51 protein-coding genes and 1 pseudogene (1 of these 52 running past the window's edge) are annotated in these 45,006 nt (G+C 63.6%); 29 read left to right on the top strand and 23 right to left on the bottom strand.

Annotated elements, in window-relative coordinates; genetic code table 11:
- Positions 1-112 (bottom strand): annotated as a pseudogene (locus KBY83_RS07110) (IS5/IS1182 family transposase); the annotation flags it as partial.
- 167 nt (positions 113-279) lie between these two features.
- Here KBY83_RS07110 and KBY83_RS07105 point away from each other — a divergent pair.
- Complete coding sequence (locus KBY83_RS07105) at positions 280-744, top strand: hypothetical protein (RefSeq protein WP_255018923.1); 465 nt, start codon at positions 280-282, stop codon at positions 742-744.
- Between the two features lie 41 nt (positions 745-785).
- Here the strand turns inward: KBY83_RS07105 and KBY83_RS07100 are convergent, their stop codons facing one another.
- On the bottom strand, positions 786-1,991 hold the full coding sequence (locus KBY83_RS07100; protein ID WP_106632897.1) for a phosphoglycerate kinase: 1,206 nt from the start codon (positions 1,989-1,991) through the stop codon (positions 786-788).
- A 158-nt stretch (positions 1,992-2,149) separates the two neighbouring features.
- On the opposite strand from KBY83_RS07100, the gene KBY83_RS07095 reads away from it, so the two are divergent.
- The 3 genes from KBY83_RS07095 to KBY83_RS07085 are packed head-to-tail and all read left to right on the top strand — an operon-like array spanning position 2,150 to position 4,376.
- Positions 2,150-2,524, top strand: a complete 375-nt coding sequence (locus tag KBY83_RS07095; protein WP_255018922.1) for a universal stress protein — start codon at positions 2,150-2,152, stop codon at positions 2,522-2,524.
- A complete protein-coding gene (gene ylqF / locus KBY83_RS07090) occupies positions 2,524-3,435 on the top strand; it encodes a ribosome biogenesis GTPase YlqF (RefSeq protein WP_255018921.1) in 912 nt (303 codons plus the stop codon). The genes KBY83_RS07095 and ylqF overlap by 1 nt, the downstream gene beginning before the upstream one ends.
- The gene (locus KBY83_RS07085; protein WP_255018920.1) at positions 3,432-4,376 is read left to right on the top strand and encodes an RluA family pseudouridine synthase; all 945 of its coding nucleotides are present in this window, start codon (positions 3,432-3,434) and stop codon (positions 4,374-4,376) included. Before ylqF ends, KBY83_RS07085 begins: the two co-directional genes overlap by 4 nt.
- A 6-nt stretch (positions 4,377-4,382) precedes the next feature.
- Here KBY83_RS07085 and KBY83_RS07080 read toward each other — a convergent pair whose 3' ends face one another.
- On the bottom strand, positions 4,383-5,984 hold the full coding sequence (locus KBY83_RS07080; protein WP_255018919.1) for an ABC transporter ATP-binding protein: 1,602 nt from the start codon (positions 5,982-5,984) through the stop codon (positions 4,383-4,385).
- A 52-nt stretch (positions 5,985-6,036) separates the two neighbouring features.
- On the opposite strand from KBY83_RS07080, the gene KBY83_RS07075 reads away from it, so the two are divergent.
- The 4 genes from KBY83_RS07075 (at position 6,037) to KBY83_RS07060 (ending at position 11,114) form a co-directional block, all read left to right on the top strand.
- Positions 6,037-8,367, top strand: a complete 2,331-nt coding sequence (locus tag KBY83_RS07075; protein WP_255018918.1) for a bifunctional (p)ppGpp synthetase/guanosine-3',5'-bis(diphosphate) 3'-pyrophosphohydrolase — start codon at positions 6,037-6,039, stop codon at positions 8,365-8,367.
- A gap of 297 nt (positions 8,368-8,664) precedes the next feature.
- Positions 8,665-8,853 carry a hypothetical protein gene (locus KBY83_RS07070; RefSeq protein ID WP_254931775.1) on the top strand — a complete coding sequence of 63 codons (189 nt, stop codon included), beginning with the start codon at positions 8,665-8,667 and terminating at the stop codon, positions 8,851-8,853.
- A gap of 44 nt (positions 8,854-8,897) precedes the next feature.
- The gene (mnmE, locus tag KBY83_RS07065) at positions 8,898-10,283 is read left to right on the top strand and encodes a tRNA uridine-5-carboxymethylaminomethyl(34) synthesis GTPase MnmE (protein WP_255018917.1); all 1,386 of its coding nucleotides are present in this window, start codon (positions 8,898-8,900) and stop codon (positions 10,281-10,283) included.
- 54 nt (positions 10,284-10,337) lie between these two features.
- Positions 10,338-11,114 (top strand): hypothetical protein, encoded by a 777-nt coding sequence (locus tag KBY83_RS07060; RefSeq protein WP_255018916.1) that lies wholly within the window; start codon positions 10,338-10,340, stop codon positions 11,112-11,114.
- Here the strand turns inward: KBY83_RS07060 and KBY83_RS07055 are convergent.
- Positions 11,105-12,676, bottom strand: a complete 1,572-nt coding sequence (locus KBY83_RS07055) for an NCS2 family permease (protein ID WP_255018915.1) — start codon at positions 12,674-12,676, stop codon at positions 11,105-11,107. The genes KBY83_RS07060 and KBY83_RS07055 overlap by 10 nt on opposite strands.
- Before the next feature lie 72 nt (positions 12,677-12,748).
- Between KBY83_RS07055 and nadC the strand changes: the two genes are divergently transcribed.
- The 6 genes from nadC (at position 12,749) to KBY83_RS07025 (ending at position 19,151) form a co-directional block, all read left to right on the top strand.
- On the top strand, positions 12,749-13,606 hold the full coding sequence (gene nadC / locus KBY83_RS07050) for a carboxylating nicotinate-nucleotide diphosphorylase (RefSeq protein WP_255018914.1): 858 nt from the start codon (positions 12,749-12,751) through the stop codon (positions 13,604-13,606).
- Positions 13,607-13,679: 73 nt separating this feature from the next.
- Positions 13,680-14,672: an extracellular substrate binding-like orphan protein GrrP gene (grrP, locus tag KBY83_RS07045; protein WP_255018913.1), complete on the top strand. Its 993-nt coding sequence runs from the start codon at positions 13,680-13,682 to the stop codon at positions 14,670-14,672.
- A gap of 40 nt (positions 14,673-14,712) precedes the next feature.
- Complete coding sequence (gene grrA, locus KBY83_RS07040; RefSeq protein ID WP_255018912.1) at positions 14,713-15,102, top strand: GrrA/OscA1 family cyclophane-containing rSAM-modified RiPP; 390 nt, start codon at positions 14,713-14,715, stop codon at positions 15,100-15,102.
- A gap of 20 nt (positions 15,103-15,122) precedes the next feature.
- A complete protein-coding gene (grrM, locus tag KBY83_RS07035; RefSeq protein ID WP_255018911.1) occupies positions 15,123-16,277 on the top strand; it encodes a cyclophane-forming radical SAM/SPASM peptide maturase GrrM/OscB in 1,155 nt (384 codons plus the stop codon).
- Positions 16,278-16,317: 40 nt separating this feature from the next.
- A complete protein-coding gene (argS, locus tag KBY83_RS07030) occupies positions 16,318-18,093 on the top strand; it encodes an arginine--tRNA ligase (protein WP_255018910.1) in 1,776 nt (591 codons plus the stop codon).
- Between the two features lie 236 nt (positions 18,094-18,329).
- A complete protein-coding gene (locus tag KBY83_RS07025) occupies positions 18,330-19,151 on the top strand; it encodes a glycosyltransferase family A protein (protein WP_255018909.1) in 822 nt (273 codons plus the stop codon).
- A 22-nt stretch (positions 19,152-19,173) separates the two neighbouring features.
- On the opposite strand, the gene KBY83_RS07020 is transcribed toward KBY83_RS07025, so the two are convergent.
- Positions 19,174-20,004, bottom strand: coding sequence for a glycosyltransferase family 2 protein (locus KBY83_RS07020; RefSeq protein WP_255018907.1), 831 nt, complete (start codon positions 20,002-20,004; stop codon positions 19,174-19,176).
- Positions 19,979-20,815 (bottom strand): glycosyltransferase family 32 protein, encoded by an 837-nt coding sequence (locus KBY83_RS07015; RefSeq protein WP_255018906.1) that lies wholly within the window; start codon positions 20,813-20,815, stop codon positions 19,979-19,981. Before KBY83_RS07015 ends, KBY83_RS07020 begins: the two co-directional genes overlap by 26 nt.
- A 39-nt stretch (positions 20,816-20,854) precedes the next feature.
- On the opposite strand from KBY83_RS07015, the gene KBY83_RS07010 reads away from it, so the two are divergent.
- Positions 20,855-21,946, top strand: a complete 1,092-nt coding sequence (locus KBY83_RS07010; protein WP_255018905.1) for a histidinol-phosphate transaminase — start codon at positions 20,855-20,857, stop codon at positions 21,944-21,946.
- Here KBY83_RS07010 and KBY83_RS07005 read toward each other — a convergent pair.
- From KBY83_RS07005 to prfB, 6 genes are all read right to left on the bottom strand, one after another.
- Complete coding sequence (locus KBY83_RS07005; protein WP_255018904.1) at positions 21,943-22,677, bottom strand: MBL fold metallo-hydrolase; 735 nt, start codon at positions 22,675-22,677, stop codon at positions 21,943-21,945. The genes KBY83_RS07010 and KBY83_RS07005 overlap by 4 nt on opposite strands.
- Before the next feature lie 24 nt (positions 22,678-22,701).
- On the bottom strand, positions 22,702-23,319 hold the full coding sequence (locus KBY83_RS07000; protein ID WP_255018903.1) for an aminodeoxychorismate/anthranilate synthase component II: 618 nt from the start codon (positions 23,317-23,319) through the stop codon (positions 22,702-22,704).
- A gap of 23 nt (positions 23,320-23,342) precedes the next feature.
- Positions 23,343-23,780, bottom strand: a complete 438-nt coding sequence (locus tag KBY83_RS06995) for a diacylglycerol kinase family protein (protein ID WP_241518315.1) — start codon at positions 23,778-23,780, stop codon at positions 23,343-23,345.
- On the bottom strand, positions 23,777-24,295 hold the full coding sequence (gene ybeY / locus KBY83_RS06990; RefSeq protein WP_255018902.1) for an rRNA maturation RNase YbeY: 519 nt from the start codon (positions 24,293-24,295) through the stop codon (positions 23,777-23,779). Before ybeY ends, KBY83_RS06995 begins: the two co-directional genes overlap by 4 nt.
- A 1-nt stretch (position 24,296) precedes the next feature.
- A complete protein-coding gene (locus KBY83_RS06985) occupies positions 24,297-24,467 on the bottom strand; it encodes a DUF3285 domain-containing protein (protein WP_106632705.1) in 171 nt (56 codons plus the stop codon).
- Positions 24,460-25,588, bottom strand: a protein-coding gene (prfB, locus tag KBY83_RS06980; RefSeq protein WP_255018900.1) for a peptide chain release factor 2 whose coding sequence is annotated in 2 segments (ribosomal slippage) — positions 24,460-25,512 and positions 25,514-25,588 — 1,128 coding nt in all. Because the reading frame shifts where the segments join, the coding sequence is not laid out codon by codon here. The genes KBY83_RS06985 and prfB overlap by 8 nt, the downstream gene beginning before the upstream one ends.
- A gap of 189 nt (positions 25,589-25,777) precedes the next feature.
- On the opposite strand from prfB, the gene grxC reads away from it, so the two are divergent.
- Together grxC and gshB are read left to right on the top strand one after the other, a co-directional pair.
- The gene (gene grxC / locus KBY83_RS06975; protein ID WP_255018899.1) at positions 25,778-26,038 is read left to right on the top strand and encodes a glutaredoxin 3; all 261 of its coding nucleotides are present in this window, start codon (positions 25,778-25,780) and stop codon (positions 26,036-26,038) included.
- Between the two features lie 3 nt (positions 26,039-26,041).
- Complete coding sequence (gene gshB, locus KBY83_RS06970) at positions 26,042-26,989, top strand: glutathione synthase (RefSeq protein WP_255018898.1); 948 nt, start codon at positions 26,042-26,044, stop codon at positions 26,987-26,989.
- Here gshB and KBY83_RS06965 read toward each other — a convergent pair.
- Positions 26,959-28,416 (bottom strand): isochorismate synthase, encoded by a 1,458-nt coding sequence (locus KBY83_RS06965; protein ID WP_261354260.1) that lies wholly within the window; start codon positions 28,414-28,416, stop codon positions 26,959-26,961. The two genes, gshB and KBY83_RS06965, sit on opposite strands and share 31 nt — an antisense overlap.
- A 71-nt stretch (positions 28,417-28,487) precedes the next feature.
- Between KBY83_RS06965 and menA the strand changes: the two genes are divergently transcribed.
- The 5 genes from menA to KBY83_RS06940 are packed head-to-tail and all read left to right on the top strand — an operon-like array spanning position 28,488 to position 32,072.
- On the top strand, positions 28,488-29,435 hold the full coding sequence (gene menA, locus KBY83_RS06960; RefSeq protein WP_255018897.1) for a 2-carboxy-1,4-naphthoquinone phytyltransferase: 948 nt from the start codon (positions 28,488-28,490) through the stop codon (positions 29,433-29,435).
- Entirely contained in the window at positions 29,432-30,421 is a 990-nt protein-coding gene (gene menC / locus KBY83_RS06955) for an o-succinylbenzoate synthase (protein WP_255018896.1), read from the top strand. Before menA ends, menC begins: the two co-directional genes overlap by 4 nt.
- Positions 30,418-31,656 (top strand): AMP-binding protein, encoded by a 1,239-nt coding sequence (locus tag KBY83_RS06950; RefSeq protein ID WP_255018895.1) that lies wholly within the window; start codon positions 30,418-30,420, stop codon positions 31,654-31,656. Before menC ends, KBY83_RS06950 begins: the two co-directional genes overlap by 4 nt.
- The gene (locus KBY83_RS06945) at positions 31,640-31,906 is read left to right on the top strand and encodes a TM2 domain-containing protein (RefSeq protein WP_255018894.1); all 267 of its coding nucleotides are present in this window, start codon (positions 31,640-31,642) and stop codon (positions 31,904-31,906) included. The genes KBY83_RS06950 and KBY83_RS06945 overlap by 17 nt, the downstream gene beginning before the upstream one ends.
- Positions 31,884-32,072 (top strand): hypothetical protein, encoded by a 189-nt coding sequence (locus KBY83_RS06940; RefSeq protein WP_255018893.1) that lies wholly within the window; start codon positions 31,884-31,886, stop codon positions 32,070-32,072. The genes KBY83_RS06945 and KBY83_RS06940 overlap by 23 nt, the downstream gene beginning before the upstream one ends.
- Here the strand turns inward: KBY83_RS06940 and KBY83_RS06935 are convergent.
- Together KBY83_RS06935 and KBY83_RS06930 are read right to left on the bottom strand one after the other, a co-directional pair.
- Positions 32,069-32,524 (bottom strand): thioesterase family protein, encoded by a 456-nt coding sequence (locus KBY83_RS06935; RefSeq protein WP_255018892.1) that lies wholly within the window; start codon positions 32,522-32,524, stop codon positions 32,069-32,071. The two genes, KBY83_RS06940 and KBY83_RS06935, sit on opposite strands and share 4 nt — an antisense overlap.
- Positions 32,514-33,698 (bottom strand): NAD(P)H-quinone oxidoreductase subunit H, encoded by a 1,185-nt coding sequence (locus KBY83_RS06930; protein WP_106632694.1) that lies wholly within the window; start codon positions 33,696-33,698, stop codon positions 32,514-32,516. The genes KBY83_RS06935 and KBY83_RS06930 overlap by 11 nt, the downstream gene beginning before the upstream one ends.
- A 138-nt stretch (positions 33,699-33,836) precedes the next feature.
- Between KBY83_RS06930 and KBY83_RS06925 the strand changes: the two genes are divergently transcribed.
- Positions 33,837-34,439, top strand: a complete 603-nt coding sequence (locus KBY83_RS06925) for a hypothetical protein (RefSeq protein ID WP_255018891.1) — start codon at positions 33,837-33,839, stop codon at positions 34,437-34,439.
- A gap of 6 nt (positions 34,440-34,445) precedes the next feature.
- A complete protein-coding gene (gene rsmH, locus KBY83_RS06920) occupies positions 34,446-35,342 on the top strand; it encodes a 16S rRNA (cytosine(1402)-N(4))-methyltransferase RsmH (protein ID WP_255018890.1) in 897 nt (298 codons plus the stop codon).
- 306 nt (positions 35,343-35,648) lie between these two features.
- Here the strand turns inward: rsmH and KBY83_RS06915 are convergent, their stop codons facing one another.
- The 4 genes from KBY83_RS06915 to KBY83_RS06900 all read right to left on the bottom strand — a co-directional run bounded on the left by KBY83_RS06915 (position 35,649) and on the right by KBY83_RS06900 (position 39,672).
- On the bottom strand, positions 35,649-36,308 hold the full coding sequence (locus KBY83_RS06915) for a phosphatase PAP2 family protein (RefSeq protein ID WP_255018889.1): 660 nt from the start codon (positions 36,306-36,308) through the stop codon (positions 35,649-35,651).
- Entirely contained in the window at positions 36,309-37,865 is a 1,557-nt protein-coding gene (locus KBY83_RS06910) for a glycosyltransferase family 39 protein (RefSeq protein ID WP_255018888.1), read from the bottom strand.
- A 169-nt stretch (positions 37,866-38,034) separates the two neighbouring features.
- Entirely contained in the window at positions 38,035-38,619 is a 585-nt protein-coding gene (locus KBY83_RS06905) for a phosphatase PAP2 family protein (RefSeq protein ID WP_255018887.1), read from the bottom strand.
- 285 nt (positions 38,620-38,904) lie between these two features.
- Positions 38,905-39,672 carry a hypothetical protein gene (locus KBY83_RS06900; RefSeq protein WP_255018886.1) on the bottom strand — a complete coding sequence of 256 codons (768 nt, stop codon included), beginning with the start codon at positions 39,670-39,672 and terminating at the stop codon, positions 38,905-38,907.
- 65 nt (positions 39,673-39,737) lie between these two features.
- Between KBY83_RS06900 and KBY83_RS06895 the strand changes: the two genes are divergently transcribed.
- A complete protein-coding gene (locus KBY83_RS06895; RefSeq protein WP_255018885.1) occupies positions 39,738-40,250 on the top strand; it encodes a DUF456 family protein in 513 nt (170 codons plus the stop codon).
- Between the two features lie 23 nt (positions 40,251-40,273).
- Here the strand turns inward: KBY83_RS06895 and KBY83_RS06890 are convergent, their stop codons facing one another.
- A complete protein-coding gene (locus tag KBY83_RS06890) occupies positions 40,274-41,419 on the bottom strand; it encodes a cysteine desulfurase family protein (RefSeq protein WP_255018884.1) in 1,146 nt (381 codons plus the stop codon).
- A gap of 19 nt (positions 41,420-41,438) precedes the next feature.
- On the opposite strand from KBY83_RS06890, the gene KBY83_RS06885 reads away from it, so the two are divergent.
- Genes KBY83_RS06885 through KBY83_RS06870 form a run of 4 tightly spaced genes read left to right on the top strand, consistent with a single transcriptional unit; the run spans position 41,439 to position 44,351 of the window.
- Positions 41,439-41,939 carry a hypothetical protein gene (locus KBY83_RS06885; protein WP_255018883.1) on the top strand — a complete coding sequence of 167 codons (501 nt, stop codon included), beginning with the start codon at positions 41,439-41,441 and terminating at the stop codon, positions 41,937-41,939.
- Between the two features lie 49 nt (positions 41,940-41,988).
- Positions 41,989-42,717, top strand: coding sequence for a response regulator transcription factor (locus KBY83_RS06880; RefSeq protein ID WP_255018882.1), 729 nt, complete (start codon positions 41,989-41,991; stop codon positions 42,715-42,717).
- 25 nt (positions 42,718-42,742) lie between these two features.
- Entirely contained in the window at positions 42,743-43,714 is a 972-nt protein-coding gene (locus tag KBY83_RS06875; RefSeq protein ID WP_315858956.1) for an RluA family pseudouridine synthase, read from the top strand.
- On the top strand, positions 43,707-44,351 hold the full coding sequence (locus tag KBY83_RS06870) for an alpha-ketoglutarate-dependent dioxygenase AlkB (protein ID WP_255018881.1): 645 nt from the start codon (positions 43,707-43,709) through the stop codon (positions 44,349-44,351). Before KBY83_RS06875 ends, KBY83_RS06870 begins: the two co-directional genes overlap by 8 nt.
- Positions 44,352-44,371: 20 nt before the next feature.
- Here the strand turns inward: KBY83_RS06870 and KBY83_RS06865 are convergent, their stop codons facing one another.
- The 3 genes from KBY83_RS06865 to bchM form a co-directional block, all read right to left on the bottom strand.
- Positions 44,372-44,617 (bottom strand): type II toxin-antitoxin system HicA family toxin, encoded by a 246-nt coding sequence (locus KBY83_RS06865; protein ID WP_255018880.1) that lies wholly within the window; start codon positions 44,615-44,617, stop codon positions 44,372-44,374.
- Complete coding sequence (locus KBY83_RS06860; protein ID WP_254931865.1) at positions 44,614-44,820, bottom strand: 2-oxoisovalerate dehydrogenase; 207 nt, start codon at positions 44,818-44,820, stop codon at positions 44,614-44,616. Before KBY83_RS06860 ends, KBY83_RS06865 begins: the two co-directional genes overlap by 4 nt.
- An 89-nt stretch (positions 44,821-44,909) precedes the next feature.
- Positions 44,910-45,006 carry the final stretch of a magnesium protoporphyrin IX methyltransferase gene (bchM, locus tag KBY83_RS06855; RefSeq protein ID WP_255018879.1) on the bottom strand. It continues 617 nt past the right edge of the window, so only the last 97 of its 714 coding nucleotides appear in the window; the start codon falls outside the window, past its right edge; the stop codon is at positions 44,910-44,912.

Raw genomic sequence — 45,006 nt, 5'->3', positions numbered from 1 at the left:
GTGCCTGCCATGGCACCACCACCTCCATCTCAGAGAGAAACTTCTCCCGTTTGGTCTGCTTCTTGGCTGTTGTGAGCTCGTAATCCGAGAAGCCAAGCTGCTTGCCGCCCATCAACCCAGTCCTGGCAGGCGGTTACAGGCTCATTTTCGCGCAGATAGGCTGGGTTTTCCAGAGTCTCCTTAGTCACGTTTTAGTGAAATGGAGCGTCCAGGATTGAGGGGTGGATTCGCCCCAAGCGGCTCCTCCCCACCTCACCTCACCCCACCTCACCTACATCCATGAACCTCTTGCACACCTTTTTGCCTAGAGCCGGAAAGCGCCCTGCCTCCCTGCTTCTGGCAGGCGCCTTGTTAACCATGGGGTTGGGTGGGGCCGGTGCTGCGGCCTTCGCCGAAGGCACCAGTTACGGAAGGCGCCCCAACCCTGAGCGCCGCGAAGCGATGCAACGCCAGCAGGCCGAGGCGATGGCCAAATTGAGCAGCCAGGAGCGCCAGGCTTATTTCGCTGCCCGCCGGCAGCTGGAGCAGCGGGTTTCCGTCGAACGCTTGGACCAACTGAGCCAGGCCGAGCGCTGCATGGTGCCGGCCCTTGGCGTCGATGCCTTGCAGACCTGCCAGCGCAACCTGCAGGACCAGGCGATGGAGCAGCGTCGCCGCTGGATGACCGAACGGGCCGAGCTTCAGCGCCGCTTTGGCTTGCCTGGCAGGGACAATGACCAGCGCCAACAAAAAAAGGGGGCCTGAGCCCCCCTGTCGCGGTCAGCCTGGATCAGGCCACTTCCAGATCAGGCTTCATCTAGTGCTGCTACGCCGGGAAGAACCTTGCCTTCCAGCAGCTCCAGGCTGGCGCCACCGCCGGTGGAGATGTGGGACATCTTTTCGGCTACGCCCACCTTTTCCACGGCTGCCACGGAGTCGCCACCGCCGATGATCGTGCAGCAGCCCTTGCCGCTCAGATCGGCCAGGGTGTGGGCGATGCCGTTGGTGCCGGCGGCAAACTTGTCGAACTCGAACACGCCCATGGGGCCGTTCCAGATCACGGTTTTGCAGTCGGCCAGGGCTTCCTGGAAGGCTTTGAGTGAGTCGGGGCCGATGTCAAGGCCCATCCAGCCATCGGGGATGGCGTCGATCGACACGGTCTGGCTGTTGGCGTCGGGGGCGAAGTTGTCGGCCAGCACCACATCGGTGGGAAGCAGTAGCTGCACGCCCTTGGCGGCCGCCTTGGCCTCGAGCTCCTTGGCCAGCTCAAGCTTGTCCTCTTCCACCAGGCTCTTGCCCACCGCTAGGCCACGGGCTTTGTAGAAGGTGAAAATCATGCCGCCGCCGATCAGCACCTTGTCGCACTTGTCAATCAGGGCCTCAAGCACGCCGATTTTGGAGCTCACCTTGGAGCCCCCCACGATCGCCGCCAGGGGGCGCTTGGGCTCGTCGATGGCCCCCTGCAGATACTGCAGCTCCTTCTCCATCAGGTAGCCGGCCACGCTGGGGCTGAGCGCCTTGGTGACGCCCTCGGTGGAGGCGTGGGCCCGGTGGGCGGCGCCGAAGGCGTCGTTCACGTAAACATCGGCAAGGGCGGCCAGCTGGGCAGCGAAACCGGCGTCGTTCTTCTCTTCTTCAGCGAAGAAGCGCACGTTTTCGAGCAGCACCACATCGCCTTCGGCCATGGCTGCCACCTTGGCTTCGGCTTCGGGGCCGATGCAGCTGTCGGTTTTCACCACGGGCTTGCCGAGCAGCTCGCTGAGGCGGGCAGCCACGGGGGTGAGGCGCATGGCTTCGTTCACCTGGCCCTTGGGACGGCCGAAGTGGGCCGCCAGGATCACCTTGGCGCCCTTGCTGCTCAGGTCATTGATCGTGGGCAGGGCGGCCCGGATGCGGGTGTCGTCGGTGATGGCACCGGCGTCATCTAGCGGTACGTTGAAGTCAACCCGCACCAGCACGCGCTTGCCGCGGAGCTCATCGGCCGAAAGGCTGGCCAGGGATCGCTTCGCCATGGGTTATGGAATAACTGAATTGCCGGGGGAGATTAGCCCCCGCGGGCCCCAGCCAGCCCAGGCTTCGGATTCCCCCCTGCCATCCGCCCTGGCCGGGCGACGAATCGACCCCCAGACTGAAGCCAAGGGCTTGCATCTGCCCAGCCGCATTACGCCCCATGTTTGACACCGTTCTCTTTCCCATCGACCGGAGCCGCCAGGCGATGGAAACGGCTGCGGTGGCCTTGAAACTGGCCCAGCAGCACGACAGCACTCTGTTTTTGCTGTCGGTAGTGGAGCCCGAGCAGGACGACCCAGAGGCGGTTGCTGCCCTGCTGCAGCAAGCCCGCGCTCGCTTTGAAGAGGCCGGCGTGAGCTGCCAGGTGATTGAGCGGGAGGGCAAGCCCGCCTTCGTGATCGGCGATGTGGCAGATGAGATCAATGCTGACGTGATCGTGATGGGCACCCGCGGCATTGCGATCGAGAGCGATCAGCAGAGCACCGCCGCCCGGGTGATCCAGCTGGCTCCCTGTCCGGTGCTGGTGGTGCCCTGATGCCCCAGACGCTTCCGCTCAGCGTCAACGCTCCAGCGATTCAGTGGTACCCAGGCCACATCGCAAAGGCGGAGAAAGCCCTCAGCGCCAACCTGGCCAAGGTGGACCTGGTGATCGAGGTGCGTGATGCCCGCATACCCATGGCCACCTCCCACCCGCGGCTGCAGCGCTGGATCGGCAATAAGCAACACCTGCTGGTGCTCAACCGGGTCGACATGATCCCGCCGCCGGTGCGGCAGGCCTGGACCGCCTGGTTTCGAGCCCAGGAGCAGACCTGCTGGTGGTGTGACGCCAAGGCCGGCACCGGCGTTAAACAGCTGCAGCAGGCGGCGATCCGAGCCGGCGTGGCCCTCAATGTTCGCCGGGCGGGGCGGGGCATGAAGCCACGGCCGGTGCGGGCGCTGATGCTGGGCTTCCCCAATGTGGGTAAATCGGCCTTGATCAATCGGCTGGTGCGTCAGAAAGTCGTAGACAGTGCCCGCCGTGCCGGTGTGACTCGCAGCTTGCGCTGGGTGCGGCTGGGCCAGGACCTCGACCTGCTCGACGCCCCCGGCGTGCTGCCGCCCCGCCTCGACGACCAGCAGGCAGCCCTGCGCTTGGCCTTGTGCGACGACATCGGCCAGGCGGCCTACGACAACGAAGCCGCAGCCCGGGCCTTCCTGCAGCTGCTCACCCTGCTTGAAGCCGAGCCAGCTGCTGGCGTGCCGGCTGGGCTGGTGGGCCAGCGCTATGGCATCCCCCTGGGTGTGCTGCCCGGCGGCGGCCCGGATGTGGAGGGCTGGCTGGTGACCGCTGCGGAGCGCCACACCAGTGGCGACAGCCTGCGCATGGCCACCAAGCTGCTCGATGATTTTCGCTGCGCTCGCTTGGGGGCCATTGCGCTTGAGCTGCCGGTTTTGACTCCTTCATGAGCGAATTTGGTGAGGGCGAAGGTGAGCTGCTGACCCTCACCTATCCCAAGCCGCTGCCGATGCGGCTGGATCGCTGGCTGGTGGCCCAGCGGCCGGAGCAGAGCCGCGCCCGGATTCAGAAGTTCATCGAGGCGGGCTACGTGCAGGTGAACGGCGTCACGGGTCGGGCCAAGACACCCCTGCGCCAAGGCGACAGTGTGGCGCTGTGGATGCCGCCGCCCGAGCCCCTTCCCTACCTGCTGCCCCAGGCGATGCCGCTTGATGTGCTGTTTGAAGACGCCCACCTGATCGTGCTCAACAAGCCCGCCGGGCTCACGGTGCACCCGGCCCCTGGCAACAAGGACGGCACCCTGGTGAATGGCCTCTTGCACCACTGCCCAGATCTGCCCGGCATCGGCGGCGAGCTGCGGCCCGGCATCGTGCATCGGCTCGATAAGGACACCACGGGTTGCATCGTCGTGGCCAAGAGCCAGGAGGCCTTAGTGAAGCTGCAGGTGCAGATCCAGAAGCGCATCGCTTCTCGCCAGTACCTGGCGGTGGTGCACGGCCAACCGGCTGGCGACTCCGGCACGATCGTCGGGGCGATCGGCCGCCATCCCGTCGACCGCAAAAAATATGCCGTGGTTCACGACGATTCGGGGCGTCATGCCTGCACCCACTGGCGCCTGGTAGAGCGCCTGGGGGATTACAGCCTGCTGCGTTTCAAGCTCGACACCGGTCGCACCCACCAGATCCGGGTGCACTGCGCCCACGTCGGTCACCCGATCGTGGGCGACCCCACCTACTCCCGCTGCCGCAAGCTGCCGCTCGAGCTGCCTGGCCAGGCTTTGCACGCCGTGCAGCTGGGACTTGATCACCCGATCACCAAGCAGCGGCTGGTGTGCGAAGCGCCGCTACCGGAGGCGTTTGAGCGTTTGCTGGCGGTGCTCAGGCGGCGCTAGGCAGGGTCACGCAGCTATGGGCAGTCGCGGGCAGGCTTCTACCAGGATTCGGGTGATGGCGGTCTGGGGATCGCTCAGCAGCCGGGAGCCGGGGCCCTCCTCCACGATCTTCCCCCCCTCCAGCACCAGCACCCGGTGGCAGAAGCCACTGGCCACCGACAGGTCGTGGGTGACAAACAGCATCCCCAACCCCAGGCGCTCCTGCAGCTCCCGCAGCAGGGCCAGCACATCTGCCTGCACCTCGGCATCCAGCATGCTGACGCTCTCATCGCAGAGCAGCACCTGGGGCTCCAGGATCAGGGCACGGGCAATCGCTACCCGTTGCTGCTGACCACCAGAGAGTGTGCGGGGCAGACGGTTTTCAAAGCTTTCCGGGGGGGTGAGCCCCACCGCTGTCAGCAGTTCGCGGGCGCGTTGACGGGCCTGGGAGCGGTTGGCCAGGCCGTGGATCAGCAGGGGATCGGCAATCGCCTCACCCACCACCATCTGGGGGTTGAGGCAGGCCAGCGGGTCCTGAAACACCATCTGAATGCCGCGCCTGGCCTGGCGCAGGGCTCGGCCCCGCAGGCTGAGCAGGTTTGTGCCCTGCAGCCGCACCGTGCCACCCCGCACCGGCGCCAGCCCCATCAGGGCGCGGCAGAGGGTGCTTTTGCCGCAGCCGGAGGCTCCCACCAAGCCGATGGTTTCGCCCTGCTGCAGGCGCAGGCTGACGCCATCCACCGCCTTGAGCCAGCGGGCTTGCCAGGGCAGGGATGGCAGTGGATGCCAGCTGCGCAGCTGCTCGATTTCCAGCAGTAGCGGTGCTGGCGGTGGCGGCAAACTTTCGGCGCCCTCCCGCTCCCGTGCCTTGGCCACCAGCCGTTGGGCCAGGGCGGAGGCGGGGGCCATCAGCAACTGCCGGGCTGGCGCCTGTTCCACCAGGCGTCCCTGATCAAGTACGGCGATCTGGTCGCACCAGCGGCCCGCCATGGCCAGGTCGTGGCTGATAAGCAGCAGGGCGCTGCCCGCTTCGCGGCAGAGGTTGCTGAGCTCAGCCATCACCTGGCCGGCTACGGCCACATCTAGGCTGGTGGTGGGTTCATCGGCGATCACCAGCGGCGGCTCCAGGGCCATCGCCAGGGCGATCGCTAAGCGCTGGCGCATGCCGCCACTGAATTCATGGGGATAGCTGCCGTAGCGCTCCGGGCCGATGCCCACCCGGATCAGAAGGGTTTCCGCCCGTTGTCGCACCTGGCGCCTCTGCCAGCGGGGCCGGTGGGCCGCCAGGGTGTCGGCCAGGTGATCGCCGATCGTCAGCAGTGGGTTGAGGCGGGTCATCGGGTCCTGGAACACCAGCCCCACCGCTTCACCGCGCAGTTGGCGCAGGGCCGGACGGGCCATTTGGCTGGGGTCCTGACCCGCTAGCAGCAGGGAGCCGCTGCACTGGCTGCCCGGGGGCAGTAATTGCAGCACTGCCCGCGCCACGGTGCTCTTGCCGCAGCCGGAAGGACCCACCAGGGCCAGGCGATCGCCGGCCGCCAGGGTCAGGTTCAGGCCGTCGAGGGTGGGGCGCTCCGCTTCGGGATAGCGCACCACCAGGTTCTCAATTGCGAGCACGGGGCTGGTCATGGCCACCAGCTTGGCCCCACTTGCCTACGATGAGGGGAACCCGCAGGCTTAAATGCTCAGGGCGGCCCCAAATCTGGATGCAACGGCCGTAGCCACTCGAGTGGCGGCCGCTCCAGCTCTGGTGCGCAAGCCAATCCGCACTCCTGCCGACTACGGCGTGCCCCTGCCGGACTGGTTGCAGCGCTGCATCGAGCATGTGCCGCCGGGGCAGGAGGTGAAATGTTCCAGCGATGCCGAGGCTCTGCTGGCCTCCGCTTTTGACTTCGCCTACCAGCTGCACGAGGGCCAGTTTCGGGCCAGTGGCGAGCCTTACATCATTCATCCGGTTGCCGTTGCCGACCTGCTACGCGATATCGGTGCCAGCGCCGGCGTGATCGCTGCGGGCTTCCTCCACGACGTGGTGGAGGACACCGAGGTCACCGCTGAGGAGATCGAACAGCACTTCGGCGCCGAGGTGCGGGCACTGGTGGAGGGGGTTACCAAGCTCGGCGGCATTCATTTCACCAACCACACCGAAGCCCAGGCTGAAAACCTGCGCCGCATGTTCCTGGCCATGGCCAGCGACATCCGGGTGGTGCTGGTGAAGCTGGCCGATCGGTTGCACAACATGCGCACCATCGCGGCGCTCAAGCCCGAAAAGCAGTTGCGCATCGCCCGGGAAACCCGGGAGATCTATGCCCCCCTGGCCAATCGCCTCGGCATTGGCCGGCTGAAGTGGGAGCTGGAAGATCTGGCCTTCAAGATCCTCGAGCCCGAGGCCTACCGGGATGTGCAGCAGCAGGTGGCCACCAAGCGCAGCGAGCGCGAGGAGCGCCTGGCGGTCACGGTGCAATTGCTGCGCGACCGGCTTGCCGCCGTGGGCTTGGCCAATTGCGAAGTAAGCGGCCGGCCCAAGCACCTTTATGGTATCTGGAGCAAGATGCAGCGCCAGCAGAAGGCGTTCCACGAGATCTACGACGTGGCGGCTCTGCGGATTCTTTGCCCCAACTTCGAGGGTTGTTATCGGGCTCTTGCGGTGGTGCACGACACCTTCCGGCCGATCCCGGGGCGCTTCAAGGATTACATCGGCTTGCCTAAGCCCAATGGCTACCAATCCCTGCATACGGCGGTGATCGGCCGGCATCGGCCGATCGAAGTGCAGATTCGCACCACCGACATGCACCAGGTGGCCGAATACGGCATTGCTGCCCATTGGAAATACAAGGAGGGCGGTTCGCCTGCCGCCTCTGGAGCAGATGCCGAGCGGTTCAACTGGCTGAGGCAGCTGGTTGATTGGCAGAAGGATGACGGTGGCACCGACAGCAACGACTTCCTGCGCTCGATCAAAGAAGATCTCTTTGATGAGGAGGTGTTTGTATTTACACCCAATGGCGATGTGGTGGGTTTGCGTAAGGGTTCTACGGCCGTAGATTTCGCCTATCGCATCCACTCGGAAATCGGCAATCACTGCCAAGGTGTGCGCATTAATGACCGGCTATGCCCGCTCGCTACGCCTCTGCGGAATGGTGACTTCGTCCAGGTGGTTACCGCCAAGACGGCCCACCCAAGCCTCGACTGGCTCAATTTCGTGGCTACCCCCACGGCCCGTAATCGCATTCGCCACTGGTATAAAACCAGCCACCGCGAAGACAACCTCCAGCGCGGCACCGAGATGCTCGAGCGCGAGCTCGGCCGCGATGGCTTCGATGCCCTGCTCAATGGTGAGGCGATGGCCAAGGTGGCCCGCCGCTGCAATCTCACCTGCACCGAAGACCTGCTGGCCTCCCTCGGCTTTGGTGGGGTCACCCTGCATCAGGTGCTCAACAGGCTGCGGGAGGAAATGCGCCTGGCCAGCGAAGCCTCCGCCCCCGTGCTCAGCAATGAGCAAGTGGCGGCCAAGGTGGCGGCCCACGCTGCCCAGGTGGAGCCCCAGGCGCCGGTGGGTGGTGGTGGAACCAGCTCAATCCTCGGCCTTGAGGGCCTCGATTACAGGCTCGGGGGCTGCTGCAGTCCCCTGCCTGGCGAGCAGATTCTTGGGGCGGTGGCTCTCGGCAACCATGGCATCACCATCCACCGCCAGGACTGCTCCAATGTGGCCCAGGTGCCGGCCGAAAGGCGGCTGCCGGTGCGCTGGAATTCCGCCTCCGAGACGCGCCCGCGCCGCTACCCGGTGCAACTGCGCATCGAGGTGCTCGATCGCGTTGGGGTGCTTAAAGACATCCTCACTCGCCTTTCCGATCACCGCATCAACGTCTGCGATGCCCGGGTGCGCACCAATCCCGGCAAGCCAGCCCGCATCGATCTGCGGGTGGAGCTTGAGAGTTCCAGCCAGCTAGCCAGCACCATTAATCAGATCCGCTCCATGGCCGATGTGCTCGACATCGCTCGCACGGGAATCGGCTAGGGCAGGGTGAAGCCCGAGGTGTTGAGGTGCTTGAGGTCGAGCATCACCAGCGTCAGCCACACCAGCAGGGCCAAGCCGCCGACGGCGCCGAAGCCAAGCAGCAGGGTCGACATTGCTGAGCGCGGAGATCCCTTGCCGTTCGTCACGAGTACCCCTGGATTGGATCTGATTCTCTCACTGCTGGGGCGTTTGCCTCCTAGCGGTGAGCTGGAGGCGCGGCTGGCGCGGTCGTGATGTCCGCTACAGCGTGTCTTGGAAGGCCCAGTTACAACCTGCCCATTCCCCGGATTCCCCACCATGACCTCCGAGCAGGCGGCCCAGCTGATAGACGACACCTTGGACCTGGTGCACCAGCGGCTCCAGGACCTGCAGGCCCAAGCCCTGCCCCGCGAGCAGCACGCCTTGGCCGAGGAATTCCGCGAATGGCGCCATCCCGTTGGCGGCCATATCGATTTGATGGTCTTTCCCGGCCTGGCCAATCCCTGAGCCGGGTGCTCGATCTGCGGGCGCTTTGGCGCTGAAATGGGGTCATGCCAGACCCCGCCGGATTTGCTGACACCATCGCCGCCGTGGCCACCGCCGTGGCCCCGGGGGAGGGCAGCGTCGCGATCGTGCGGATCTCCGGGCCCGGGGCGGAAGCCATTGGTCAGCAGCTGTTTGTGGCCCCAGGCAGCCAAAGCTGGGACAGCCACCGGGTGCTTTACGGCCATGTGGTGGATCCTGCTAGTGGCGAGCGGCTCGACGAAGCCCTGCTGTTGTTGATGCGGGCCCCCCGCAGCTTCACCCGGGAAGACGTTGTGGAACTGCACTGCCATGGCGGCCTGGTGGCGGTGCAGCGGGTGCTGGAGCTGGTGCTGGCGGCTGGGGCGCGGCGGGCCCTGCCGGGGGAATTCAGCCAGCGGGCGTTTTTAAACGGCCGGCTCGACCTCACCCGCGCCGAGGCGATCAGCGAAATGATCACGGCCCGCAGCCGCCGGGCGGCCCAGCTGGCCATGGCTGGCCTCGACGGCGGCCTGCAGCTGCGCATCGGCGCCCTGCGCGAGCGGTTGCTCGATCAGCTGGCGGAGCTGGAGGCGCGGGTGGACTTCGAGGAAGACCTACCCCCCCTCGATGGTGCGGCGGTGACCGCGGAACTGGAGGCGGTGCGGCTTGAGCTGGAGCAGCTGTTGGCTGAGGCGCGCCAGGGGGAGCTGCTGCGCCGGGGCCTGAGGGTGGCGATCGTGGGCCGGCCCAACGTGGGCAAATCCAGCCTGCTCAACCTGCTCAGCCAGCGAGAGCGGGCGATAGTGACCGACCTACCGGGCACCACCCGCGACCTGCTGGAAAGCGAGCTGGTGCTCGACGGCGTGCCGCTCACCCTGCTCGACACCGCCGGCATTCGCCCCACCAGCGACCGTGTTGAGCAGCTGGGCATCGAGCGCTCCCGCCAGGCCCTGGCCGCCGCTGATGCGGTGCTGTTGCTGTTTGATCTGGAGGCGGGCTGGAGCCTGGAGGATCAGGCCCTGCGGGAGCTGGTGCCCGAGGGCGTCGTGCTGCTGGTGGCAGGCAACAAGGCCGATGGGGCTGGCCTGCCGGTGGGTCTGGTGCCCCCGGGGGATGGGGAGCCGGCAGATGTGCGCTTCAGCGCCCTCACTGGCGCCGGCCGCGACGAGCTGGTGGCGGAGTTGCTGCGCCGCTGCGGAGCTGGCTGCCTTGAAGGCGTGCAAGTGGCACTCAATGCCCGCCAACGGGATCTGGCGGCGGCGGCAGCCCTGAGTCTGGGGGCGGCCCTTGAGGCTGCGGCGCAGCAGCTGCCCTGGGACTTCTGGACGATTGACCTGCGCGCCGCCGTGCGTGCCCTCGGCGAGATCACTGGCGAGGCGGTTAGCGAGGCGGTGCTGGATCGGGTGTTTTCGCGTTTCTGTATTGGCAAGTAGGGCTCTTACAAAACTGCCTCTTGCCAAACTGCAACCATTTGATGGTGTGCGTCGATGGCCAGCCCCCGCGCCCTGCTCGCTGCCGTGGCTATTTGCGCTGGCCTGGTGCCAGGGGCAGGAGCTGCTGAAAAGTCGGCGGCGGCGGCCCTGGCCCAGTGCAAAGCACCAGCGGCTGGCACCTTTGTGGTGCTCGGGAGCGGTCAGCACCGGGGTGAACCCACGGCCCTGATGATGCAGGAGCGCTGGTTTGCCGATGGCCGTATCGAAGGGGTGCGCTACCTGCGGGAGGGGCGCCGTTTTACGGAAGATCGCTACAGCGGTCAGGTGAAAGCCGATGCCAACTGCTGGGCCCTAGTGGAGCGCCAGGGTTCGGCTGGTGCCATGGCTGACGCGGTCGCCCTGGATGGCCTGGGCCGGCCGCGCACTTCACTCGTGGTGGCACCTATTGAGGTGCTGTCGTTGCGCTACGTGGCCCAGGCGCCAGGCGCTTGCCGGCCGGAGCAGCTCGATGGCCTGGTCACCAGCCAGCAGCAGGGCCAGAGCTGGCTTGCCGGCAGTTGGCAGCCCAATGCGGTGGTGCAGCGGGAGTGGTGGCAGGCAGGGGCAGTTCAGGGCCTGGCGTTGTCCAGTTACGCCGGCCGCCAGGACCGGGCCACCTACAGCGGCAATCTCAAGCTGGCTGCCAGCTGCCTGGGTTCGATGACCCAGAGAGATTCTGCGGGCGCCGCCTACAACTACAAGGTGGTGTTGCTAGCCAATGGTGGCGGCTACGTCTACCTGCAGACCGATCCAGACAACCTCACCCTCGGTTTGCTGCAGCATCAGCGTTGAGGCCGCAGACCCCAACGGGTTGCCAGGAACACCAGGGCCATCACTCCGTAACCGAGGGCCCAGCTCTGGCCCACGCCCCAGCCCAGCTGCAGCACGGTGTCGGAGCTGGTGAATTGCCAGGCGTGGATCACACCAAACCAGGACAGCACGGCTGCGATGGCTGCGCAGGCCGCCGCCGCCAGCAGGCGGGCCTCGATCACGTACACGAGCATGCCCGCCAGCAGCATCGCCGTGATGATCTGGCCTTGCTCAAGGGCGAAGGCCCCGGCGGCCCATACATCGGCCTGGGCCAGGGGCGCCAGCATGGCTGGTCCAAAGGGGTTGGCGGCCGTGCCGCTGCCACCGGCCCGCAGCCCCGCTTTCAGCATCAGGGCGCCCCAGCCGGCCAGCCCGGGCAACAGCCCCAGGGCCACGGCCGGAGCATGGCGAGGCGGCGTGGCCTGGAAGGCCTGGGCAGCTATCACCAGGCCGATGTAAAGCACGATCGCCATACCGGCCTCAATCGGCACCAGTTGGCCGACCACTCCAAACAAGCCCAGCAGGCAGGCGGCGCCCATCACCACGCCATTGAGCCAGGAGTAGCCAATGCGGGCGCCCATGGCCTTCCAGCCCGGGTGGCCGATGTAAATGGTGGTGGGAAAGCAGGAGCCCAAGGTGGCGGCGGCCAGGGTGCCGATGCCATTGATCAGCATCGAGCTGGGCACCGGATAGCGATCGCCGGCGGCTTCGGCGCTCTCCAGGTTTTGCAGCGAGCCGATCACATTGAAAAGTCCCATCGGCACGATCACCCCTAACCAGGGCACTAGCTGGCCGCGCGCCTGCCACAGGTCTGCCAGCTGCAGCTTGGGTATGTGGAGCCCAATCAGGGCCGTGCTGCTCTGCCAGCGCACCGGATCGAGGTCGATCAATCCATTGGCCCAGGCCAGGGCGATGCCCAGCAGCACGGCCACCAGGCCGGCGGGCACCGGCCAGCGCACCGGGGCGTAGTAGCCCACCAGGATCACGGCCAGCACTGCCAGCCCCACCACCGGTTGGGCGTAGGTGCGCAGCAGGAAGCCCAAGGCGATGTAGCCGAGGGCAATGCCAGCCAGGGTGGAGAGCAGGGCTGCGCGAGGCAGCCAGCGCTGCAGGCTGTTGCCGATGAAGGCACCGGAGCATTCGATCAACCCCGAACCCAGGCAGGCGATCAGCCCGGCTCGCCACGAGAGGGTTACCGCTGCGGCTGGATCCAGGCCCTGGCTTATGGCCGTCAGCTTCACCGGCAGCATCACCAGAAACACATAGGCGAACAGGCTCACCGTGTTGATCCCGTAAGGGAGGGCGGTGCGGTCGTCGCGCCCCTCGCGTTGGTCGAGTTGAAAGGCCTGGCGGGCGTAGGCCAGGTTGCCCACCACCAGGCTGATGCCAGTGGCAGGCAGGATCGCGCCAAAGATCAGGCTGTCGGGATAGCCGAGTACGCCGCGGCAAAGTGCCACGATCAACAGGATCTGGATCAGGTTGTCGAGCCCGAGGCCGAGGAAGCCGTCGAGGTCACCGCTAGTCCACCAGCGGGGTTTGGTCATGCCAGCGCTCTGATGCGAACTGCCCATCAGACTGGCACCACCCATCATGGGAAGGCCTGCTCCGGAGGGGTAATGCCTGCTGCCCATCTGCCCTTCACCCCCGAGCTGGAGCTGCAGCTGCGCGCCTGGCTGGCAGAAGATATCGGCCGCGGCGATCTCACGGCTGCGGCCCTGGCTGGTCGCCCTGGCCGGGCTCACTGGCTGGCCAAGGCGCCAGGGGTGTTTTGCGGCGGGGTGCTGGTGGAGCCGCTGTTCCGCTTGCTGGATCCGGCGCTGCGGCTGCAGTTGCTGGTGGCTGATGGTGAGCCGGTGGTGGCAGGCCAGCGCTTGCTGGAGCTGGAGGGTGGGGCCGCTGCCCTGGTGGCCGGCGAGCGCACGGCCCTCAACTTGGCGATGCGTCTTTCCGGCATTGCCACCGCCACCGCCGCCCTGGTGGCCGAGCTCGAGGGCACGGGCGTGCGCCTTGCCGACACCCGCAAAACCACGCCGGGTCTGCGCCGACTTGAAAAGTACGCCGTGCGCTGCGGGGGCGGCAGCAACCACCGCCAGGGCCTCGATGACGCCGCCATGCTCAAGGAAAACCACCTGGCTTGGGCGGGTGGGGTGGAGGTGGCGATTGCGGCGGTGCGGGCCCATGCTCCTTGGCCGGCCCGGGTGATCGTGGAGGCGGAAACGGCGGCTGAGGCGGCAGCGGCGGTGCAGGCGGGCGCCGATGGGGTGCTGCTGGATGAATTCCTGCCGGCCCAGTTGCGGCAGCTGGTGCCCGAGTTGCGCAGCTTGGCCGGCGGCCGCCGGCTGGTGCTGGAAGCCTCCGGCGTGCAGCCCGAGCAGCTAGGCGACTACGCCAGCAGCGGCATCGACCTGATCTCCACAAGCGCGCCGATCACCCGCAGCGCCTGGCTTGATCTCAGCATGCGGTTTGATTTTTGAGCCCAGTTGGCAAAGCTGCGTTGGCAGTGGCGCCGAGCCTCTGCATACTTCTGATAGTTCATGTCGAGGTTGGGTGGCAGCACCAAAGCGCAGCTTTTCCAAGCGCAGCTCTCGCTTAGCTGGCCTTGGTCGCCGGCTGGCTGCTGGCGTGGGAGCTCTCGGCTTGCTGGCCGCAATGCCGGCGGCGGTCCAGGCCCAATCCCAAACCAAGCCCCAGCTGGAGGGGGCGGTGGAGCGAGCAGCGCGCAGCGGCCAGCTGGTGCTGAGTGGTTTCGCCGACGTCCCACCCCTAATGATGGTGAGCCCCCAGGGCCAGCCCTCCGGCTACGGCATCTTGGTGGCTGAACGCATTGCCGCTGAGCTCAGCCAGGCCGTGGGCCGTCCTGTGAGTGTCCGCTTTGCGGCGGTCAGCGATCCGGCCAGCCTGGTGAACAGCATCACCAGCGGCAAGGCGGATCTCGCCTGTGGCCTGCCGTTCAGCTGGGCGGTGGACATGCAGGTGGATTTCTCCCTGCCGATCGGCCTTTCCGGCGTGAGACTGCTGGCGCCCAGCGGGCGTTTTGATGGCAGCCCGGCCGCTCTGGCGGGACGGCGGATCGGGGTGGTGCGCCAGTCGCTTGGTGAAACCGAACTGCGGGGCATGCAGCCCAAGGCCAAGCCCGTTGCCTTCGACAGCCTCAAGGCTGCCGTGGCCGCGATGCAGGCCGGCAGCGTCGATGGCGTAATTGGCGACACGATCGTGCTGGCGGGGCTGGTGCGCCAGCAGGGGCTGCCAGGTTTAGAGCTCAGCCCGGCTTTGCCATACGAGGCCTATGCGGTGAGCTGTGTGCTCGCCGAAAACGACTCGGCCTTCCGCAACGTGGTCAATCTGGCGATTGCCCGGCTGCTCCAGGGCTATCTAGATGGCCAGCCAGACACGGTGACTGCCGTGAACCGCTGGCTCGGTCCAGCGAGTGCTCTGGGATTGCCTGAGTCTGCGATCCGCGCCAGCTTTGAGGCTGTGCTGATGGGGGTTGAAACGATTCGCCCCGTTCTTGAAGGTCAGGCTGCTTCGACCGGTCGCTGATCCCCTCGCTGAAACCCTTTTTGCAGTTGTTATGGCGTTCTTGAACCGCTCCCATCTCTTCGGCCTGTTGCTGCTGGCCTCCCTGCCCCTCGATGGGGCGGCGGCCCTGGCCTTGGCTAGCGCCCAGCATGAGCCTTCAGCCCAGGACCAAACCGCAGTCAAATCAACCTCCCTCAGCATTGAGGAGCGGCTCAGCCGAATTGCGGCAGCAGTGCAGGAGCGCGATGGCACCGAAGCCTCTGGTTTGCCCGATGACGCCGTGTCCTATGTATTCGTCAACGGCGGGGGCATGGGCTGGGGCAACGGCGGCTTTCGTAACGGCGGCTTCTATAACGGCGGTTTCAATAACGGGGGTTTCAATAACGGCGGCTTCCGTAATGGCGGCTTCCGCAATGGGGGCTTCCTAAATGGTGGTCGCTACTGGCGCTGATCGCTCCCCTAGCTGCTGAAGTGGAAAACCAGGCTTACGGCCCCGTGCGGTTGCTGGTGGTGCAGCCCACCCCCTACTGCAACCTCGATTGCGATTATTGCTATCTGCCCGATCGGGGTGATCGCACCCGGCTCTCACTTGAGCTGCTCGAGGTGGCGGTGGAGCGGGTGCTCGATAGCCCCTATTTCGAGGGGCAATTCACCCTGCTCTGGCATGCGGGCGAACCTCTTATGGCGCCTATCGCCTTCTACGACCAAGCCAGTGCGCGCCTGCTCCAGCTGCTGGAGCGGCGCGGCCTGCCCGCCAGCACGATCGTCCAGTCGCTGCAGACCAATGCCACCGTGATTAATGGGGCTTGGTGCGACTGCTTCGAGCGCAATGACATTCATGTGGGGGTGAGCATGGATGGCCCTGCCTTCCTGCATGACGCCCACCGGGTTACCCGCACCGGCTTGCCCACCCATGGGGCGGTGATGCGGGGGATCGACTGGCTGGTGCGGCGCCAGATTGCTTTTCAGGTGATCTGTGTGCTTACCGCCGACGCCCTCGACCATGCCGATGGCCTGTTTGATTTCTTCCTCGAGCACGGCATCACCGACGTGGGCTTCAACATGGAGGAAACCGAAGGGGAAAACGCCGCCTCCAGCCTCAAGGCCCCGCGCGCGGAGCAGCGCTATCGGGTGTTTTTAGAGCGGTTTTGGCAGCGCTGCATGGAGCAGCCAGGGAGTCTGCGCCTGCGGGAATTTGACGGGATCGTGAGCCTGGCCTGCAGCAATGCCCGCATGGCCCAAACCGACATGAATGCTCCCTTCGCGATCGTCAATGTGGACGCCCGCGGCAATGTGTCGACCTTTGATCCGGAGTTGCTGTCGGTGCCCACCGCCGAATACGGCGATTTTGCTTTTGGTCATGTCTTGCACGACAGCCTGGAAGCCATCGCCGCCACTGACAAATTGCAGCGGGTGCTGCAGGAAATTCGCTCCGGTGTGGAACGCTGCCGCCAGGAGTGTGAGTACTTCGGGCTTTGCGGGGGTGGTGCGGGCAGCAATAAATACTGGGAGCACCGCAGTTTCGACTGCACCGAAACCCAGGCCTGCCGCTATCGCATCAAGTTGGTGGCCGATGTAGTGCTGCAGGGAATGGAGGCAGACCTCCAGCTGGCTGGGGAGGGATGATCAAAGCAAGTGCCTGCCGCCACTGCGGCCCACCGTTGCCATGCTGACCGTTCTCCACGCCCTGCAGGGCCAGCTTCTGGCAGCGATGCAGCGGGCCTTCCCGGAGGCGGGCCAGCCCCTCGATCCCCAGCTTGCGCCAGCGTCTAAGCCGGAATTCGGCGACTTCCAGGCCAATGGGGCCCTGCCCCTGGCCAAACCCCTGGGCCAGCCGCCCCGGGCTATTGCCACGGCGATCGTGGAGCAACTTACGGCCGATCCCGCCTTTGCCGAGCTCTGCCTGGAGCCCCAGATTGCTGGGCCCGGCTTCATCAACCTCACCCTGCGGCCCGAGCGACTGGCGGTGGAGCTGCAGGCCCGCCTTGGCGACCCGCGCCTGGGGGTGCCAAAGGTGGAGCTGCAATCCCCGGTGATTGTGGACTTCTCCAGCCCCAACATCGCCAAGGAGATGCATGTGGGGCACCTGCGCTCCACGATCATTGGTGATGCTCTGGCGCGGGTGCTGGAGTTTCGCGGCCATCCGGTGCTGCGGCTCAACCATGTGGGCGATTGGGGCACCCAGTTTGGGATGCTGATCACCCACTTGAAGCAGGTGGCGCCAGAGGCTCTCACCATGGCCGATGCGGTGGATCTGGGTGATCTGGTGTCCTTCTATCGCCAGGCCAAGGCCCGCTTCGACGACGACGAAAGCTTCCAAAACACCTCCCGGGAGGAGGTGGTGAAGTTGCAAGGGGGCGATCCGGTGTCGCTTAAGGCCTGGGGATTGCTGTGCGACCAGAGCCGCCGCGAATTTCAGAAGATCTACGACCAGCTCGGCATCCGTCTCACCGAGCGCGGCGAATCCTTCTACAACCCCTACCTGCAGGCTGTGGTTGACGACCTCAGGGCTGCCGGGCTGCTGGTGGTTGATGCCGGCGCAGGTTGTGTGTTTCTTGAGGGGGTGAGTGGCAAGGACGGCCAGCCCCTGCCGCTGATCGTGCAGAAGAGCGATGGCGGCTTCAACTACGCCACCACCGACCTGGCGGCGATTCGCTATCGCTTCGCCCCTGGACCGGGCGGCGATGGGGCCAGCCGGGTGATCTACGTGACCGATGCGGGCCAGGCCAGCCATTTTGCTGGCGTGTTCCAGGTAGCCCAGCGGGCGGGCTGGATTCCCTCCCACTGCGGCGTCGAGCACGTGCCCTTCGGTTTGGTGCAGGGCGACGATGGCAAAAAGCTCAAGACCCGCTCCGGCGACACGGTTCGCCTCAAGGACCTGCTCGATGAGGCGGTGGAGCGCACAGAGGCTGATCTGCGTCAGCGCCTTGCCGATGAGCAGCGCAGCGAAGACGAGGCCTTCATCCAGCAGGTGGCGACCTCCGTGGGCTTGGCGGCGGTGAAGTACGCCGACCTCAGCACCAATCGGATCACCAACTATCAGTTCAGTTTTGATCGGATGTTGGCACTTACGGGCAACACGGCGCCCTATCTGCTCTATGCGGTGGTGCGCATCGCCGGCATCGCCCGCAAGGGCGGCGATCTGGGGTCTGGCGCCGTTGCTTCACTCACCTTCGGCGAAGCACAGGAGTGGGCGCTGGTGCGGGAGCTGCTCAAGTTTGATGGGGTGATTGCCGAAGTGGAGCAGGAGTTGTTGCCGAATCGGCTTTGCAACTACCTGTTTGAGCTCAGCCAGGTGTTCAACCGCTTCTACGACCAGGTGCCGGTGCTCAAGGCCGAGGAGCCGGCCCGCTCTTCCCGCTTGGCCCTGTGTCGTCTCACCACCGACACCCTTTCTCTGGGTTTGGGTCTGCTTGGTATCCCCACCTTGGAGCGGATGTGATGGAGCTTGTGCGTTCAATAAGTCTGCCTTTAAAATTACGTCCGATTGCCCCACTGATTGTGTTTCGGTTAAGGCCAATTAGTTGGCTGCCCGTCTATCAAGTTCTGGCACGCTGCCTGTTAATTGATGCAAGATGTGCCATCGTGCCGAGCCAGGGGGCTTTGCCTGAAGAGGCAAAAACTGTTCGGAAAATGCACAGATGCCATGGCAGTCTGCCTTAGTAGCTGATTGGGGAAATGGCAAAACTCATTATTTCGCTAACAACTATTCCGCCAAGGTTTAAGTATGTGCAAGAGTGCTTATGGTCTTTGCTTGTCCAGACGGCAGAGGTGGCAGCCGTAAACCTTTATATACCTCGGGGCTACAAGCGATTTAGCTATGCAGAATCGGATCTCCCTAGGCTGCCAAAGGGCGTAACTCTACGCGTAGTTGATAAAGATCTTGGTCCTGCGACAAAAGTTTTACCGGCTTGTCGAGAATATCGAGGCCAAGATGTCAATATACTTTTCTGTGATGATGACAGGATCTACGATCGTGAATGGGCGCAAAGATTTGTGGATGCTTCCAAAGAGCGACCAGATTGCGTAGTCTGTGATCGAGGAAGACACCTTTCGCATCCACACTACGCAAATAATATCAATTGGGTTTCGCATCGCTGTCCACAGGCAACGCCAATTCGTAAGGGCTTTAGGTATAGGACTCGAAGAATTTTGAGCTTGGGTCAATGGAAATCATTAAAATGGCTTAAATCTGGGTATATTGATATTTTGGAGGGATGGGGTGGGGTAATGGTTAGGCCTGAATTTTTTGATGACTTTGCCTGGCAAATTCCAGACATTTTATGGACAGTTGACGATGTTTGGCTTTCAGGCTGCCTTGAGATGCAAGGAATCCCAATTTGGTTGAATGCTAAATCCAAGCCGGTCGTAAATCAAACTTCGAGAGAAGTTGAGCGGTCAGCTCTAATCAATTTTGTCTACAAAGGTCATGATAGAAATGCAGCAAACAATGAATGTGTAGCTTATTTCCGTCAAAACTTTGGTATTTGGGGTGGTTAAAGCAAGTATTCGCCTGGGTGGATTAACGTTGCACCGGAGTGTTGGCGGTCGAGTCGTTATCATAGCGAGCAGCACAGTATTTAAAAAATACTTCCAGCGCTATAAATAAGCTGTAAAGAAAGCCTTCGGCGCCGCTGAGGAATGACATTTTGATAAAGTAAAGCTTTAGAAAGCGAGGAATGGCATGCATTAGGCCGGCTATCACGCCGATATTCTTTTTTGACTTCCTCAGGCTGATTGCCGCTAGTTGTGAGTATTGCCCAAGCTTGAGCAGGCTTTGATATACAGTTCTGCGAGAATAATGGATGAGCTTAGTGTTGAAAATATGAGTTATTTCGGGGGCTTTAAGCACGGCATTTTCGTGTACTTGGCCCCTAAACTCGAGTATGTCATGAATTTTAAAGAGTCGGGCTACTCCTTTTGTCTGGTGAATGCCTTGCAGGCGCTTCCCAAATACGAAATCATCCCACCGAATCAAGCCTCGATTGACCGCTCCTTGCTTAACAATTTCAAGGATTTCCTTGGCAAGGTTTGCTGGAATTATTTCGTCGCAGTCAAGAAAGAACACATAGTCTTTGCGGCAATATTTGAGTGCCCGATTGCGTTGAATTGCGAATCCCTCCCAGTCGGCATAGCTGTGCACCTCCGCGCCTAGGGAGCGAGCGATCAGCAAGGTGTCGTCGCTGCTGCCTGAGTCAATTACAAGGATCTGTTCGGCAAAGCTGGCAGATTCAAGACAGCTTGTAATCATGCTCGCCTCATTGAGAGCAAGAACTACAATGGTTAGGTTTGTTGACTCGCTTTTCTTATCAATTTTGTGCGTTTTGCTAAGCATTTGCTTGATGGTGAACAACGCGGCGAAGTTTTTGCTCTTGCGTCCAGCATCCTTGTGGCTTATCAAGATATTGGAAAAACTTGTTTGAGAAGTTTCCCTGCAAACAGGTGTGTTGAGCTAGGCGCCAGGTGTGACTCTTGTTTGCAAGAATATCCTGAAAGACGGATGGGCCTGTTATGTCGTAGACGTTGTTGCTTTGCGAGTTTTCGATTCGATAAAACACCTCGTCTAGCAATGCTTTGATATTTGGATTCGCGGGGGCACTTGCAATAAAGTAGTTAGTGGCATCTTTGCTTTTGTAGCGCAGAAAAATTTCAGATGTCCCAGCTTCGATAAATCGATCCAGTGGCCAGATAAAGTGAGAGTCAATATCCATGTAAATGCCACCGTGTTTGTAGAGCACCATTAAGCGCCAGACGTCTGCTTGGGCGGCCCCAATGGTTAGCCGGCTGTAAAGTTCCGTGGGTTTGCCAGGGAAGTTTTGCTCTACAAAAGCAAGACGATCTTCGGTAGAATGGAAACAGTATTGGTAGCTTCTAGAGAGAAGCCGATTCCAGCACCAAGCAGCCTTAATGGGCAGGCTAACTTTATTGGTGTAGTTAGTTTGCCAGATTGTTTTGGGGATCAGCGTCGCAGTTGATTGGCGATTGTCTTTAACTATTCCTCCTGAGCTGGTTGATATGGACGCGCTATTTTCTAGTTTGAAGCGTTGTTGCGGTAATAGCCAGTAATGTAGATAAAAAAGGGGGCGCATCGCGTTGGCTACGAGTTTGACCACGCGACCGGCAAGGAAGGCGGTGAAGTCATCGCGTTTGGATTGCCGAGACAAAAGTTCATTGCTTATGCTGATAATTCTACGGGTAGTCCTATGTTGATACCAGGCCTTCCCCAGGCGCGCCCCGAGGTTGAAGACCTCATGGCTTACAGCGCTCCGCTTGAGGGCCGCCGGGGCCTGCTTCGGCTCGACTTCAACGAGAACACCGTGGGCCCAAGCCCGCAGGTGGTGGATGCAATCCGCGCCATCCCCTCCGATCAGTACGCCGTCTATCCCGAGTACGACGGCCTGCGGGATGCGGTGGTTGCCAATCTCGCTGCAACTGGCCTCGGCCAGCCGCTCACCCCAGAGCAGATTGGCCTCTTCAACGGCGTAGACGCGGCGCTTCATGCCATTTTTCTTGCCTATGGCAACAGGGGCGACACGCTGCTGACCACATCGCCCACTTTCGGCTACTACACCCCCTGCGCCCAGATGCAGGGAATGGCGATTGAGGCGATTCCCTACCTGCTGCCGGATTTTGGCTTCCCCCTGGAGGAGCTGCGGGCGGCCCTACAGGGCTGCCCACGCATCCTGCTGATCTGCAATCCAAACAACCCCACCGGCACCCGGCTAGCACCGGAGCTGATCCTGGAGCTGGCGGCTTCGGCGCCTGGCACCCTGGTGGTGGTGGATGAGCTTTATGAGGCATTCACTGGCGACAGCGTGCTGCCATTCGCCGATTTCGCTGCCACACCGAATCTCTTGGTGCTGCGCTCACTTGCTAAAACTGCAGGCCTGGCGGGGCTGCGCATCGGTTTTGCCATTGGCGCGGCGCCAGTGGTGGATCGGCTCGCTCGGGTCACTGGGCCCTATGACATCAATAGCTTCGCCGTGACTGCCGCCCATGCGGCCCTGGCGGACCAGGCCTATGTGGACAGCTATGTGGCCGAAGTGCTGCGGGCCCGCACCTGGCTGGTGCGGCAGTTGCAAGCGGCAGGTGTGCGCCACCACGCCGCAGGTGGCAACTACCTGCTGATCTGGCCCGAGCGCCCAGCTGCCGAGGTGGAGCAGCGCCTGCGGCAGGCGGGCATCCTGGTGCGCTCGATGGCGGCCAAACCTCTGATCGACGGCTCCTTGCGGGTGAGCATCGGCACCACCGAGCAGATGCAGCGTTTCTGGGCTGTCTATCTGCAGGCCGATTAGCGCATCACCTCAATCACCATGCCATCGCCGAGCTTGCCCGGCAGGCTGAGGGTGCGGCCAGGTCGCTTCACCGGGGTGCCGGCCATGGCATCAAGGAAAGGTTGCAGCGTGGTTTGGTCGCAGTCCTTGGGGGTTTTGCCGCTGACAAATTGCACCGGGATCACGCGGCGGGGCTGCAGCTCGCGCACCACCTCGGCGGCTTCGGCACCGGTATACACCTTGGCGCCGCCACCAACGCCGATGATCAGCACGTCTGGGCGACCAAGCATCACCTTGTCGGCGGGGCTGAGCCGGGCCGCGGTGCCTCCTAGGTGGGCGATGTCGAGGCCGCCCTGCTTCCAGCGCCAAAGGGTGGATTGACCGAAGCGGCGCCCACCAACGCGATCGTGAGGGCCGGCAATACCTTCGATTGAAAGGCCACTCACCTTGAAGGAGCCTGGATCCACCAGCATCTTGCCTTTGGCCACCGGTGCGCCCTCATCCAGTAGTCGGCTGCTGGCCAGGATCACCGTGGCACTCACCCGCGGTTCGGCCAGTCCGGCGGCACAGGCCACTGCTTTAAAGGGGTTAACCAGCACGCTGGCCCCGCCGCCACTGATCAGCAAGGCGCTGTGGCCGTAGCTGGTGATCGTGACGCCGCTGCCTGCGAGGGCTGGGCCAGTTGCCAGCAATGCGGCGCCCAGGCCGAGCGAACTCAAGGTGAGAGCAGCGAAGGTGGGCAGCGGGCGCATGGAGAAGCGGCAATCGCTGTGAAGCTAACCCAACTGACTTGCTGTGGCTGGCTGGCTGGCCTGGCGCAGGAAGTTGGCCAGCAGGGCGTGACCCTCCTGGGTGAGCACGCTTTCGGGGTGGAACTGCACCCCCTGAATGTGGGGGAAATCGCGGTGGCGCAGGCCCATGATCGTGCCGTCGTCGAGCCAGGCGGTGATCTCCAGACAGTCGGGCAGTGATTCGCGCTCGGCGATCAGGCTGTGGTATCTGGTGGCGGTGAGCGGGTTGGGTAGACCCTCAAACACGCCCTGGCCGCTGTGGAGCACCGGCGAGGTCTTGCCGTGCATCAGCTCTTTGGCGCGCACCACCTTGCCGCCGTACACCTGGGCGATCGACTGGTGGCCCAGGCAAACCCCCAGGGTGGGGATGGTGGGGCTGAGCTGTTGCAGCACCTCCAGGCAGACCCCCGACTGGTCGGGGTCGCCGGGGCCCGGTGAAATCAAGATGGCGGCGGGGGCCAGCGCTCGGATCTGCTCGAGGCTGAGGGAGTCATTGCGCTCCACCCGCAGCTCAGCGGCTATTGGGTGCTCGGGCGCCAGCTCGCCCAGGTACTGCACCAGATTGAAGGTGAAGCTGTCGTAGTTGTCGAGAACGAGAAGCATCGCCGCGCCTGGCCTGCCCCCATTCAAAGGCCCAGCCGGCTCAGAAGCGGTGGCACAAGCAGCAGCAGGGCGATCATCAGTGAAGACAGAGCCGCCACCAGCACAGCAGCGGCGGCGCAGTCCTTGGCAATCCTGGCCAGGGGATGGAACTGGCGGCCGATGGCCAGATCCACCACCGCTTCGGTGGCGGTGTTGAGCAGCTCCAGCACCAGCACAGCCGCCACGGTGAGCACCAGCACGGCCAGTTGGGCCGTGGGTAGTTGCAGCCACAGCCCCAGGCCAAACACCACCGCTCCGGTGATCACATGGATGCGGAAGTTGCGCTGGCTGGCAAATCCATAGGCCAGCCCCTGGGCGGCATAACGAAAACTCGCCGGCAGGTCACTGGCCACAGTCCAGGCCCGGGCCCTGAGGCGGCGCCCACGAGTTTCTGGGGTCGGTAAGGGACGCAGATTGATCATGGCTCCGCTGGCACCTTAACCAGCCTTTCCTGGCGCGCCAGCATGGCGGCGAGGCTGGCTTCGTCGGGGTGGTCCCAGCCCAGCAGATGCAGCAGGCCATGGCTAGCCAGAAACAGCAGTTCCTGCTCCAGGTCGTGGCCATGCTCCGGTGCCTGGCGGGCTGCCGTTTCTATGGAGATGACGATGTCGCCAAGCTCCAGGGGCTCCGCCTCCCCGGATGCCGGCAGTGGCGGGGCGCCATCGGTTGCTTCGTCCTGGGCGGCGAAGGCCAGCACGTCAGTGGGTCCTTCCTTCTGGCGCCAGTCGGCATTGAGCTCGGCGATTTCGGCGTCAGTCACGAGGCTCAGCCCCAGGCTGTAGGCGGGCGCTTGCAGGGCGGCGGGAAGCTCCGGGGCCAGCTGGTGTAGCCAGGCGCTCAAAAGGGCTTGCCAGTGATCGGCATCTGACAGCAGCGGGGCCACCTCCAGATCGGGATCAGCGCTAAAGGCCAGGTCGAGATCGATCGAGGTGGCCATCTCAGCCTCCGGGTAGTTGGGGGCGGCCGAGCCAGGCGATCAGCACCAGGAAGCCCGTGAGCCCGAGGGCGGTGAGACCGAAGTGAAACAGGCTTTGGCGGCCCTTGCGCACCATGTTGCGCATCGCCAGCTTGATGAAGCTGGGGTTTTCGCTGGGCTGGGGATCAGTCATCGCTTCCGCCTCCAGCTAGCTCGACGCCCGCATGCAGCAGGCTCTGGATAAAGGGATCGAGATCGCCGTCCATGACGCCCTGCACGTCTGTGGTTTCCTTCTGGGTGCGCAAATCTTTCACCATTTGATAGGGGTGAAAAACGTAGTTGCGGATCTGGTTGCCCCAGGCCGCTTCCACAATGTCGCCGCGGATGTCGGCGATCTCGGAGGCCCGCTGCTCCTGGGCAATCACCAGCAACTTGGCCATCAGCAGGGCCATCGCCTTCTCTTTGTTTTGCAGCTGGGAGCGCTCCTGGGTGCAGCGCACAAACAGGCCGGTGGGGATGTGCAGGATGCGCACGGCCGTTTCCACCTTGTTGACGTTCTGGCCGCCAGCGCCGCCGGAGCGCGAGGTGGTGATCTCCAGGTCCTTGTCGGGGATGTCGAGCTTCACGTCCTCATCGATCTGGGGCATCACCTCCACACCGGCGAAGCTCGTCTGGCGTTTGTCGTTGGCGTTGAACGGTGAGATGCGCACCAGTCGGTGGGTGCCCTTCTCGTTGCGCAGGTAGCCGTAGGCATAGCGGCCCTCGATCTCGATCGTGCAGCTCTTAATGCCGGCTTCTTCCCCCTCGCTGAGCTCGTCCACACTTACCTTCATGCCGTGGTCTTCGGCCCAGCGGGTGTACATCCGCATCAGCATCAGGGCCCAGTCCTGGGCGTCGGTGCCGCCGGCACCGGCGTTAATGCTGATCACGGCGCCCTCCTTGTCGTAAGGGCCGCTCAGCAGGCGCTCGAGCTCCCAGCGATCCAGGTCGGCTTTGAGGGACTGCAGGGCTTGGTTGGATTCGGCCAGCAGATCTTCATCCGGTTCGAGGCCGTAGAGCTCCACGGTGGCCTCGCCGTCGGAGACGCTGGCCTGCCATTTCGCCAATTGCTCAAGCTGGGCCTTCACCTCGTCGAGCTGGCGCATCTTGACCTGGGCCTGCTTCTGGTCGTCCCAGAAGTCGCCCTGGGAGGCCAGCTGCTCCAGATCCTGTTGGCGGGCTTTCAGGGCCGGTACGTCAAAGACAGTCCTGGGCGTTGCCCAGGCGGTCAGTGAGTTCGGAGAGGTCGCGCTTGAAGTCGGTGAGATCGAGCACCGGTGCAGCTGAATAATTGCTTGACGGTATCAGCGCCGGCCAGCTCCGCCGCTAGGGGTCGGGGCTGGGGGAGCGGTTTTGTTGATTGGCTAAGTCTTGGCTTAGCTAATTGATATAGGTGCGAGGCTCCCGGGCCCGCGCGCCCTGGCCCGCTTCTACGATCAACAAAACCTGACCGGAGCCGTCTAAATGGCCGCCACCGTTGAGATCTACACCTGGCGGGCCTGTCCCTTCTGTGTGCGCGCCAAGGCCCTACTCGACCGCAAGGGAGTGGCTTACGCCGAATTTGCCATCGATGGCGACGAGTCGGCCCGCTCGGCGATGGCGGCTAAGAGCGGCGGGAGCCGCAGCCTGCCCCAGACCTTCATCAATGGCCAGCACGTGGGTGGTTGCGACGATCTTCATGCCCTCGAGCGCTCCGGCCAGCTCGACGTTTTGCTGGCGAGCTGAGCGGTGGCATCCCAACTGTTTGTGATCGATCCGATCGCCCGGCTCAATCCAGCCAAAGATTCCAGCGTTGCCCTGATGCAGGCAGCCCAGAGAGCCGGCGAGCAGGTGTGGGTGTGCACCATCGCCGATCTTTCTGCCGCCCCAGTGCCAGGAGCTCCCCTGCAAGGTCATGGCGCCTGGGTGGTGGCCACGCCCGTCAATTGCGAGCCCTGGTTTGAACTTGGCGATCCCCAGCTGCTGCCCCTCACCGCCTTTCCGCGGGTGTGGATGCGCAAGGACCCGCCGGTGGATGAGGCCTATCTCTATGCCACCCATCTGCTGGAGCTGGGGGAGCGTCAGGGAGTGCGGGTGCTCAACCGGCCCGCTTCGCTGCGAGCCTGGAACGAAAAACTCAGTGCCCTGCGTTGGAGCCAGCTGATGGCACCCACCCTGGTGGCTAGCAGGGTGACGGCGCTGGCCGCTTTCGCCGCCGAGCATGGCGAGGTGGTGCTTAAGCCCCTGGGGGGGCGGGCTGGCCAGGGGGTGGTGTTTGCTTCTGCAGCAACGCCGGGGTTGCGGGCCCTGCTGGAGCTGGTGACTGGCCAGGAGCAGCTGCCGGTGATGGTGCAGGCCTTCCTGCCCGGTGTGAGCGCTGGTGATAAGCGCATCCTGCTGGTGGATGGCGAACCCCTCGGGGCGGTGAATCGCATCCCCGCCGGTGGCGAGTTCCGCAGCAACCTGGCCGTGGGCGGTGCTCCGGAGGTAACGGAGCTCACGGAGGCGGAGAGGGCTATCTGCGCTGAGTTGGCGCCAGCGTTGCGGGCTGAAGGTTTGTTTTTTGTGGGCATCGATGTGATCGACGGCCGCCTCAGCGAGATCAATGTGACCAGCCCCACCGGCGTGCGCGAGGTGGAGCGGCTGGCCGGGATTCCCCTGGCGGATCAGACGATGGCGCGGCTGCTGGCTGCTTGATGGTCGGTGGCGCAGCTGAGCTGCTGCTGCAGTACCCCCAGTTTCAGGGCCACCTCCTGCAGCTCCCGCTCCACCGTTGAACCCCGCACTAGGCCGGCACCGGCGGTGAGCTCAAGCCGGTCGCCCCGCAGGGTGCCGCTGCGGATCGCCACCCGCAGGTCGGCGTCACCGGCGCTGTCGATCCAGCCGATTGGGGCGGCGTAGTGGCCGCGCTCGAAGGGCTCCAGGCTGCGTAGCCAGGCCATCGCCTCGCGCCGCGGCAGGCCCGCCACAGCCGGGGTGGGATGGAGGGCGGCGGCGATGCTCAGGGGCTGGTGCTGGCCCAGGGCTGCCGTGATCGGGGTGTGCAGATGCACCAGTTGGCCGTGGCGGGCCAGGCGTGGATGGCGCGATCGCCGCGGGTTGAGGCCCGCTCTGGCGAGTACGGCGGTGATCGTGTCCACCACCAGCTCATGCTCATGGCGATCTTTGCAGGAGTGCAGCAACCCTGCGGCCTGCTCTCCAGCTGGGGCGGTGCCCGCTAGGGCATCACTGCGCAGTTGCCCCTGGCGCACCGTAAGCAACCGTTCGGGGGAGGCGCCGATCAGGGCAGTCCCGCGGGCTTGCTGCCACAGAAAGCGGCAGCTGCCGCTCTGGTGGCGCCGTAGGGGGGCCAGCAGGGCCAGGGGATGGGGCGCGGCCTCAAGCTGCACCTCCTGGCGCACGGCCAGCACCACTTTTTCCAGCTCGCCCCTCTCCACAAGCTCCAGGCCCCGCTCAACCGCGGAGCGGTAGCTCTCCTGCCATGGCGAACTGCGGTGGATGGCGATTCGACTGACAACCCCCGGCTCCAGCCCGTCTTGTTGCACCAGGCGCTCCAGCCGGCGGGCCTGCTCCCACAGCTCTTCGGCTAGCTGGCGCGGCGTCACGCCACCGCCGAGGCTGCGCTGCAGCCGCAGCCAGCAGTGCTGGCCCTGGCGGCTCAGCTGCCAACGGGGCAGCACGGCCTGTACGCCTGGGATTGCTGTGGGCTCCGGCTGCAGGGGCGCTTCAAAGAAACCGAAGGCCAGCAGCACCCGCGGCCGGGCCAGGGGCGGGCCGCTCTCCGGGGTGGCTAGGCGGCTGAGGCAGGCGCTGGCAAAACGCTGGGCCAGCTCAAAGCGGCGCGGACCACTGAGCTCGAGGCTGTTGGTGCGGCCGGCGGCGGCGATGCAGAGCCCCGGTGCCCCGTCCCACAGGAAGCGGAAGCTGTCGCCGCCTGGAGTCAGGGCTTCATCCTCGGGCTCCAAATGGGGCAGCAGCAGCATCGGGTCGCCGCCGGCCAGGGGTAGGGCCAGGCTGAGGACGCCCTCCTCCTCCAGCTGGCGGGCCCGCTCGTTGGCGGCGACCAGCAAACTGGTGAATGAATCACCCGTTGAATCGGTGAAGGAAGAAGGGGCCTGCACCAGGAAGGGCCGGGGCCGCGACGAAGAGCTGCTCAAATGTATGGGCCCTGCAGTGGCTGCCGCCTGCGGCCCCCATGACTGAGCCCAAGGTCGTCGCAAGCCGTTACGCCAATTCCGTCGATCGCCGCCGCCTCTGGCAGGCGGCGATCAAGTGGCCGATGTACGCCGTGGCGGTGATGCCGGTGCTGCTGGCCGCCGGCTGGCGCCTAGGCCAGGCCCTGCCGGTGCGGTTTGACCAGCTGCTGCTGTTTCTGTTGGCGGCGGTGCTGCTGCTGGCCTGGGAAAACCTGGCCAACGATGTTTTTGATGCCGACACCGGCGTAGATGCCGACGGCAAGCCCCATTCCGTGGTGAATCTCACCGGCCGCCGCGATCGGGTGGCCGGGCTGGCCAACGGCTGCCTGCTGCTGGGCCTGGCTCTGATGGCGCTGGTGGCCTGGCGCAGCAGCCCGGCGGTGCTGGCTTTGGTGCTGGCCTGCTGCGGCCTGGGCTACCTGTATCAGGGGCCGCCGTTTCGGCTGGGCTATCGGGGCCTGGGTGAGCCCCTCTGCTGGCTTGCTTTCGGCCCCTTGGCCACCGCCGCCGGCCTGCTGGCCCTGGCGCCAGCGGGGGCCAGCGGGGTGCCCTGGCGCATCGCCCTGGCCCTTGGTAGTGGCCCAGCCCTCGCCACCACCCTGGTGCTGTTCTGCTCCCATTTCCACCAGGTTGATGAGGACGCCGCCCATGGCAAGCGTTCGCCGGTGGTGCATCTGGGTACGGCGGCTGCCTCGGGGTTGGTGCCCTGGTTTGTGGCCGGCTGCCTGGCCCTGCAGTGGGCGCCGGTGCTGCTGGACCAGTGGCCGCTCACGGCCCTGCTCGGCGTGATCGGCCTGCCGCCCGCCCGTCAGCTGATCGCCCTGTTGCAGCGCCACCATGGCGAGCCTGGGCGGATCAGCGGCAGCAAATTTCTGGCCCTGCGCTTTCAGGCGCTCAATGGTTTGGGTTTGGCCCTGGGCCTGGCCCTGGGGCGCTTCACAGGATGAGCCAGGGGGGCCTGCTGCAGTTGCAGTGGCGGCCCTTCGGCTTCGCCCTGCCCCAGCCCCTGGTTACGGCTGCAGGCTCCGTGCAGCAGCGGCGCGGCTGGCTGCTGCGCTTGCAGAGCCCCCAGGGCGATCTGGGCTGGGGCGAGGCCGCCCCCCTCGATGGCCAGCTGGAGCCCCTGGCGGCGGCTTTCGCTGCTTTGGATGCGAGCTATGGGACAGCCGAACTCGAGAGGTTGCTGCAGGCGGGCCAGTTGCCCCCAACCGTTGCCTTTGCCCTCGGGGCTGCCCTGGCCGAGCTGGCCGGCTTGCCGCAGCGCCGCTGGCTGCCGTCTCCCCCTGCGGCCCGGCTGCTGCCGGCAGGACCAGCCGCCATTGAGGTTTTGGAGCGGCTGGAGCTTGAGCTGGGGCCGGCTCCGGTGTTCAAGTGGAAGCTGGCCGTTTTCCCCGATGCTTTGGAGCGCGAGCTGCTGGAGCAGCTGCTGCAGCGCCTGCCAGCAACCGCCCGCCTGCGCCTTGATGCCAATGGCGGCTGGAGCCGGGCCACGGCGGCGGCCTGGGCCGGGCGTTTGGCGGGCGAGCCGCGGCTGCAGTGGCTGGAGCAGCCCCTAGCCCCGGCCGACCAGGCGGGCCTGGAGGCCTTGGCGGCCCAGGTTCCCGTGGCTCTGGATGAATCGTTGCAGTGCGACCCGGACCTGCGCAGCAGTTGGCCGGGCTGGCAGGTGCGCCGCCCTAGCCAGGAGGGGGACCCTCGAGTGCTGCTGGCGGCCCTGGAGCGGGGCAGGCCGCGGCTGATGCTCAGCACAGCCTTTGAAACCGGCATCGGCCGCCGCTGGCTAGAGCATCTGGCAGCCCTGCAGTCCGAGGGCCCCACGCCCGCGGCGCCGGGCTTGGCGCCGGGTTGGCAAGCCCCCGGAGCCCTGGCCAGCGCCGATCCGGCAGCGGTGTGGGCTGCCGCCGCCCAAATCAGCCGAGATCAGCAGCCATGACGCCCGAGCAGTTGCAAAAGCTCTGGGATGCCGGCCGCCTGGCGGCCTTGGCGGGCCCGGCCGCCAGCGACCAGCAGGCTTTGGCGGCGGCGATCGGGCCCGATGGCCTTGGCCCTTTGGAAGATCGTTGGGGGCCGGGGGTGGTGCTGGGCAGCGGCGGCAGCACGGGCGGTCGCCGCTGGTGCCTGCAGCCCCTGGCCCACCTGCAGGCTTCGGCGTCGGCTACCGGCCGCTGGCTGGAGGGGTTGGGGCTGGATCCTGCGAGCTGCCTGCACCTCAACTCCCTGCCTTTGCATCACGTCAGTGGGCTGCTGCCCTGGGTGCGCGCCCAGCACTGGGGCGCCTGCCACCAGCGTCTTGATCCGGCCTGGATGCGCGATCCGGCCCTGTTGGCTGCGGCTGACCCGCTGGATCCAGGCCGTCCGGCCTTGCTTTCCCTGGTGCCTACCCAGCTGCAGCGGCTCCTGGCTGCTGCCGAGGGCGTGGTCTGGTTGCAGCGTTTGGCCCTGATCTGGGTGGGTGGGGCACCGTTGCCGCCGGCGCTGGCGGAGCGGGCCAGGCTGGCAGGGTTGCGGCTGGCCCCTTGCTACGGGGCCACGGAAACGGCGGCGATGGTGTGTGCCCTGGCGCCCGAAGCTTTCCTGGCGGGCGCTTCGGGTTGCGGCGCCCCCTTGGGGGACGTGGAGCTGCGGCTAGGGGCGGAGCAGGCCGTTGAGGTGCGCTGTGAGCGGCTCAGTCCGGGCTGGCTGGAGGCTGGCCGGCTCCAGCCCCTGCCGCGCACTGCCGATGGCTGGTGGCGCAGTGGCGATGCCGGCCGGCTGGGCCCAACGGGGCTGGAGCTGCTGGGACGCCTTGATGGGGCCATTCACAGCGGTGGTGAAACCGTGTTTCCGGAGGTGCTGGAGCAGCGGCTGGCGCAGCTGGCCCAGGCCGCCGGCTTGCCACTGCAGGCGCTTTTGCTGCTGCCAATCGATGATCCCGACTGGGGCCAGCGACTGGTTGCCCTGGTGCGGCCCGACTCGCCCCAGCAAGGTTGGGAGGAGCTGCAGTTGGCGTTGCAGCAGCTTTGTGATTCCTGGCCACCGGCCGAGCGGCCAGGTCGGTGGCTGCTCTGCCCCGAGTTGGCGCCAGCGGAGCTGGGCAAATGGCAACGAAATCATTGGCGGGCCTGGGTTGATCAGCTAAAAGCTGTTGAGGTCGTTTCTCCCGCGTCAGTCGATGTCGAGCCTGTCTGAGACCGAAATCAGCAATAAGAAGCTGGCGGCGGGTCTCACCGGAATCTTTCTGGGCGCCTTTGGGGTGCACAAATTCATTCTTGGCTACACCAAGCCGGCGGTAATCATGTTGGTGGTATCGCTTCTGACCTGCGGGGTGGGCTATTTTGTTTTTCAGGTCATTGGCATTATTGAGGGCGTCATTTACTTGACGAAATCCAATGCAGAATTTGAAACCGAATACCTAGATGGCCAAAAAGATTGTTTCTGAGCTCTTAGCCCGGGCACCGGTTTTGTTGCTTTTGTCTGGAGCTGGTGCCCTCAGTTTTGGCCTGGCTGCAGCTATTCCCCACGACGGCTTGCATCCGCTGGCTCTGATGGCGGCCCTGCTGCCCCTGCAGTTGGCGGCGCTGCTTTACGTGTTCAGCCGGCCCTAAAGCGGCTGGATGCCCTGGCCCAGGCTCGATGCTTCCAGCCAGCGCTGCAGCCCAGCTGGCAAGGGGCAGCGCCGGCGACTGGCCGTCTCGATCGCCAGGTGCCTGGTGAGTGCCTTGGCTGCGGCCCTCTCGCCGCTGCGGAAGTTGTAGTGCACCTCAAAGCTGCTGGAATCCAGTCGCCGGGGTTCCAGCTGGATTGCTAGGGGGTCGCCGCAGACAAGGGGAGAAAGGAAGTCTGCGCTGCAATGCACTAGCGGCAGGGCAATGGCGGGTATGTGCCCCGGGGTGGGAAAGATTTCAGCGGCAGGCAGGCCATAGCGCTCCAGGCCTTCTTCATAAGCCTCGTGGCACCAGCGCAGTAGCTGGTGGAAATGCATCACCCCGGCGGCATCGGTGTCCCCGAAGCGCACGGTGCGGCATAGCAGCAGCCAGCTGCTGGAATCAGCGATCAACCGACCCCATGATCACGTCGATGGAGCCAAGGATGGCCATGATGTCGGCCACCTTGGCCCCCTTGAGGATGTGGGGCAGGATTTGCAGGTTGTTGAAGTCGGCGGCGCGGATCTTGAAGCGCCAGGGGGTGACGTCGTTGTTGCCCTGCAGGTACACCCCGATTTCGCCCTTGCCCGATTCCAGGCGGGTGTAGAGCTCACCTTCGGGAATCTTGAAGGTTGGGGCCACTTTCTTGGCCACATATTGATAATCAAAGCCGGCATATTCGCTGCCCTTGCCCTCCGCCATGCGGCGGGCCTCCAGGTGCTCGGTGGCTCCTCCGGGAATCATGGCGCAGGCCTGGCGCAGAATCTTGAGGGATTCGCGCATTTCCTTGACGCGCACCCGGTAGCGGGCGTAGCAGTCACCCTCCTGTTCGCAGACCACGTCCCAGTCGAAGTCGTCGTAGCACTCGTAGTGATCCACCTTGCGCAGGTCCCAGGGCACGCCCGAGGCGCGCAGCATCGGGCCCGACAGGCTCCAATTGATCGCCATCTCGCGACTGATCACACCTAGACCCTCAATTCGCTTACGGAAGATTGGGTTGTTGGTAATTAGCTTTTCATATTCGTCGATCTTGGGACCAAACCAGTCGCAGAAGTCGAGGCACTTCTCCAGCCAGCCGTAGGGCAGATCAGCCGCCACCCCGCCAATGCGGAAATAGTTGTTGTTGATCAACCGCTGGCCGGTGGCCGCTTCCCAGAGGTCGTAGATCATCTCCCGCTCGCGGAAGATGTAGAAGAACGGCGTCTGGGCGCCCACGTCCGCCAGGAACGGGCCAAGCCAAAGCAAGTGGTTGGCGATGCGGTTTAGCTCCAGCATCAGCACCCGGATGTAGCTGGCGCGCTTGGGCACGGGTACATCGGCCAGCCGTTCCGGCGCGTTCACCACAATCGCTTCGTAAAACATGCCGGCCGCATAGTCCATGCGGCTCACGTAGGGCACGAACATCACGTTCGTGCGGTTTTCGGCAATCTTCTCCATGCCGCGGTGGAGGTAGCCGACCACCGGCTCGCAATCCACCACGTCCTCGCCATCGAGGGTCACCACCAGCCGCAACACCCCGTGCATCGAGGGGTGGTGGGGGCCGAAGTTGACCACCATCGGTTCCGTGCGCGTCTCCAGCTGCGTCATGGGGCCGAGGGGTTAAGCGCTTTGCGGTGATCTTAGGAAGGAAGGGCCCGCTAGGGGATCTCTGACGGCGAAGATCGCACCAGCGCCCCCGGATAGGGCTCCTAAGCTCGGTGGGGCCGTGTTGTATCCGCGCAAACCATGGGTCAGCACCAGCCAGCGCCTTTGCGAAGGATCACGGCACCGGCAGCCGCAACCCTCGCGCGCTGGCTGCTGGCTCCACACCAGCTCCGGGCGGCCCGCCAGCGCCAGCAGCTTATCGACAGCCTCACGGCAGTGCTTCCCACCGCGGAGGAGAGCAGCCCGGTGGGGTTGGCGATCCTGCAGGGCGCCCGGGCCCTCAGCCTGGCTGATGGCGATTTTGACCAGGAGGAATGGGAGCTTTTTTACTTCTGCATGAAGAGCCTGCACCTCAGCGATGTCCAGCGCCAGAGCGCGGATTTGCATGGCCCACCCGATCCCAAGCGGATCAGCGCCAGCCTTGCCGCCATCGCAGATCCCGTCCAGCGGCTAGCCATTGCCCGCTGCTACTGCCTGTTTGCTGCGGCGGATGGCAAGGGAAAGGCGGCGGAACTCGGTCTGTTGCAGACCCTGCTCCAGGTGCTTGGTCACCCGGAACTGGAGCGGGAGCTGCCCGAGCTCTGCCGCCGCTTTCGCCCTGCGCCCAGCTGGTGGGGTCGCTTTCGCCATGGCTTGGGCCAGCGGCTAGCCCGCTGGGCTTCTCCCCACCGCCGCCGCCGCTGAATGGCCATGGTTGATCCCGCCGGCAGCGGCTTGTTTGAACATGTGCCCGTGCTGGCCGAGGCGGTGCTGGCGGGCTTTGCTTGCCTGCCAGCAGGCCTGCTGATCGACTGCACCCTCGGCGGCGGCGGCCATAGCGAGCTGCTGCTGCAGGCCAATCCCGGCTTGCGACTTGTGGGGCTGGACCAGGACCCAAGCGCCCGTGCCGCCGCCGCCGAGCGCCTCGCCCCATATGGCGATCGGGTCACAATCGTGGCCGCCAACTTCGCCGATTACATCCCTGCGGAGCCGGCCGTAGCGGTGCTGGCCGATCTGGGGGTGAGCAGTCCCCAGCTGGATGTGGCGGCCCGGGGCTTCAGCTTCCGGCTCGAGGGGCCGTTGGATATGCGCATGAACCCCGAGCGCGGCCAAACGGCTGGGGAGCTGCTTGATAGTGCCGGCGAGAGCGAGCTGGCAGATCTGATCTATGGCTACGGCGAGGAGCGCTTGTCGCGGCGGATTGCCCGGCGGATCAAGGAGCAGGGGCCCTGGGGGAATGCCGAACAGCCGCGCCATACCGCCGAGCTGGCCTACCTGGTGGCCGGTTGCTACCCACCGGCGGCGCGCCGCGGCCGCATCCATCCAGCCACACGCACCTTTCAGGCCCTGCGCATTGCCGTAAACGATGAGTTGGGGGTGTTGGACAAGCTGTTGCACAATGCCCCCAACTGGCTGGAGCCAGGCGGGCTGCTGGCTGTGATCAGCTTCCACTCCCTTGAAGATCGGCGGGTGAAAACGGCCTTTCTGGCCGACGCTCGGCTGGAGCGGGTAACGCGCAAGGCGATTAAGGCCAGCCCCGAGGAGGCCGAAGCCAATCCGCGCAGCCGTAGCGCCCGGCTGCGGGTGGCACAGCGGCGCAGTGAGTAGCTGGAGGATGCCTAGATGCTATGTAAGGACGTCTGAGGAATTCAATTTGCCCATGGAAGAGAAACAAGCAAATTCGCTGGCGCTTGCCACATTCGTGATTGGATCCGTTACGGGGGGCGCACTCAATGCCACTCTTATGGGCAGTATTCAGCATGAAGCAGGTATTAACGAGATTTACCACAGAGCGCGAAGCTATCAATCCCAAGCGCTCTCGATGGATCAGCTCGAAAGATGCCGCGTAATTGCTCGCAAGCTGCGCGATCCTGATAGGTAACCTATTGAATCTATTATTGACTTAAAACACTTTTATTTGCTTGTCCGATTCTGCTTCCATGATTCTCTTCTTAGCCAAAGCCCTGCAAGATAGTTAGCAAAGCAGCCGACCAAGGCTCCAGCTGCTACATCGGTTGGGTAATGGGCGCCGCTGCTGATTCTTGTGAATCCGCAGCCAATCGCCATCCCCAGTGCGGGCCATCGCAGGGTTGGGAAGATTGTTATCAAGGCGAGACTTCCACCAAAAGCAACTGCGGCATGTGAGCTCGGCAGTCCTAGTCCACTTGTTGACCAGGCTCGTTCGGAGAAGGCCCGGAATACATACACTTCTTGATCAATCGGACGCTCTCTGCGAATAATCAGTTTCAAAAATTCTGCAATAAGCCCTCCTAGGCCGGCGCTAAGGCAGATCGATATGGCAGCCATTTTTAATGATACGCTTCCTCTCTCAACCCTAAGTCTTAAAGGAGATGCAGAATCTGACCGGGGAAATGCCAGTGCTATCGAAATTGAAATCAATAACCACGTCCATATACTTCCACCAATCCTGAGAAGATAGTAAACGTCTCCTTTTAGGGCCCAGGCATTCGATTTAAAGAAGGATAGGATCTTGAAATCGCCAACCGCTAGGATAATTCCAGCCAACAAGCAGGAGAATAGTATTTTTCTTGTAGCTCCGTCTTTGTCGCCCATTTATTTAGATTTATCTGTTTTGATCCAATCACTTTTTAGGACTGAAAGATTGATAGGCTTCCCTTTGGAATAATTAAATCCGCTATATGTTCCCAGGATGAATACATTGCTAATGGGCGAAAGTTGTTCTCTCGTTTTATCGACGTCTTTTGATTCAACTATTAAAATCGATGATGGATGTTTTGCGGCATGCTGCATTATCCCATCAAGATCAGTCAATGTTGTGTCTGTGCCCAGATTGAAGACCAAGCTAGGCTCGTGGTATGAGTCCGCGGCGACGGGCAATGTGCCAAAATTATTGGAGTCAATAATTGATTTAATTTGTTCTGCTGGCCAAACATAATTTAGGTTTGGCAGAAAAGCTTCAAAAATAAGCCCAAAAACAACGACTGCAGATAGGGCTGAAGCATATAGCTGTCTTTTGGGGGTCTTGATTTTCCCTAATGCCAATACGCTGAAGATGCAAGTCAGAGCTATTAGGAGTGCGGCAACGGTTACGCTGCCGCTAGCCCAAATGCTTAGTAGGGGTATGCCAATAGCGAGAGCTAAGCCCGAAGCTATCCAGGCAAACATCCCAATCCTTTGTGGCCATTTAGATAGCCTAAGTAAAGGACCATCTTGCAGCCGATCGGGTTGAATGATGCCAATGCCTGCCAGAAGGCATAGAGGTGGGATTAGTGGTAATACATAGTGAGGCAACTTTGTGGGTACTAATTCAAATATAATCCAGGCTGGCACGAGCCAACCGCACAGGAATTGTGTTGTAGGGCTAAGGGCTTCTGAAGATCTCCGTAGTCCTGCCCAAGCCTTGGGAAGCAATAGCCAGGAAGCAGGCCAGAGCAAAAATGGTGTGATTAACAGATATGTTCCTGGTGGGGCACCATGGCTTTCCTGACCACTGATAATCTTGCGTAAAAAATCCTGGTTGATAGAATCTTGTACAAATTGCCCATCGCTAAGTGTCTGAATGCTGAAAAGCCATGGGCTAATTAATATTAAAGGGAGTAGTAGCCAGGGCCATGGTTGTATTTTTACTAAGGTTGAGATGCTGCGATCTTTCCAGCAGATCCATGCCAAGGTGAGTGAGGCAAGAACGGGTGCGACCGGCCCTTTGATCAATAATGCGACACCGAGACCGAGCCAAAAGAATATGCGTGCTCGCAGAAGCTTATGATCCTTAGGCATGCAATAAATCTGTGCGAGGCCTGCCTGCATGGCAACTATGGCAGCCAGTTGCATTGCATCAGTTTTTGCAAGATGAGCCTCAACTACGATTAAAAGACTGCATGCAAGTAGAACTGCGGCGCAAAATGACTGGAGATTGCCGACTATTTTTCTAAATCCCAAATAGAGAAACAAAACAGCGCTTGTTGCTCCAATTGTGGAGGGCAATCGATAGGGGCTGCGCTCAGTGGGGGCTATTCCTATTTGTTTGGCCATTCTGCTGGCAGTTGCTTGCAGCCAGTAAATGCCCACAGGCTTTTTGTATCGTGGTTTGTCTTGAAAACGAATATCGACTACGTTTCCAGTCGCCACCATTTGCTTTGTTGCTTGCATGTATCGGGATTCATCTCGATCTGTGGCTGGTAGGCTTGAGATGCCTGGAAGGTATAGAATTAAACACAGTAAAGCCAGTATTAATGTAGCGGTAATATCATTAGTCTGGATTTTGACTCTGATCCAGTTGTGAATTTTTTGAAATAAAATTTTCATTTATATTGCCGGCTTATTGGCCTCGGTCGGCATGGTTGGGTGTGGGAACAAAAACTAACGCCCCCGCTATTCCTAGTGCTGCGCCTATGCAAATATCGCTCAGGAAGTGAGATAGGCTGTTTATTCTCTGAAATGATGCAAGTATTGCAAGGACTATGAATACTGATCTGCCTCTTGGGTAAAACCAGCAGAGTGAAACTGCAAGGCCTGCCGCCACTGCCGCATGCCCTGAGGGAAAGCTCATTAGGGCAGATCTGCTAACGGAATCTGGTTTGAGTAATTCTTGCCCGAATGTGTCGAGAAAGCTAGTTCTTAGATTAAGCAGTGCTGAATGGGGCCTTACACGGTTTATCATTAGCTTTAGAAGGTCAACTATTAATGCCCCAAGGTAGCTTCCGGCGATTAGTTGGCAGGCAATTAATCGGTCACTCTTTTTACGCCAGTTGATTTGCTTTATCGCTAGAGCAGCAATGAGAATCATTGCTGCACCAGTGCCGTGGCCTCCTATTTCTGCAAGGCGGAGGACATTGCTTATCTCTTTCGGGAGGGGGTGTGTTGAGGTAAGCAGGGCAATCGGTACGTCAATCGTGAATGCCAAAAGCCCAACGCATACCAATAAAACGACGAGCCTTGCTGCTCGTTGACGCAGAATTGATAAATTTAAGGGGGGTACCCGTGGGCCCATTATTAAGTAATTGAGATATTTTGCTTGTGCTTTTAGACTGCTGGCAATCGGAGGCACTGGTGGAACTATACCTAATTCTTATTGTGGTCGCAAGGGTTCCGTCGGGATTGTGCTGTTGCGCACAACGGGCCTCTTTTGCCGACCCTTAAGATCGCCTTATATTTGAGGGCTCGATGCACTCTCGCTGAATTTTTAAATTCAGCCGATCAGGCCGGTGCGGTCTTCGGCGCCAAACAGCTGGCGGAAGGCGGCGGTGGAGATGCACAGCACCAGGGGCACCACCACCAGCAGGCCGCCGTAGCTGAACAGGCCGCCGATGGTGTGGACCACGCCCTCGATGATTCCGAGCCACAGCACCAGCCACCAGCTGGGATTAACCACGTTCACGCCAGAACCAATGGTTTTGGTGGGATTCGAGGTGCCCAGTAGCGACACCTGAATCAGGAACTTCTGGGAGACCAGCAGCCAGATGTAGAAGATTGCCACCACGATCATGGGGATCACGCTGAGGGCCTCGTTGAGCTTGCCCAGGCCTGCCCCGATCAGGGTGGCGATGGCACCGGCCACGGCTATGACGATTGCCAGCAGGATGCCGGAACCGAGCAGGCGGGCGCTGGCGGGACGGTCCCAACGGGTGAAGTCGGCGAAGCAGGGCTTGCGGCCCTCCAGGCTCAGCCAGGCGCCGCGGGTCAGGCCAATCACGGTCCACAGGGCAATGATCACGTAGCCGATCACGCCCACGATCAGGGCGGCCCAGGCGCCCGTGGGGTGCACAGCCATCACCTCATTCACGCTGGCTAGGCGAGCCCCGCCTACGGCGGCCAGGGCGGCGAAGGGCAGCAGGATCAGGGCGGAGAGGGCCTCAAACAGCAAAAAAGCCCAGGGGGCGCGGCAAAAAGCAGCCCAGCCGTCTTCTACGGCCTGGAGCACGTGCAGTTGGCTATCGCTGGATGGGGTGAGGGCCATGATCAAGGGCATATAGGCCGGACGGTAGCTATGAAGGCTGCAGGGCGCATCCCAGTTGTGATGCTTTGAGCAATGCTGCTCCGCTGCTTTGGTGGCTCTGCCTGGGTATTCAGGCGTTAGCGATCCCCGGTGCGTTGCTGCCCGTGCTGCCGGGACTGGCCTTGCTGCCCCTGGGGGCGCTGCTGTGGATCTGGGCGGTGGGCTGGAGTGCCGGCTGGCCGTCCCTGCTGCTGGCGATAGTGCTGCTGGTGCTCGGCTGGGGCGCCGAGGCCCTGGGGTTGGTGCTTGGTCCAGCCAAGCTTCAGGCCAGTCGTTGGGCGGGTTTGGGCGCCGGACTGGGCTTGCTGGTGGGCCTCCTCGGTCTGCTGCCGGCCCTGCCCGTTGGTGGCCCCCTGCTGGGCCTGCTGTTGGGCCCCTTTCTGGGGGCGAGCCTGGCCCAGTGGCTGGCAGCTCGCGGTGGCCTGGGCAGGGCGCTGCAGGTGGGGTTGGCGGTGCTGGTGGGGATGTTGGTGAGCAGGTTGGCTCAAGCCCTGCTGGGTGTGGTGGGGGTACTCGGCTTCATTTTGTTGACGCGCTGAGCTTGCTGAGCTGGCCTGAGCTCTCAGCGCAGCTCCCGCACCGCGGCCGCAACTGTTTCGATGGCCAGGGTGATCTCGGCATCGCCGCTGCCACGCCCCAGCCCGAAGCGGATCGAGGCGGCCGCCTGCTGACGGCTGCGGCCTAGGGCCGCCAGGACATGGGAGGGGGAGCCCTGGCTACAGGCCGAGCCGCTGCTCACGGCGAGCTGCTGGCGCAGCAGCCGGTGCAGGCGCGTGCCATCCACCCCTTGCACCGTCACGTTCAGGTTGTGGGCCAGCCGCGGCGCTCCACCGTTGAGCTCCACCCCGTTGAGCTCGATGCCGCCGAGGTCGCGCAGGCCCTCCCAGAGCTGGTCCCGCAGGGTTCCCAGCTGCCCGGCCCGCTCCTCCCGATCAGCCTCAGCCCCCAGCAGCGCCTCTCCCAGCCCCACCACCAAGGGCACCGGCAGGGTGCCGGCCCGGCGGCCGTCCTGCTGGCCGCCACCATGGAGCTGGGCAGCCAGCTGGAGACCCGGGCGCACCAGCAGGGCCCCCACCCCCTTGGGTCCATAAAACTTGTGGCCACTGAGGCTGAGCAGGTCGATGCCCAGCTCGTCGATGGCAAGCGGGATGTGGCCGGCGGCCTGGGCCGCATCCACGTGCAGCAGCACTCCCCGCTGCCGGCAGAGGGCCGCGATGGCGGCCAGGGGCTGGAGCACACCGATTTCGTTGTTGGCGGCCATCACGCTCAGCAGCAGCACGTCGTCGCCGAGGGCAGCCTCCAGCTGGGCTAGATCCACCAGGCCATCGGGCTGGATGGGCACCAGGCTCACCGGAAACCCATGGCGCCCCAGATAGGCCAGAGGGTCGAGCACGGCCCGGTGTTCGCTCACCAGGCTCACCAGTCGCCGCCGGGGGTTGCCAGCTGCCAGGGCCGCTTCGCATACCCCCTTAAGGGCCAGGTTGTTGGCTTCAGTGGCGCCGCTGGTGAAGATCACGGTTTCGGCGCTGCTGCCCAGCACTCGGGCCAGCTGGCCCCGGGCCCGCTCCACGGCGGCGGCAGCTTCCAGGGCCGGGCGATAGAGGCGGTTGGCTGGATTGGCGCAGTGCTCGCTCCACCAAGGCGCCATCGCTGCCACCACCGCCGGATCGCAGGGAGTGGTGGCGTGGTGGTCGAGGTAGGCGAGCATGGGCTGCTTGCAGGCTTCCATGTTGCCAACCAGAACCCTATTGCTGGTGGCCCTTGCAGCAGCGCTGGCGCCACCCAGCTGGGCGGAGGGCGGCGGGGTGCGGCCAGAGGATGCCCGGCCGCCAGGACTGCTGCTGCTGCAGGAGCGCCCCGGCCTGGGCGGCAAGCAGGCGATTGGTATTTATGGGGCTGTAGCCGATGCCAAGACCCCCGGCCTGTGGCGCATCAAGCTCTGGGATGAGCAGCCCAACGACGTCAAGGTGCGCAGCGAAACCATCCGCTGCACCCCTTCGGCGCCGATGCGGGTTACTAGCGATGGCCCCAACCTCTACATCCGCGAGCTGAACCCGGGCGGAGCGATCACGACCGCCAATCACATCGACCACCTGGTGTGGTGGGCCACCTGCTTCCCCGAGCAAGCCGGCAAGGATCCAGCTGGCCTGGGGCCCCTGGCCCGCCAGCTCGGCTACAGCGGCAGCCTGCGGGAATCCGAGCAGATCGTGCCTGGACGCTCCCGCTGAGCGCCTGCAGACTGATCCATGCCGACTGGATACCTGCAGAGTGGCCGCCATGAACCCAGATCTGACCCCGGCCCAGGAACCTGAAGCGACGCCCGTGCGCTTGCTCCTGGTCGACGACGAGCCCGGCCTGCGCACGGCGGTAAAGGCCTATCTGGAAGATGAGGGCTTTGCGGTGACCACCGCCAACGACGGTGAGGAGGGCTGGGCCGTGGCCCAGGAGATGCTGCCCGACGTCATCCTTAGCGACGTGATGATGCCGCGCCTCGATGGCTACGGCCTGCTCCAGAAGTTGCGGGCCGACGAGCGGCTGGGCGGCACGCCGGTGATCTTTCTCACCGCCAAGGGCATGACTGCTGATCGCGTCACCGGCTTCCAGGCCGGCTGCGACGACTACATCCCCAAACCCTTTGATCCCGACGAGCTGGTGGCTCGGGTCAACAATGTCGTCAAGCGCCAGCAGCGGCTGCTGGCGGAGGCGGCCCGCTTTGCCGATGCCGACATTGGCCAGCTGTCCAAGCAGATCACCGAGATTCGCTCCCTGCTCGCCACGGGCAGTGCCAAGAAGCCAGCCAGCGCGCCCGAGCATGTGTTCACGCCGCGGGAGGCCAGCGTGTTGCAGCTGGTGGCCGAGGGGATGATGAATAAAGAGATCGCCCGGCGACTGGAAACCTCGATCCGCAACGTCGAGAAGTACGTCAGTCGGCTGTTCATCAAAACCGGCACCGCCAGCCGCACCGAACTGGTGCGCTACGCGCTCGAGCACGGTCTTGTTGACTGAAACAGGCTTGTTGACTGAGCCAGTCTTGTTGACTGAGCCAGGCTGGCTGGCGCCTGCCCTCAATGGCGGCTTCGCCTATAGGGATCGCATCGCCCCCAGGTCCGCCGGCCGGAGCGTCAGCGCTTTTTATGCCGGTTGCTATCGCCATTCAACGCCTACCGATTGGCTGCAGCGCCTCGCCGCCGGGGAGATCTCCAGGAACGGCCAGCAGCTCCAGTCCGATGGGGCCCTCGCAGCCGGAGATCAGCTGATCTGGCATCGGCCCCCCTGGCAGGAGGCGGCCGTGCCGGTGTTGCCCAGCCCCCTGTTCGACAACGGCGACCTGCTGGTGTTCAACAAGCCCAGCGGCCTGCCGGTGCTGCCGGCCGGCGGCTTCCTGGAGCACACCTTGCTGGCCCAGCTCCAGGACCGCTGGCCCGAGGCCCGGCCCGTGCACCGCCTGGGACGCTTCACCTCGGGCCTGCTGGTATGTGCCCGCAGCTCCACCAGCCGAGCCTGGCTAAGCGCCCTGCTGCGGGAGAGCACGGCGCAATGCCGCTGCACCAAGACCTACCGGGCCCTGCTCCAGCCCCCGGTCCCCGAGTCCCCCTTGCTGGCGCTGGAGCCCGACCATCAGCTCAGCCTCACCACGCCGATTGGTCGCTGTCCCCATGCCCGGCTGGGCACCATATGGGCCGCGGCTCCGGCGGATCCGGTTGCCCTGCCGGCCCGCAGCGAATTGCGCCTGCTGGAGCGGGGCGAGCGGGCCTGGTTGGTGGAGGTCACGATCGCTACGGGGCGGCCCCACCAGATCCGCATCCACACCGCCGCCGCCGGGGCGCCCCTGCTGGGAGATCCGCTCTACGCTCCGGGCGGGTTGGCCGCCGAGCAGGCCCTGCCGGGGGACGGTGGATACCACCTGCACGCCCACCGGCTGCGGTTGGTCTGCCCCGATGGCGACCTGCTTGCGCTGGAGGCGCCTTTGCCCGAGGCCCTGCGCGGAGCTGCCGATGGCTGAAGTTCAAGCTCCGGGCCTGCACCTGCGCCACTGGCCAGCCTGGCTGGCGCCCAGCGCCGCGGCTGAGCTGCTGGAGCGCCTGCAGCTCGAGGTGCCCTGGAAGCAGGAGGCGATCACGATTTACGGCCGCCGTCACCTGCTGCCGCGGCTCACCTGCTGGATGGCCGATCCCGGCTGCGGCTACAGCTACAGCGGCCTGGCCAACGCGATTGAGCCCTGGTCGCCGGCTGCCGCCGAGCTGCGCGAGGCCCTGCAGGTGCTCACGGGCTGGCGCTTCAACTCCCTGCTGCTCAACCGCTACCGCGACGGCCGCGACGCCATGGGCTGGCATGCGGACGATGAACCCGAGCTCGAGCCCACCGCCCCGATCGCCTCCCTCAGCCTTGGCGCCCCCCGCGACTTCCGCCTGCGGCCCCAGCCCAGCCCGCGCAATCGCGCCGCTGTCGCCTCCGGTGCCTGCCAGTTGCCTGCTGGTTTTGGCGATTGCACCCCGTTCAACATTCCATTGCAAAACGGCGATTTGCTGTTGATGGAGCCCCCCACCCAGTTGTGGTGGCAGCACGCCCTGCCGCGCCGGCTGCGGCTGCAGCAGCAGCGCCTCAACCTGACGTTTCGGGTGGTGCGGGCCAGCCGCTAATCAGCCCCGCTCGAAGGCGATCAGGTATCCAGCGCTTGGATCAGCGCTTCCAGATTGGTGCCAACTTGATTGGCCACGTCCTTGAGGATCTGCCGGAGTGTGCCCACACGCAAAGGTTTATGGGCGGGGATGGTGAGGTGTTGCTGCCCGTTCGGCAGCAGGCGAGTGAGTCGCATGTGGCTGCCACTTTGTCGGGTCACGGCATAGCCAAATCGGGCTAACCGCCGCGCTAGTTCTGCACCATCGAGATCACGGGGGATCTTCACAGGGCAAGCAGTTCCTGGCGCACGTGATGAAGCCGTATCAACGGGGGCGCATCACCCTCCTCAAAGTGGCAGTGCACGGCATCACGAATCTCTTGATGCAGCTGCTCCAAATCTTCCGCCTCTGTGTGAATCGAACTGCCAACAGCGTTGGCTCGGAATGACCCGTCCTCGGCTTCTTCCACGACAAAAAGAATTTCGTTCATCGTGCTTTTGCCCGGGGCCCTCTGCCAAGAAAGAGTCTGGCATCGAATCAGGGGGCTGGTTGGTCTGCGGGATTGCCCGCTTTGCGGGGTCAGCCCCGCTCGAAGGCGATCAGCCTTGAGAAGTAAAAGGGCGCCTTGTTGAGGCTGCGGCGCATGGGCTTGAAGCCGGCTTTGGCCGCGGCGGCC

Origin of the sequence: Cyanobium sp. WKJ7-Wakatipu, from assembly GCF_024345355.1 — a bacterium.
GTDB lineage: Bacteria > Cyanobacteriota > Cyanobacteriia > PCC-6307 > Cyanobiaceae > Cyanobium_A > Cyanobium_A usitatum.
Note: the sequence above shows the minus strand (reverse complement) of the source record. Positions and strands in the feature narration are given on the sequence as shown.

Bases quoted from the DNA above. Each gene is read 5' to 3' on its own strand.
- KBY83_RS07025 (WP_255018909.1), top strand. From the start codon at position 18,330: ATGGCAAAACTCATTATTTCGCTAACAACTATTCCGCCAAGGTTTAAG.
- KBY83_RS06950 (WP_255018895.1), top strand. From the start codon at position 30,418: ATGACGCCCGAGCAGTTGCAAAAGCTCTGGGATGCCGGCCGCCTGGCG.
- KBY83_RS06890 (WP_255018884.1), bottom strand. From the start codon at position 41,419: ATGCTCGCCTACCTCGACCACCACGCCACCACTCCCTGCGATCCGGCG.
- KBY83_RS07085 (WP_255018920.1), top strand. From the start codon at position 3,432: ATGAGCGAATTTGGTGAGGGCGAAGGTGAGCTGCTGACCCTCACCTAT.
- KBY83_RS07010 (WP_255018905.1), top strand. From the start codon at position 20,855: ATGTTGATACCAGGCCTTCCCCAGGCGCGCCCCGAGGTTGAAGACCTC.
- KBY83_RS07100 (WP_106632897.1), bottom strand. From the start codon at position 1,991: ATGGCGAAGCGATCCCTGGCCAGCCTTTCGGCCGATGAGCTCCGCGGC.
- KBY83_RS06860 (WP_254931865.1), bottom strand. From the start codon at position 44,820: ATGAACGAAATTCTTTTTGTCGTGGAAGAAGCCGAGGACGGGTCATTC.
- menA (WP_255018897.1), top strand. From the start codon at position 28,488: ATGACTGAGCCCAAGGTCGTCGCAAGCCGTTACGCCAATTCCGTCGAT.
- grxC (WP_255018899.1), top strand. From the start codon at position 25,778: ATGGCCGCCACCGTTGAGATCTACACCTGGCGGGCCTGTCCCTTCTGT.
- KBY83_RS07070 (WP_254931775.1), top strand. From the start codon at position 8,665: ATGACCTCCGAGCAGGCGGCCCAGCTGATAGACGACACCTTGGACCTG.
- KBY83_RS07005 (WP_255018904.1), bottom strand. From the start codon at position 22,677: ATGCGCCCGCTGCCCACCTTCGCTGCTCTCACCTTGAGTTCGCTCGGC.
- KBY83_RS06945 (WP_255018894.1), top strand. From the start codon at position 31,640: ATGTCGAGCCTGTCTGAGACCGAAATCAGCAATAAGAAGCTGGCGGCG.
- KBY83_RS06925 (WP_255018891.1), top strand. From the start codon at position 33,837: ATGGGTCAGCACCAGCCAGCGCCTTTGCGAAGGATCACGGCACCGGCA.
- KBY83_RS06930 (WP_106632694.1), bottom strand. From the start codon at position 33,698: ATGACGCAGCTGGAGACGCGCACGGAACCGATGGTGGTCAACTTCGGC.
- KBY83_RS06985 (WP_106632705.1), bottom strand. From the start codon at position 24,467: ATGACTGATCCCCAGCCCAGCGAAAACCCCAGCTTCATCAAGCTGGCG.
- KBY83_RS07095 (WP_255018922.1), top strand. From the start codon at position 2,150: ATGTTTGACACCGTTCTCTTTCCCATCGACCGGAGCCGCCAGGCGATG.
- ybeY (WP_255018902.1), bottom strand. From the start codon at position 24,295: ATGGCCACCTCGATCGATCTCGACCTGGCCTTTAGCGCTGATCCCGAT.
- mnmE (WP_255018917.1), top strand. From the start codon at position 8,898: ATGCCAGACCCCGCCGGATTTGCTGACACCATCGCCGCCGTGGCCACC.
- KBY83_RS07075 (WP_255018918.1), top strand. From the start codon at position 6,037: ATGCTCAGGGCGGCCCCAAATCTGGATGCAACGGCCGTAGCCACTCGA.
- ylqF (WP_255018921.1), top strand. From the start codon at position 2,524: ATGCCCCAGACGCTTCCGCTCAGCGTCAACGCTCCAGCGATTCAGTGG.
- KBY83_RS06915 (WP_255018889.1), bottom strand. From the start codon at position 36,308: ATGGGCGACAAAGACGGAGCTACAAGAAAAATACTATTCTCCTGCTTG.
- KBY83_RS06870 (WP_255018881.1), top strand. From the start codon at position 43,707: ATGGCTGAAGTTCAAGCTCCGGGCCTGCACCTGCGCCACTGGCCAGCC.
- KBY83_RS06910 (WP_255018888.1), bottom strand. From the start codon at position 37,865: ATGCAAGCAACAAAGCAAATGGTGGCGACTGGAAACGTAGTCGATATT.
- KBY83_RS07055 (WP_255018915.1), bottom strand. From the start codon at position 12,676: ATGACCAAACCCCGCTGGTGGACTAGCGGTGACCTCGACGGCTTCCTC.
- KBY83_RS06940 (WP_255018893.1), top strand. From the start codon at position 31,884: ATGGCCAAAAAGATTGTTTCTGAGCTCTTAGCCCGGGCACCGGTTTTG.
- KBY83_RS06880 (WP_255018882.1), top strand. From the start codon at position 41,989: ATGAACCCAGATCTGACCCCGGCCCAGGAACCTGAAGCGACGCCCGTG.
- nadC (WP_255018914.1), top strand. From the start codon at position 12,749: ATGCCTGCTGCCCATCTGCCCTTCACCCCCGAGCTGGAGCTGCAGCTG.
- rsmH (WP_255018890.1), top strand. From the start codon at position 34,446: ATGGTTGATCCCGCCGGCAGCGGCTTGTTTGAACATGTGCCCGTGCTG.
- argS (WP_255018910.1), top strand. From the start codon at position 16,318: ATGCTGACCGTTCTCCACGCCCTGCAGGGCCAGCTTCTGGCAGCGATG.
- KBY83_RS07105 (WP_255018923.1), top strand. From the start codon at position 280: ATGAACCTCTTGCACACCTTTTTGCCTAGAGCCGGAAAGCGCCCTGCC.
- KBY83_RS06995 (WP_241518315.1), bottom strand. From the start codon at position 23,780: ATGATCAATCTGCGTCCCTTACCGACCCCAGAAACTCGTGGGCGCCGC.
- KBY83_RS07080 (WP_255018919.1), bottom strand. From the start codon at position 5,984: ATGACCAGCCCCGTGCTCGCAATTGAGAACCTGGTGGTGCGCTATCCC.
- KBY83_RS07060 (WP_255018916.1), top strand. From the start codon at position 10,338: ATGGCCAGCCCCCGCGCCCTGCTCGCTGCCGTGGCTATTTGCGCTGGC.
- menC (WP_255018896.1), top strand. From the start codon at position 29,432: ATGAGCCAGGGGGGCCTGCTGCAGTTGCAGTGGCGGCCCTTCGGCTTC.
- KBY83_RS07000 (WP_255018903.1), bottom strand. From the start codon at position 23,319: ATGCTTCTCGTTCTCGACAACTACGACAGCTTCACCTTCAATCTGGTG.
- KBY83_RS06885 (WP_255018883.1), top strand. From the start codon at position 41,439: ATGTTGCCAACCAGAACCCTATTGCTGGTGGCCCTTGCAGCAGCGCTG.
- KBY83_RS06900 (WP_255018886.1), bottom strand. From the start codon at position 39,672: ATGGCCCTCACCCCATCCAGCGATAGCCAACTGCACGTGCTCCAGGCC.